The organism is Yaniella sp., from assembly GCF_030453185.1.
GTDB lineage: Bacteria > Actinomycetota > Actinomycetes > Actinomycetales > Micrococcaceae > Yaniella.
In genome coordinates, this window is record NZ_JAKDKW010000006.1 from 1 (window position 1) to 54300 (window position 54300).

A 54300-nucleotide genomic window follows, 5' to 3' on the forward strand; every position below is an offset into this window, starting at 1 on the left:
ACAATGGCCGGATTCTTATCGCTTTAATGGCCGACTTCTTATTGACAGAACACAGCCAGCCGAAGGTCACCGGCAGTATTCAACATCCCGGAGCCACCGGTACCCGGCAGCTCCGCGTGTATACCAACGGGGTAGTCAACTTTGCAGGCACATTATTTTCTGTCACCAGGGCCATGGCCAGCCGCACCCAGCAGGGCATCATGTTGTGCCTGTGCTCGTGATCCCGGTGCGGAGTTGAATACCGGTGCAGGTTCAGCCGCTGAGGCGACATCATTCGGAGTGGGGTCCATCGGGCTGGATAGGTCGATTTCCGCGTCTTCACCAAAAACGTCTTCGACCTGTGCTCGGGTTGGACGGATGCTGTCGTTTCGTGGCACGCCCAGGCGATCAAGCCACTGCCCATATTCGGAGGCCGGTCGGAAATACCCCTTGAAGACGGCGGGGTTGGAGCCTTGCGGTTCGATGGCACCGACACCTCGGGCGGCAGCAGGGTCTTCGCGCAGATAGTCAGGGACTAGTGGAACACCCTCGGGGTCTGAGAAAATCAGACGACGGTTGCCTTCGGTGGGGTTGGCACCCATGAGCACCTTGTGACCGAGGTTGGAGCGGAGTTTGGTTTTCACACCGGTGTCGGTGGAACCGACCTGGGTGGATAGCAGCAGGAAGATGCCGGCAAAGCGCATTTCTGCTGCGATGTCGTTGATTCCTTTTTCTAAGATGTCCTTGGCGAAGTTCACCGCTTCAGCTTCGGCTTTCATGTCTTGCTGGCGCTGTGGGGAGTCTTTGGTGGCTTTTGGCACCGGGTCGCGAGCAAAAAGCACCGTGACTTCATCGATGACTAGCAGCAGCGGGTCTACCTGCTGACCGGGTGGTAGCTCAGCCCAGCCCTGCACTCCGTTTTTGGCAATGATCATGGACCGTTTGGCTTTTTCTTTTTCGATAATTTCGGTCACGGTGGCGGCTTCAAAGATGTTTTCACAGCCCCACCCGCCAGGGATAACAAAGTCTTTACACCAGGCGAAGTCCACGGCTTTATCTGGGGTGTCAATGATGGCTAACTGTGCACCGCGTGCCAAGAATTGTGCGATGTAGGCGTTGATGACCGTGGACTTACCAGATTGGGCGATACCACCGATTTGAACGTGCTGGCTTGCCGATAAGTCGATGTTTTGGATTTCATAGTCCTCACCGGGATCAGGCAATGCGATGCCGATAGGGATTTTGAAGTGCTCCTTATTGCTTGGATCAAACCGCACTGCTTTTTTGGGTAGCGGCGTGGAATACATCGGTTCAAAGCTCATGAGCTCAGCCGGGATAATCGAGCCGGTACGTTTGCGGGTGTCAGTGGTGAAATACCAGCCGGGTTCACCGATGATGGATTCAGTAACTTCTTTGAGGGCCTTGTCGTTGGTGGATGGCCGGTAGGTGACGGGCAGGGTGAACTCGAAGCCTCCGTCGTCTTCCCGTTGAACGACTTGAATATCCCAGGGGTAGCATTTCAACGCGGTAGCCAATGCGTCCCTGGCTAGGATGACCTCTTGGCTGAGCTTTGACAAGGTAGCTTGCCGACGGTGTGGCTCAAATAGGGTCATCACATAGCCGGGGTAGGTGTCAGCCAGACTTATAGCCAGGCGCTTGCCGTCGCGGTCGGTCACATCCGATGGCAAGGGTACTTCAATGGCTTTATTGCCCATGTGCGAGACGATTGCGTCCCGGTTTTCGCGCCGAAAAAAGGCTTTGCCAGTAGTGGCCTCATACCGGTCGAGTTCAAAGCCCTTGCCATACTCTTCATCAAGTTTGGCGATGACTTTTTTGACGTGCTGAGGTTTCTCCAGATCAAATTTGTGGCCGACGTTGACGGTGATCCGGTCGATACCTACTGCGGACATGCTCACCTCTGATGTGTACTGCGTCGGGGGCGATCCCCGATCAATGCGGTTCAGAGGTTAAACATTCGGGCGTTTTAGTTCTCAGTCTTCCCGTACCGAAGAAACGTCGGCCATCGAACTGGTGCACTTAGTGCTGTGGCATCAACCAGACTTGCGTTCATCACCTCGTGTGCTTTTGCCCAGGCGTTCTAATGAGGCAGCAAAGTCGATGACTTTCCCATCGTCTTGATCCCAGTAGTGACGCCGTGTGACATCCGGGGTGGAGTGCCCACCTTGGGCTGAGGCGGCTTCGATGCCGTGCAGATCGGCGATTTCTGTCAGCACGGTCTTGCGCGAGATGTGGAATCCCAGACGTTCAGGGGCATCAAGTCCTAGCTCTTCGCGTGCCAGGGCAAAAGCTCGTTCAGCAGTGCCATACAAGCTTCTGACATGGTAAGGGTTGCCTTTGCCATTGCGAAAGACTAACCCTGTGGTGTCGCCATCTTGCTGGCGTCGAGACAGAATGTCGATCCCAAATTGTGGCAGTGTCAGTTTCTTGGTCTTATTACCTTTGGGCAACCCCAGTTCATTGGTTTTCTTTCCTCGGGTCAATACGGCATCTTCGATGTAGACCACTGCTGGTTCGCCAGGTGCTTGGGGCAGGGCTATGTTGTGCCAGTGCAAACCAAGTATTTCTGAGATACGACAGCCTGTGGCCAACGTCATATCGTAAATATCCAAGATATTCTGATTGGCATTGGGCACATGATCCATCCAGTAGCGAAGTGATTGCCGGATGACGTCGATCTGCTCATCATCCCAGGCTTCGGGTTGTGGGGCGCGGTAGCCAATTTGCGGGATACTGTGGGCAATGTTGTGACGGATATACCCCTCTTGGATGGCGAAGTCATAAAACTTGACCAAAAGGCTTCGACACTCGTGTGCGGTGCCCAACAGACTGCCATCAGGTTTGACGATGCTTTGCAACGCACGATGAAGAGAGCCAGCGGTGGTCTCTTCAAATGTCATCTCCCCGATCCGTTCACTGAGGTGATTGTTATACCTGCTTTCAGTATTGAACACAGTTCTCGGCAATGGCCTATTTTTAGATCTGTCGTTTTTCATATTCTCGAAGTATTCAGCGGCCACCCTGTCAAAAGTCTTGACCGTGGATGCTTCTTCTCGGGTCACGATCTTGACGGATAGTGCGTGCCACTTATTCTTCAGCGCGTTAGTTGCAGCACCCTTGGTTGCAGCCCGAGCAGTCAGTGTGCGTCGCTTACCCCAAGAGTCCCGATACAGACACGACGCTAACCATTTCTTGTCTTCAATTTTGCGGGTGGTGATTTCTCCGCGTTCACCAATTCGTAACCTTTGTCTGGCCATTTCCCCTGAACTCCTCAAATAGTCGAATAGCTGTGTCCGATGGAAGAGTGTCCGGGGGATTTGTAGGGTTCAAATAAAAATGCAGTTTCAAAAGTGCTCGTACGGTCAACGTTCACTTTTCAGAGTCGAATTTGCAGCACTACCTCATGCCGATTTTCTGTGCTGAAAAGTGCTCTGAAAACACAAGATCGGCCTGTCCATACTTCCGCATGAACAAGCCGATCTGAGGGTGTTCTTGCCCGTTTTCAGGGCGGTAAAAGCAGCCGTTTTTAGGCCGTAAACATCACTGTTTTGCGACCCAGAAACCCCCAATGTCATATTTCCGTTTGCCAAATGACATGTGGTCTCCTTGGAACGGATAGTTGGGTTTTGGATTTATTCAGTTGCTTCGGGATTTTCTGCCGGCATCGGGTCTGCAGAATGCAGGATGTCGACGACAAAGACTAGAGTTTCATCTGCCAGTTCGTGGCCTTCAGATTCACCGTACGCCAGGTCTGGTGGGATCGACATGACGACCTGGGAACCGACCTTTTGGCCCTCGAGTCCCTCTTGCCAACCGGAGATGAGCTGTTGTAGTTCAAATTGTGCAGGCGCGCCAGTGTTGTCTTCGCCCCAAGACGAGTCGAATTCTTCGCCGTCGGACCAGGAAATACCACGGTAATGGATGGTCACATAAGACTCGGCTTGTACCTCTGCGCCGTCACCCTGTTTCAGCACGTCTACCGTCAGGTCTTCGGGCGGGGTGCCTTCGGGAGTCTCGATGCTTGGTGCCTGGGTGTCTTCATCAAGGCTTACTGACGGCAGTGACTCATCCAGCTCGGCAGCGTCGACTTCTTCGCCGGTGGCATGGGTCTGCACAACATCTTCAAGAGAAATAATGTTCAGGTAGGCCGGGGTACCTTCACCCAGCGTATTTGCCGGCAAGTAGAACGCAATATCAGAGCCGATTGGCGCACCGGTCATGGCTTCGTGTGCCTGAGGATTTGTTGAAGCAAATTCCTCGTTGAGTTGCAGAGTTGATCCACCCAGATCAAAGTCGTGACTGAGTACTTGTTGACTGTCAACATCCACGTTGGCGGTCAAGATTTGCATCAAGTCGCCTTCTTCAACGGGTTCGCCGTCCCCTTCATTCATAACCCACGCTGCAGGCTGGTCGAGTTCTAGCTCGCCGTCAATTTCAACCTCTTCGGTTTCTCCGGAGATGTCGTAGGAAATTTCGACATCGGGATCTTCGACCTGCTCCGTGGTCTCCTGGTTTTCCTCGTCATCAGATCCGCAGGCGGTCAAGGCCAGTGCTGCGGTGAGGACAATCCCCGCTGTGGTTGCGAGTTTGGAGCGGCTGTATTTCGTTGACATGTGGTTCCTTGTGGTTGGTTGTTGAGCCGTCCATAAGTTTAGCGGGATCAACAACGGTTAGAGGTCAGCTGAAGCGACTTTAGCAAACAGCTCATCGACGATTGAAATGTCGGTTTCGAATGCATCTCGAACATAGAGGGTCTGCATTGGGTGATGGTTGAGTTTCATATGCGTCCAGTCCATGGAGTAGTCCATGCCTAGCGCTCGTGCGCTGTGGATAAAACGGTGTCGCAACAGGGCCCGTGTCGTAGCCGGCGGGTTCTCGCGTGCTGCTTCAACCTTTGCGTCAGTTAGGACACGTGCAGCTGCTCCCCTGGCTTCTAATAGATTGAAGAGGCCGCGCTGCGGATCGATGTCATGGTACGACATATCCAGTTGGACCAGGCGCGCTGCTTCCCAATTCAGGTTGTTCTTCTGAGCATATGCGTTGAAGAATTTATATTTGATGGCCCAATCGATTTCTGTGTCGATTGCTGAATAGTTTTGGCTTCGAATCCCCTCGAGGGTACGTTCCCAGAGGCTCATAATCTGACCAATGTGCCCGTGGTGTTCCCCATTTTTTTCTAGGAAATCCTGTGCCATGGTCAGGTAATATTCTTGAATTTCTAGGGCGGTCATTGTGCGGCCGCCAACCAGTTCGAGCGGTGTGTTGCCAGTGAGATCGTGTGAGACACTGCGAATGGCTCGAACGGGGTGAGCCAGTTGCAGGTTCGAGAGCGGTTTGCCGGCTTCGATGATTCGCAACAAAAGATCGGTGGCACCAAAACGTAGCAGTTGCGTGGTTTCTGACATGTTGGAATCGCCGACGATGACGTGCAGGCGTCGAAATTTTGAAGAGTCAGCGTGGGGTTCGTCCCGGGTATTGATCATGGGACGGGCTCGTGTGGAAGACGACGAAATGGCTTCGTACATGTAATCGGCCCGCTGTGAGAACGCAAAATGTGGTTCACTCCGGGTCGGGAACTGATCGACCAGCGGAAGGGCGCTTGGGTCTTGGATCACCACACCACTACCGCTGATAAGCTGGCGGGTCACCATGAATGGTAATAGCGCTTCGGCCAGACGGCGGTACTGAGTGGTCCGCTCAATCATGTAGTTTTCGTGACTGCCATATGAGTTGCCCAACGAATCGGCATTGTTGCGGTACAGGAACACCTGCCCGTCGAAGCCGTCGTTGGCCATGGCTTGCTGAGCTTGGGCCACTAACCGGTGCATGATGGCATCACCGGCAGCGTCACTGGCGATCAGTTCGTCCAGCAGGGTGGTTTCAGCGGTTGCATATTCCGGGTGAGAACCAACATCTAAATAGAGGCGAGAGCCATTGGAGATGAACACGTTTGATGAGTTGCCCCAGTCCACTACCGGTTTGAACATGTAGCGTGCTACTTCGTCCGGGGCCAAGGGGCGTTTGTTGGGGTGCACGGTGTGTACACCGTATTCGGTTTCCAGCCCCATGATACGGGTATCCAAGTCCAGCTCCTAGAATATTCGGGGTTTAGTTACTGGCCGCCTTTTTGTACAAAGCCCTGGACAAATTCTTCAGCGTTGACTTCGAGCACGTCATCAATTTCGTCTAACAGCGAGTCCAAATCAGAAGTCTGAGCACTTGCGGATCCCGGCGAAGGCGTGCCCTCGGGTAATGGGTCAGGAATATGCTGGTCTTCATCGCGTTGTTGGTGTGATGGGCGTTGTTGTCCTTGTGCCAAAGTGAGCTCCTTAATGCCGGGTTAGTTGCGCCCTGTGACTCGATACGGTTGCAGCTGTTTTAAGAGTTGCGCTAGTTCTGCGTGGTTTGCTGGTGTATCGTCTAGCGTCAATTGTGGCTTGCCTGCCGCTAACATGCCGTTAATATGGTCCGCTGTTGCCGCAAGAGGTTCCAATAAATGGAAACGTTGCAGCGGACCTTGACGGAAAGGACGCACCAGTACTGACTCCCAGGATACTCCCGCCAAGTGTGCACCGAAACGATCAATGAGGCGCCCGCGAGTCCAGGCTCTGGTCGTCGTTGGCGGCATGGACATCGCCTGGTGGATTTGCTCGCCACTGACGACGGTACGCATCGCTCCGCGTGACAAGAGCGTGTAGTACAAGCCTTTATCTTCACGTAGATCGGCCCACTGCAGATCAAGCATGGCTAACTTGGCGTCCGACCAATCCAATTTGTGCCGCTTGCGCATCCCGCTGAGTAGTTGATATTTTGCAATCCAATCAAGACGGTCAGCTAACTTAGCCGGATCCTGTTCGAGAAGATCTAGGACTTCAGCCCAGGCATCGACGACGTCGACAGTCTGTCTATCGTCAATGCCGTAGCGGTGGAGATAGTCTTGGGCGGCTTGTTGATATATGCGTTGGATTTCGATGGGGGTCATCCATCCGCGACCATTGACCAATACCTGGGTTTGCAGGGATGGGTCGTGTGAGATATCTTTGAGCGCCTGAACCGGTTCGGCCAATTCCACCATCGGCAATTCACCCAGTTCGATCAACGACAAGACCAGCGATGTCATTCCAACTCGCAACCAGGTGGAGTACTGAGACAGGTTAGCGTCGCCGATAATCACGTGCAGTCGGCGGTACGACTCAGGAGTAGCGTGTGGCTCGTCACGGGTGTTGATAATGGGACGTCGGATCGTGGTTTCTAAACCGACTTCTTCTTCAAAGAAATCTGCCCGCTGGGATATTTGGAATCCTGCGTGTTCGTTGAGGCTCCCGATCCCTACTCGGCCAGCGCCGGTGATAATCTGCCGGGTAGCGAAAAATCCAATGAGATGGTCTGATAGTTCGTCGAAATCCAAATCGCGAGCTACCAGGTAGTTCTCGTGTGCCCCGTAGGAAACCGATTTAGAATCCGTATTATTTTTATACAAGATTAGCTCAGCAGCGCCGTTAGCATCCGCTATATGGTTGGCGGCTTGTTGAGCGATTCGGTCCCCCGCCTGGTCCCAGATCACGGCGTCGATTGGATTGGTGGTCTCAGGAGAGGAATATTCGGGGTGTGCGTGGTCGACATAAAAGCGTGCACCATTTGGCAGGATCAGGTTTACCAGCAGGTGGATTTCCTGACCGTCCTCGTTGGCTAATACTTGATCCGTGAGTTGTGAAGGATGCGCAATCGAACGGGGCATTTGCCAGCCTCGAGCGTCAGAGAGCGGCGACTCTTCGTTATAGTCCCATTCGGTACTGGCCACGTTCGTTCCTTCAGCCGCGAGTTTGTGACCATACGCATTGATGAGCTCGAGCGACATCACCGAGTGGGATGCCTGCGGATGTGCAGGTGCGTGGATGCCAAATTCGGTTTCGAGTCCGACGACTCGGTGCACTCCGTAGCCGACCGTGGCACGGTCTGCCGGAAATTTCTTGGCTAAAGCTGTAGGAATCAACGACACGTGTGTCATCGAAGAATCACTGTCCATTCTGCAGTACACGCAAGGCAATTGCCTGAGCGCCTCGGTGGCCTGCTAGTCGTAACCACTGTTGCGGTGCTGACGTATCGGGTAGGTCCAGTTGCTGCGATTTTTCCTCACTGCTGGCCTGGAGCAAGTGGCTTGTCTTGAGTCCTTTGGCCGCATTGGCATCAGTGGCGCGGGCATCGAGATAGTCTTTAATAGCGAGACGTTTTGCACGGTCCACGATATTGGCGATCGTGGCACCAGAGACGAAGTCAGCGAAGTACAGCACGACAACCGCGCCGTCTTGGTACGTTACTTCCACGAATTGATTGTCGCTGTGTCGAGCATAAAGTGATTCCACAGCCTGATTGATCATGTGCTCGACGGCGGCTTGTGACCCGCCGTGTTGCATTACTTCGTTTGGATGCACGGGGATTTCTGAGGTCAGATAGATCCCAAAGATTTCATGGGCGCCGGTGGCGTCTGGGCGGTCCACCCGGATTTTTACATCCAAGCGGCCGGGACGCAGAATAGCCGGATCAATCATATCTTCACGGTTGGAGGCGCCGATGACGATCACATTCTGGAGCGATTCGACGCCGTCAATTTCGGCCAGTAACTGCGGAACAATGGTGGTTTCAACATCTGACGAAGTGCCGGATCCACGGGTACGAAACAGGGATTCCATTTCGTCAAAGAAAATTACTACCGGATACCCCTCAGAAGCCATTTCACGTGCACGAGCAAATATGGTGCGTATGTGGCGCTCGGTCTCGCCCACATATTTATTGAGGAGTTCGGGACCTTTGATATTCAAGAAATACGAGTGAGCGACTCCGTCAACGCGCCCGCTCAATGATTGGGCAACAGCTTTGGCGATGAGCGTTTTACCGGTACCAGGTGGCCCGTAGAGCAAGATGCCTTTTGGCGGTTGGAGATGATGCTCGCGATAAAGCTCGGGATAGAGGAACGGTAATTCTACAGAATCGCGTATTTGGCCTATTTGTTTTCCGAGTCCGCCGATGTCGTCGAAAGTCGCGTCGGGAACTTCTTCCAACATCACGTCTTGTACATCGGAGACATCCAGCACCTGGGTGGCAAAGCCCGAACGATAGTCCACCAGCACCGCATCCCCTACACGCAACCGTACGTCGCACAGTGCTGCAGCTCGGTTCACGACATGCTCGTCGTCACTTCGTCCCACGACAAGGATCCGGTTATCGTCAAAGAGCTCTTTGATGCGTCCAGTGTCGCCCGTGGGGTTCGGGCTGAGGACAGCCACGATGGATAATGCTTCATCGAGCAGGACATCGCTGCCGGCTGTTACGGCTTCAGCACTGAGCATCGGTGAGATATGAGTGCGCATCTTGCGCCCCGAATACAAGATATCCGCAGCGGGGCGCGCCACGGATGGCAGCTCAATGGATGGGTCATGTTCTCGCCCGGCGTGTACTTCGAGTACGGTAGCGAAGCTAAACGGCGGCTGCGCATTATCAGCGATTGAGTCCTTAAGATCTGTGATCTCTTCGCGTGTGAGATTCAGGATCTCGACCATACGACGATTATTGCGTGACGCGGTATCGAGGTCTGCTCGCAGTTGCCGATTATTCTCAACCAGAGTGGCTAGCCTGCGCCGGGTTGAGTCATATTTCTGCTGCAGATTTGTGTGCACTTCGGCAGAGATCGACTCTCGTGGTGTTTCGATCGGCGCATTGTCAGACAAGCGAACCCTACCTCCAAAAGTTTACGGATACGTAGTCAACAGTCTACGTGCCTTGAAGATTCCCGTCTTGGGTTCATTCGGAATTCTCGTCGTCTTGTTGCGAATTTTTAGCGGTTCGCGCAGCATTGATCGAATCCTGCGACCGTTCGGCCTGGGCTTTGGACTGACGGACGGCTTTCTTGGCGCGTTTCGTGGTTGGCTCCCGATGACCGTGCTGTTCGGCACGCCAACGTTCGGGGGCTTCGGGTGTCCAAATGTCCATGTCTTCTTGCTTGAACGTCTTAATACGTCGGCGCAGTTCAAGACCTTCTTGCCCCAGCGCCAATCTGCGGGCCATGACCAGGAAACCGGTATGACCGACCATTCGGTGCTGCGGTCGAACGGCCAGACCATCAAGATGCCAACCTCGAAGCATGGTTTCCGAGGCTTCGGCGGCCGTAAATCGGCCATCCTCCCGGATCGCTTCGTGAATCCGGGATAGTTGTGTTGCTGTCGCCACGTAGTTCAGCCACACTCCCCCGGGTGCTAACAGCTCAGCAACGGTGTCCACGACCTCCCACGGCGCCAACATATCTAGGACAACGCGGTCTATCGTGCCTGGCTCGTGCTGTTTGAGAGCTTCCTCCTGGACGTCCCCTAGAGTGATGCTAAAAGCAGGGTGCCGTTCACCAAAAAACGTAGTTACGTTCGCTTCGGCAATCTCGGCAAAATCTGCTCGGCGCTCATAAGAGAACACTTTGCCCTGGTCCCCCACTGCGCGCAGCAAGGAAATGGATAAGCCACCCGACCCGACACCGGCTTCAACCACACGTGCACCCGGAAAAATATCTGCCATATGAATGATTTGTCCGGTGTCCTTGGGGTAAATCACAGTGGCACCGCGGGGCATCGACAAAACGTAGTCGGATATCAACGGTCGCAGAACCTGGTATTCAAACCCGTGGGTATTTTCGATGACCACACCTTCAGGTCCGCCAATCAACTCATCGTGGTGGAGCACTCCGTGCTGGGTATGGAATGACTCACCGGCTAACAAGGTGATGGTGTGGAGTTTGCCGCGTTCATCAGTGAGCTGGACTCGTTCGCCGGCTCGTAGTGGGCCGCGACGACTTAGAGCTCCGACCGGCGGAGTGTTATCACCCGAGGTGGTCATACAACAGTCCTTTCACAAACTGGGTTAGGCATTAAGGCGTCCGGCAAGAGTTTCCGGATTGATGATGCCAAGAATTCTGTGGGGTACTTGCGTTTCGTCGATCACCGCGATGACTTCGTTTGGGAACTCCATAAACGTGGTGAAGAGATGTTCAACGGTATCGGAAGAATGAACTTGTGCTCCTGGATTTACCGTACGTGAGACGGTACTGACTGGCAGGTTCCATGAACTCCGTGGGACGGATGCCAGCGCACCGGAGTCCACGATGCCGACAAGCACTTCATGCCCGTTATGCTCATTGAGGTCAAGTACGGCTATGGGCAGTTGCTGATATTCACGTCCGGGCCCGGCACCGTTTAGCAGCGGTATTAATTCTGAAATACTGGCGTGAGACAGCACGGTTTGGACCGGCGTCATTAATTCTATGATGGTCAGTCGCTCAGCTAGGAGTTGTGCTTCGGCTGTCTTAATAGCAGCAGAGGCTGCCTGCCAAAGCATGGCACCCAGGAGCACAATGATCACCAGTGTGAACGGTGACAGCTCCCCGGTCTGGAGAAGTGGTACCAGTACCCCGCCGACGAATAGGAGCAGTACAATGACTCGACCAGACCAGCCCGCAGCCCGCATGCCACGCGCTCGCGATCCTGTCGCAGCCCAGACCGAGGATTCTACAACGCGACCGCCATCGAGCGGATGGCCCGGTAACAGGTTGAAGATGCCAATCAAGAGGTTTGTCCATACTGTGATGGTCAAGAGCACCTGGGCCGTGCCCGAAGGGTCTAAGAGAACCTGCAGAAGTAACCATGCAGCTCCGGCAATGACCAGGTTGGAAATCGGACCGACAATTGCAACTGTCAGTGAACGTAGCGGAGTTTGTTCTTTTCCGGTGGACGAATGTTCATAAATTGTCGCGCCACCCCAAAAGTTGAGAGTGACCTCATTGACTTTCCACCGAAAACTGATGGCCGCCAGCGCGTGAGCGAGCTCATGGATTAACACTGTGCCGAACATGATGAGCACAAAGAACGCAGCGACCGCCCACGTCCAAGCCGTCGAAGCATCTGGCAACGCTTGAGAAAACGTAGGGCGGAAGACCACCATGATCAGCGCGGCAAAGAACCACCACGACCAGCTGACATAAATTGGTATGCCAGCCAGCGAGGCAATCTTCAGGCCTTTTTTGGCGGTCATGCTAAAGGCTCCATCCTTATTTATCGCTGACAGGGGGTATTCGTTAAACCTTGCCACATTTTCGAAACACCATCGTGCGTGATGAGCACGGTGGCTGAATTGCGCTGTGGGCGTGGCACAAGGTTCCCGGGAGCTCATACTCTACGCGGTGTCAGCGAACACGGGTATCACGGGAGGAAACAGTTGGCTAAGCTGGAGTGTACAGAGTGACTGAACGTATTGAATGGATTGTATGTCTGAATTTTCTGGCGTGGATCAGAGCTTCCTGGGCTGGTTAGCGAAGCACACTCCGACCCTGTCTGGGCGGACTTCTCGTGCGGCAAGGGTGATGGTCGCGGCTTTCGAGGGTTGGTCCGATGCCGGCGACGCCGCGACGGATGCGATTGAAGAAATCGCCCGGCAAACGAATGCCGAGCTCATGACCGAACTGAATCAAGACGACTATTACGACTACCAAGTCACGCGTCCGGTCGTCACCCGAAATACTGATGGCACCAGTCAGATTGCTTGGCCAAGCACCCGAGTATTTCACTCCGTTGCGGGCCAAACCCAACCTGATCAGCCAGAACTGTTTATGATTCTTGGGACTGAGCCCAGTCTGCGTTGGCGGTATTTTGTTAAAGAAATATTGGACTACGCCGAAGAGTGGGACATCGATGCGATCGTCGTCACCGGTGCCCTCTTGGCAGATGTGCCGCACTCGCGCCCGCTGACGCCTTCAAAATCCTCTGCTCACCACGAACTGCGAGATGCTTTAAAAGGCTACGCTCAACCTACATATGAGGGACCAACGGGCATTACCGGCGTGCTGACCACTGCCTCGGCTTCCCGAGGTTTTCCGACAGTTTCGACGTGGGTTACAGTCCCCCACTATGTGGCTCAAGCGCCATCACCCAAAGCACAGTTGGCATTGGTTCGAGAACTCGAAGATCTCCTTGGGCTGCGTTTGGACATGAACCTCTTATCTGATGATGCAGCGGCCTGGGAGCGTGGCGTCGATGAGCTTGCTGGCGAAGACCCAGATGTAGCGGCCTACATTGAACAATTGGAACAGGCTCGTGACACGGAACAATTGCCGGAGGCATCCGGCGAACAAATTGCAAAAGAGTTTGAACGCTACCTCAAGCGGCGTAATAACGACGACGGTGGTACTGCCTCCCGAGGAGACGGTACACACTAAAAGACTTGTGAGAAGACTCAGGGCACCCACGAACCATTCGTTGGGTGCCCTGAGTTTTTTCTTGGTGAGTTAGTACAGTTTGATGCCTAAGAGGGCATCGACCACAACCGCTACATTTACAGACTGTAGATTTGGATCCCGCGGCACAGCTTTTTCACTGGCACGCTCGGCCCAGTCGTCCACGGCTTGTAGAGCGCGCGGAGCATCCAGATCGTCCGAGAGCGCCGAGAAAATTTCTCTCGTCAGTGCTTCAGCCTCGCCGCGTTGTTCAAACGCCATCGCGGATTTCCATGATTCGAGACGCTGAGTTGCTGTCGAGAGGGCTTCATCCGTGTAGGACCAGTCGCTGCGGTAGTGGTTATCCAACAGCAGGGTGCGAATTGCCATCGGCGATTCGCCACGGGCGACCAGTCTCGAGACCAATTCCAGGTTCCCAAGGGACTTGGACATTTTCACGCCATCGAGGCCAACCATGCCGGAGTGCACATAGTGTTGAGACATTGGGCTGTCGGTCACTGATGTTGCGTGGGCAGCGGAGAATTCATGGTGTGGGAACCGTAGATCTGAGCCGCCGCCCTGAACGGTAAAGGGCACCGGCAGTGTGTGGTGTGCGATCGCAGAGCATTCGACGTGCCATCCAGGACGACCTGCTCCAAGAACGTCGTCATCCCAGGAGGGTTCGCCGTCACGACGAGCCGACCAGACCAACGGATCGAGTGGATTCTTTTTGCCCGCACGGCCGGGATCACCGCCACGTTCTGGGAAGATCTCTGCCATCTCGTCATGCGAATGTGCGCTGACGGAACCCAGGCGCCAGTCTGTACGCTCCTCGGCTGCCTCGATGGAGAAGTAGATGTCTCCCTCAGGGTTCTTGTCGTCGCCGGGAACGGTATAGGCAACGCCGGCCTCCACCATTTGGCGCACCAGAGTTCGAATCCAATCAACCGTTTCTGCCACACCCAGGTAATGTGATGGCGCTAAGACGTTGAGGTGTTGCATGTCAGAGCGGAACAGGTCGGTTTGTTCTTCCCCCAGTTCTCGATAGTCCACACCGATTTCTCGGGCCCGTTCGAATAAGGGGTCGTCAACATCGGTGACGTTTTGCGTGTAGGTAACCCGATATCCTGCCGCAATCCAATAACGGTATAGCAAGTCGAAAGCCACGTATGTGTTGGCATGGCCCAAGTGCGTGGCATCGTAGGGGGTGATGCCGCAAACATACATCGTGGCGTGGTTGTCATTAACGGTGACCCGTTGTTTTTGTTGGGTAGCCGTATCAAAGAGTTGAAGATCATCTTCCTGTACAGGAAGGGCAACCGGAAATGGAGTGATCCAAGATTTCATGAAAACTAGCGTGTTCCTTACGAATGATGTTTATCCGATGAGGGTTTTGTAGAGGCTATGGGTTAGGCGTTAATGATTCCTAAACCAAGCAGGACATACAGGGCAGCACCCAGCAGGATGCGATACCAGACAAAGACTTTGAACGAGTTATTCGAAATGAATCTCATGAGCCATGCGATGATCGCATATCCGACGAAGAAGGCCACTACTGTCGCTACTAAAGTTTCGAGCATGCCGTAGGTCGCGGAAGGATCAGGGCTGGAAATCGACTGAGCCAGTTTATAGAATCCCGAGGCAAAGACTGCGGGAACCGCCAGCAGGAACGCATAGCGCGCTGCTGCCTGACGGGTGTAGCCCAGTGCTAGGCCCATGGTGATAGTCCCGCCGGAGCGCGACACACCTGGAATGAGCGCCATTGCTTGGGCGAGGCCATACAGGATGCCGTCTCGCCAGGTCAGTTTCCTGATGGGCTTGACCTGTTTGCCCCAGGTGTCTGCCATCGCGAGAATCACGCCGAAAACGATCAGCATGGTGGCCACAAGCCAAAGCGATCGGAACGTAGTGTCAATATACTCTTCGAATAATAAGCCGAGCACACCAATGGGTATAGAACCGACGATGATGAGCCAGCCCATACGGACATCGGGATCCGAGTGGGAGACTTTCCCCGCTAATGCTCGACACCACTGACTGATAATTCTCGTGATATCTCGCCAGAAGTAGAGGAGCACAGCGAGTTCGGTACCTATTTGGGTGATGGCGGTAAACGCCGCCCCGGGGTCTGCTGCGCCAGGTAAGAATTCACCAATGACGCGCAGGTGCGCCGACGATGAGATCGGCAAAAATTCGGTAAGGCCTTGCACCAGGCCTAGGATGATAGCTTCAATCCAGTTCACTCGGTCAACCCTACGACACTCAAGTGGAAAAGTTTTGAAGCTACGACACGTTGACCCTAGTTAGTCGTCCTCTTCACTATCGCTCTCGTCCTCAATGACGAGGCCGTCGAAGTCATCCTCGTCATCTTCGTAGTCGTCGAAATCGTCATCATCGTCGTCGTCTTCGTCTTCGAATATGTCTAATGGAGTGACCTCGCCGGTGGCATCATAGAGGGCGTCTTCGTAGCCTTCGAATGCGTCAGCAAGCGCGTAATAGGTGTGCTCCAAAGTTGGGTCATCTTCGCCACGTTTGTTCGTTGCTGCAGCAAAGTGTTCTTGGAGTGCGGAAACAAGTGCGTCTAGCGAGACGCGCGGATCGGTGCTCATGGAGTCTAGATTATCTTGGATTAAGACTGGTGACTACACTTTATGAGTTTATGTGCTTGGCCTGCTGCGAAACCGCAAAATTGATACGTTCCGGTTTCGAGACAGGCTGACTACAGTAGATGTACTATTCCAAGAATAGGCGCGCTACCAAGTAGGAGGACCAGCGAGTGCGAGAGACCCCGATTGTCAGCAGTATCGATGCTCTAACCCGGAAGAACGCTTGGGAATATTTGGTGATAACTGTTGCGCCCGATGATTCACTGGCAGCGGCCCGACAACGTTTAGTCGAACATGCTGAGTATGGACACTGGGAATTGCAAAGATCGCTGCTCTACAAGGGTGGGACTCGACGCTTTTGGTTGCGACGCAAGGCCATGAAGGTCGAGTCCACGCTGCTTGTAGTCTGACTATTCGCTGAGCGGGCCCAGTCCGAAGCTAGCGAATGTGGTGTGAGCTGATTCATCATCCGAGGGATGATATACGCCGGCCATGACGTCACGATAGAGCCGCGCAATCTCTTCGGTGCGATGGAAGCCTGCTCCCCCGGAAGCCTCGAAGGCATAGTCCACTTGTGCTTTGGCGACTCGAATAGCAGAAATTTTGTTGGCTACTAAACGAGTAGACCATTCGTCTCCGTAGTCTGTGAGCTGCGTGATCGCTTCGGCCAACCCTGTTATTTGCTGGTCCTGACTCATTTGACGCAAAATTGCCTCGCCGTGTTTATAGCGCAGGATCGGGTCTTGTGACAGTGCGGCACCGTTGACCTTTGATATTCGGCTTTGCAGTTTTTGGGCGGCGATCTCCACGGCGCGATCACCAATGCCTGCGTAGACAGCGGACGTAAACGTGAGGAACGCAGCAAAAATACCAAACGTTAGTAAGTCTTGATTTGGCCCGGTCGGGATGCGACGAATGATTCTATCGGCGGGGACCACGACTCCATTGAGATGTGTGACAAACGAGTGCGTTGCGCGCATACCCAACATGTCCCAGCTGGAACCATCGGACTCGGTATTGCCTTCTGATCGATCGAGTACCGCATAAATTAATTCAGCACCATCCGGGGATTTGCCGAATATGCCCAAGCGCGTCCAAACGGGTGACAGCGTAGTGAAAATTTTGGTGCCAGTGAATTTGACTGAGCCATCGACTTGTTCTTCTGCCACGGTCCCTGAATCGAACAGCACAGCGTCGTTGCCTGCTTCGGAGATCCCGAAAGCATAGGTTTCGCCAGCCCCGGCTTCCTGAAGGATGAAGTCGAGGTCAGGATTGCCATTCGCCTGGAAGATACTGGCTACGCCGGACCAAATCAGATGCATATTGACGGCCAAGGCGGTGGCTGGGGCGTAGGCTGCAAGTTTTTTCTGAGCATCAACAACGGCGGCGAAATTCCAGCCTAGTCCTCCATCTTTTTCTGCGGAAAGTGCAGCCAAGTACCCTGTGTCCCGAAGCACTTCAAGATCTTTGTAGGGAAATTCATTACGTTCGTCATAACCAGCAGCACGTTGACGAATGCCCGTCAAAATTTCCTCGGTGAGCACCGTATCGATCTGTTTCTGATATTGCGAATGAGGTAAGGCCATCTATGTCCTTTCAGGAACCATTCTGTGCTGGTTCTAGAATGCGCAGCAGTGCGCGCACACCAAAATCCAGTGAGTCGATCGGCATACGTTCGTCGATGCCATGGAAGAGTTTTGGAAATTCCAAATCTGGTGGAAGCTGGAGCGGGATAAAACCATATCCAGCGATGCCCAGTTGAGACAGTGCATTGTTGTCGGTTCCGCCGGACATCATGAACGGTAGAACGACGGCTTCTGGATCCTCTTGGGCAATGGCATCGATCATGGCCTCAACGAGAGCTCCGGAATATGGCGCCTCAATGGCTTGTCTGCCGTGTTCGTACGTTACCTGCACATCGTCGCCAGCCAGAGATCGAATAGTCTCCAGCAGGTGTTCGTCCTGACCAGGCAGTGGCCTGGCATCAAGAGTCGCCTCGGCCTTGCCGGGAATGACATTGTGTTTGTAACCGGAGGTTAAACCGGTTGGGTTCGACGAGTTACTCAGTGTGGAACCAACAAAGGTGACTGCAGATCCGATGGCTGCCAGCTGGGGGCTGGGGTCACTGTCATCGAACGTGACCCCCATGAGTTCCGAGACCTCCTCCATTAATTGTCGGGTGGTATCGGTGTAGTGCAGCGGCCATTGGTGGTGCCCAATGGCTGACATAGCATCCGCCATCTTTGTCACCGCATTATCGGTATGCCGAGCTGAACCGTGTCCCGGTGTTCCAATGGCAGTGAGATTGAGCCACGCAATACCCTTTTCGGCCGTTTGTAAAAAGTAAGCCCGTTTGCCAGCAACAGTAGCTGTGAACCCTCCGACCTCGGAGATGGCTTCTGTGGCACCAGCAAAAAGATCGGGACGATTAGCCACAAGCCACGCGGAACCGTATACGCCGCCTGCCTCTTCGTCGCCAAACAGTGCAAGGATGATGTCGCGTCGTGGTTGTTGGCCCGTGGCGTGTAAGTGCTCCAAGGCACTCAGCATGATCGCGTCCATGCCCTTCATGTCGGCTGCACCGCGACCATAGATCACATCGTCGATAACTTCGGCACCGAATGGATCAACAGACCATTCAGACGCATCAGCGGGAACCACGTCGATATGGCCGTGCAAAATTAAGGCCGGTGCAGTTGTGTCCCAACCTTTCATTCGCCCAATAACGGAAGCGCGACCAGGTTCCGACTCAACTATCTCCGGATTCATGTCTAGGGCGTCCATGAGTTTGGCGCAGTATGCCGCAGCTTCGGGCTCACCGCGTGAGTCGTTGCCACCGTAATTTGTGGTGTCTATTTGAATCAGGTCGCGAGTGATTTTCGCTACCCGATCTCGGAAAGTTCCTGGCGCAATCGCGCCACCATCAGTGTATTCAGGCATAATGTCACTCTATCGAACACGACAATGCCCGGCCATGGTGCAACCACTGGAAAGTTTGTGTTATGCTTGTCGCTGTTGCCTTCTCCAGTACCTGGAGGAATCACCACCAGCGCGGGTGGCGGAATTGGTAGACGCGCAGCGTTGAGGTCGCTGTGAGCTTTATCGCTCGTGGGGGTTCAAGTCCCCCTCCGCGCACGTTGTACGATTGAGAATCGGGACATGGGAAGCACACCGTGTCCCGATTTTTTTTAATCTCGACGCTAGTCTTCTTTGGTACCAGGTGAGGATTTCTTGGGCACACAACTTACGATCGTCATGATCTCCATGCATACCTCTCCATTGGCACGGCCCGGACAGGGTGACGCTGGAGGCCTGAACGTGTATATCAGAAACCTCACAGAGGGTTTGATCCGTGCCGGACATCAGGTGCTGAGTTTCACACGAAAAACTGCGGCAACAGATCACATCGTTGAACTTGATCAAGTCACCGGATCGAAGGTGATTCCGCTGAGTGTTGGTCGACTATCTTTGCCCAAAGAAGCTCTGGACCAGCTGACCGCGCAATTTGCTGACGATCTTGTCCGCGGTGTGGAGCAATACGCCAAACACCCGGTTGTGTTGCATTCGCATTACTGGCTTTCTGGCATGGTGGCTCATCAGGCCACGCTGCAGCTCAACGCCCCTATCGTACACACGATGCATACTTTGGGTGCTACAAAAAATAGTTCAGCACCCGGTACTGAGCCGCCGTATCGAATTGAACGTGAAGCCTTTATTTGTGCGCAAGCACAAGTAGTGACCGCCAATACCCTGGTGGAAAAGCAGGAATTGATACACCATACCCGGGTTGCCCCTCAACGCGTGGAAATCGTCCATCCAGGTGTGGACCATGAGATTTTTCATCCCAACGGCGCATCGGTGTGGCCCGGACGGGTGGCTGATACAGCCCCGCGCATCCTTTTTGCGGGTCGACAGCAACGGTATAAAGGACCACATGTACTGCTGCAAGCTCTAGCCACACTGCGAGACCGCGGCTTTCATACCTTGCCGGTGGTGCACTTTACCGGTGCTGTTTCCGGGTCCTCGGATTACGATTTGCATGCCAAGGCGCATTTACTGGGCGTGGCGCCATGGTGTTCATTTTCGGCTCCGGTAAACCCCGAAAAGCTTGCCAGCTATATGCGCGCTGCTGATGTCGTGGTCATGCCTTCGGTCACCGAATCATTCGGTCTGGTTGCTGTTGAAGCACAAGCCTGTGGCACTCCGGTCCTGGCGCACAAGGCAGGCGGGCTGACGACTGCGGTAGCGGACGGGTTCAGCGGGCAACTGGTGGATTCGCTCGACGCGGTTGCCTGGGCGGACGCACTGGAAACCGTTGTTGAGGACCCCCAACGTTGGCGAGATTATGGTGTTGCAGGGGTCCACCATTCAGCACAGTTCTCCTGGTCCGCCATGGCGGAACGAATGGTAGAAATTTATTCGTCTTCGGTGACGGCATCAACGTCATGATAAAGACGTTGACCGGCTCCCGAAATTTGTCGGGAACCGGTCAACGTGAGCGCTGCGTGTTTGTTCGAGCTAGTGGAGCCGAATCTCAGCTGCGAAATTGAGCTTCTCTTTTCGGGCGTTCCAGCCGGTGATGAGCTGCCGGTCATTGGCGTGACGATAGTTCACTGCGACTTTGGTTGGCAACCGCATCGGAGAGGCAAATTCGATGGCCCAGGTATACGGCGCCGGAGTTTCGCGTCCTGCTAGCATCCGTCCCGCAGCGTACATGCCGTGAGCAATGGCTGAAGGCATGCCGAGAGCCTTTGCTGTGATGTTGGAGAGGTGAATCGGGTTCCGATCGCCTGAGACGGCAGCGTAGCGCCGACCGATATCTTTTGGCAGATGCCACTGAGCAGTCATGGCCGGTGGTCGAAAGGGTTCTCGAGCAGGTCGTGGTGGTTGTTCCGCGCCCGGCAACTTCACTGACTGAGATAAGTACAGTGCCATGGACTGCCACAACAGCTTATCGGTCGTAGGGTCAAAGATTTGCACCCAAATTTCCACCGTCGTGCCCGCATGATGGGGAGCCAAATTTTGGGCCCAGGTGGCAATGCGAAGCGGTTGATCGATTGGAATATCAGACATATGCCAAACCTTGTGCTGCAGATGCACCATGCCCAAAAGCGGCAGTGGGAAGCCCCGCTCGGCCATCATTGCGGTGGAGAGACCAAAGGCCGTGATATGTGCGGTTAAAGATGGTGCGGAGTTATGTCCGACGTCGCCGGAAGCACTCAACAGTGTGTTGTAATCGTCCACCAGCTGACGGGAAATTACATCAGTGGTTTCCCAGCATGTACCAGGCAGACTCACCGCCATGGGTCTTTTGCGACGGATAACACCGGCTGCAACTTTGCCATACGAGGAAGTCAGAGAAGGCGTCTCGTTGACGGAGATGATCCGCAATGATTCTGTTTTGGGATCTGAGTCGATAATATTTGGTGTCACCATTATTGCCCCACCATCGATTGGCCGCATACTCGCAAGGTTGTGCCGTTAATCCCAGCTGATGCGTCTGCGTGGAAGAGCGCTATGGCTTCGGCTACGTCGACTGGACGACCACCCTGCTGCATTGCATTCATTCGACGTGCCACTTCGCGGGTTGCTGTTGGCATTGCATCGGTCATGGCCGTCTCGATGAACCCTGGTGCTACGGCGTTGATCGAGCCACCGGTCTCCCCCAGGGTTTCTGCATAGGCCTGTGTCATGCCCATGACACCGGCTTTTGCGGCAGCATAATTGGTCTGGCCTCTGTTACCTGCGATGCCTGAGGTTGATGACAGTGAAGTGATCCGGAAGTTGTCGGCTAAGACCCCATCGCCGCGTGCTTGGAGAAGCTGCTCATTTATACGCAGCGGCGCACTAATATTCACCGCGATCAGCGAGTCCCAGCGACTGTCATCCATATTGGCAAGAAGCTTGTCACGAGTTATGCCGGCGTTATGGACAATGCCGTCGAGCCGACCGAATCGTTCCCTGGCCTTCTGTAGTAGCTGGACCCCAGCGTCTTCGGCGGTAATATCCATTTGAACACTGATGCCGCCGACTCGGTTCATGACATCGGTCAAGGCGTCACCAGCAGACGGCATATCGACCCCGATCACGGTTGCGCCGTCACGGGCTAAGAGTTCACTAATCGCCGCGCCGATTCCCCGAGCAGCACCGGTCACCACGATGACTTTCTCGGCTAGCGGGGTATCCCAGTTACTAGGCACCTCGCCGGCTGACGAGGACACTGTGAGAAATTGTCCGGCGACATAAGCAGAGCGACCAGAGAGAAAAAACCGGATCGCTGATTGTGCTGAGGCAGAGGTCATTTCGACATCGTCACTCAGTACAATACCGTTGGCGGTAGCACCGCGTCGCATTTCTTTAGCTAGAGATCGAGTCAAACCTTCGACGCCCCGTCGGGCGGCAAGTGCTGTCGCATCGTTGGCAACTGAGGCATCGTTGGGATCACGGAAGATCGTTATGACTCGACCATTAGAATCTAGTCGGCGGAGGGCTTGCCCCAGTTCCAGGACTGTGTCAGACAGATCCTGTGGGTGCCGTATTTCGTCGAGTGCCACGACAATTGCCGAGAATTTTTGTTTGAGGCCGACGTCGCGACGGACGTCGTATTCTTCCCGCCACAGTTGTTTCGCTACGGTCTCGGCCGCTGCTGATTCACCAAGTATGAGGATGGGCCCGGTGACCAGGGGGTCGCCAAGTGTGTGGCGACGTAGTGGTACGGGTTGTGGTAGGCCTGCTGCTTTAGCAATTTGTTTACCAAGCGGCCGGTTGACGAACCGGGTATAGCCGTCTGTTTGTGACATAAAGTACTCTTGTCCTTTCAAAAATCCCAACTCGTCGTTTAGCGGCCGCGCAGCAAGGCAACTGCGCCTTGACCGCCTGCAGCACATACTGATATCAAGCCCAGCGAACCGGGTCCTTTCTCATGCAGCATCTTGGAAAGACTCGCGACGATGCGTGGACCCGTGGCAGCAAACGGGTGTCCAGCGGCCAAGGAAGAGCCTTTAATATTCAGTTTTGTCGGGTCGATCTGACCCAGTGCTTTGTCACGACCAAGGACGTTCTTGTTGTAGTCTTCATCGGCCAGTGCCTTCATAGTGGCTGCTACCGTACCTGCGAATGCCTCGTGAATTTCGAAAAAATCTATGTCTTCTAGTCCAAGACCATGTCGATCGAGAATTCGAGGAATCGCATAGGTGGGAGCCATAAGCAAGCCGTCTTGACCGTTGACGAAATCAACAGCGGCGACTTCGAAGTCAACGAATTCGGCGAGAATAGGCAGGTTGTTTTTCTGTGCCCAATCTTCGGAAGATAACAGTGCAGCCGCGGCGCCATCGGTCATGGGCGTTGAGTTGCCCGCTGTCATGGTCGCTTCCTCACCGAGCTGCTTTCCAAATGCGATCCGTAGTTTGCCGAGTGATTCAAGGTCCGAACCTGGGCGCATGTTGTTGTCGCGGTCTAGGCCGCGGAATGGCGTCATCAGATCATTGAAGAAACCTTCTTCATAGGCTGCCGCCATATTTTTGTGCGAGTTCATCGCAATTTCGTCTTGCTCGTGCCGAGTGACGCCCCAGTCATGGGTGGTGAGGGCTTGGTGTTCTCCCATGGAAAGACCGGTACGGACTTCTCCGGCTTGAGGCGCAAGCGGGGCAAAGTGCTTCGGGCGAAGCTTCATCGCGACTTTGATCTTGTCCTGCGTGGTGCGGGCCCGGTTCAATTGCATGAAGAGTTCACGAGCTTCATTGTTGAATGCAAGTGGCGCGTCAGAAATGGTGTCGACTCCCCCGCCGATACCTGAATCTATTTGCCCTAGACGGATTTTGTTGGCTATACCACCAACGGTCTCAATACCGGTTGCGCAGGCGGTCTGAACATCGTGTGCTGGTGTGTGGGCCGCCAGTGAGGTGCCCAGGACCGATTCCCTTGTCAGGTTGAAATCTGCCGAGTGCTTCATGACAGCGCCGGCAACAACTTCTCCAAGCTGTTCGCCTTGAAGACCGAACCGAGCGATCAGGCCTTCCAGTGTGGAGGTGAGCATGTCTTGGTTTGAAGCGCCAGCGTAGGCCCCGTGCGCCCGGGCAAATGGAATACGGTTACCGCCGAGCACTACTGCTGGGCGGAGGGATCCACCGGCACTTGCCGCATTTGATGTAGAAGTCATTCAAATCTCTTTCGCATTGTTTTTGCTGTGCATGTGTTTACCAACACTCACTTTACCTGATACTCTCAGTATCGTGAAGATCTCTGAGACACCTATCCCTGACGGGCGTAATACACGCTGGGCAGAACACCGTCGTCAACGTCGTAGTGAGCTTATTCGTTCAGCCCGCGCTGCCGTCCACCTTATTGGCCCCGAGGTCTCTATGGAAGAAATCGCCAGCCATGCTGGTACTTCCAAATCAGTGTTCTATCGTTATTTTGAGGATAAACGGGGCCTGCAGCAGGCAGTCGCTCAGGGCTCCATCGACTTCATGGAAGCCGAACTGAAAAAGGCGGGAAAATCTGCCACCAGCGCTCAGGATGGTCTTTTCACCATGGTGCTGTCTTATCTCCGCCTCGCTGACTCTTCCCCGAACGTCTACAATTTTTCGATCGCCATTCCAACAGGCATGGCGATCATTACCGAAAACATGGCGCGATTTTTGCAACGCAGTGTAGAGCACGTTCTCCCTGAATATAAAGGCGAAAATGGCAATAAAAACTTGGCCTATTACTGGGCTACCGCAGCCGTTGGATTCGTACGTGCCGCCGGTGAATCATGGATTGCAGATCCAAAACAACGTCAACAACTCAGTGCCGAAGTATTGGCCCGTAGCATCTCCGACTGGCTGCTCACAGGCATCGATACATCTGGCAGTACCAATGAACAGCATGAGGAGCACTAATGTCGTCCAAGCATAAGAATCTACGAGTTAACCAAGCCGAACTCCAAGAGCACCTCCTTGGCCCTTGGGCAGAAGATCGCCGGCAACTCCGCAAGATTATGGAAGAGCCAATTTTTCATTATCAATTCAACCTCACGAAAGAAGACCAACGTGAGTTGGCGATGCAGCAAATCCAGGAGTTGGCTGATCGAAAGCTCATTGGCAAAGCGTATCCCAAGGCTTTTGGTGGCAAGGAAGATCCCGGTGGCAATGTCGCAGGATTCTCCGAAATGTTCCACGCTAACCCGTCCATGCAAATTAAAGGCGGTGTGCAGTGGGGGCTTTTTGGCTCCGCAATTCTAACCCTGGGTAATGAGGAACAGCATCAGCGTTGGCTTCCGGGTGTCCTCAGTCTTGAACTCCCCGGTGTATATGCAATGACGGAGATTGGTCATGGTTCGGACGTGGGCAACGTCGATACCACGGCTACCTTCATCCCTGAAGACGACGAGTTTGAGATCCACACACCGTTTCGAGCTGCTTGGAAAGAATTCCTCGGCAACGCCGCCAAAGACGGTAAAGCCGCAGTAGTGTTTGCTCAGTTGATCACGAAGAACGTCAATTATGGTGTTCACGCTTTCTTTGTGCCGTTGCGCGATGACGACGGTAATTTTTTGCCCGGTGTCGGTGGTGAAGACGATGGCTTCAAAGGCGGCTTGAACGGTATTGATAATGGTCGTTTGCACTTTACACACGTGCGAATCCCACGGACGAACCTGCTGAACAAATTAGGCGACGTCGATGAGAACGGAGATTACACTACGTCGATCCCATCATCGGGACGCAGATTCTTTACTATGCTGGGTGCACTGGTGCAAGGTCGAGTATCACTTGCGACAACAGCTGCGAATGCTTCCGCGCTGGCACTTACCGGTGCTATCACCTACGGAAACCAACGACGTCAGTTCAATGCCGCCTCGGATATTGAAGAACAGGTCCTGCTGGATTATGGGCTGCATCAACGGCGCTTGATTGACCGTTTGGCACGGACTTACGCTGACATCTTTACGACCAACGACCTGCTATCGAAGTTTCATGAGGTGTTCTCAGGTGAAGACGACACTGACGATAACCGTCAAGAACTTGAAACCCTTGCCGCCGGTATCAAAGCCGTGACGACTTGGAACGCCATGGATACTTTCCAAGAATCTAGAGAAGCAACGGGCGGTGCAGGCTATATTGCTTCGAAGAACCGGTTCAGCGCCCTACGCGACGATTTGGACATCTACACCACCTTTGAGGGAGACAATAATGTCTTACTGCAACTCGTGGGCCGCCGTCTATTGGGTGATTACTCCAAAGAATTGGCGAACCCCTCGTTTAAGGTCCTAAGTCGCTATGTGGCCGAACGCGCTGAGCAGACTCTGTATGAACGTTCCGGCCTGCGTCGTGTCGTCCAGCAAGTGAGCGACATTGGGTCAGATCGTCGCTCTGCGGCTTGGCTGAAAGACCCCGAAGTTCAGCGCAACCTCTTTACCGATCGCGTGCGTACTCAGATTGCAGAAGTTGCTGAAGCGCTACGCCCTGTAGCCAAGAAATCTCAGGAAGAACAGGCTCGGGTATTCAACGAAAACCAATACGAACTCATCAAAGCGTCGAAGTCCCATGCCCAGCTACTACAGTGGGAATCGTTTACCGATGCACTCGACGAGGTTAAAGATCCCGAGACCCAAAAGATCATGACCTGGATGCGGGACTTGTTCGCGTTGTCGACTATCGAACAAGACCTGGGGTGGTTTATCGAATACGGTCGAATCTCCCAGCAACGTGCACGGACTCTGCGCGAGTACACGAATCGTTTAGCGGCCCGATTGCGCCCACATGCTCAAGAGCTTGTCGATGCGTTTGGTTATAACCAAAACCACTTACGCATGGATATCACGTCGGGTATAGAACGTGAGCGCCAAGACGAGGCCATGGAATACTACCGTCACCTTCGTGCTTCGGGCGATGCTCCGATTCCTGAAAAAGTGTACCGAGCGCGTCAAAAATAATCGGATGAATACCTAACCAACCTCGAAGTGTCGCCGTTACCCACGGTAGCGGCGACACAGTGCTTTAAAGCACTTTTAAGGTACAGCATAAAATTGTGCCGTTATATGAGTGAGCCGAACCAAAACGAGTGATTGAATGAGAGCCATGTCGAATACTCCACTTTTAGATGATGCTCGCTTGACCCGCAATGAGGCAAACGCTCGTTCTGAACTCATTGAGATAGCCAGTTATCATCTTGAGCTTGACCTGCGCGATGCTATGGACCTGGAGCGGGCCACCTATCCGGTGACCACCACCTTGCACTTCACATCGACCACAGCGGGCGCGGATACATTTTTGAATTATATGGGTCACACAGTTGAATCTGTAGTGCTCAATGGCGAATCTCTGGATGTTGATCAGGTGGCGGGCTCAGCGCGGATCCTACTGCCGGGCCTAGCAGAACAGAACACCGTAGTGATCCGCTCGCAAAGTTACTATTCACATTCGGGTGAAGGCTTGCATCGTTTTGTGGACCCCGTCGATGGGCAAGTGTACTTATATTCACAGTTTGAACCTGCAGACGCTCGCAGGGTATATCCCAATATGGAGCAACCTGATCTCAAAGCTGCCTTTCACGTGACCATGATCGGTCCAGACACCTGGACTCTTGCGTCTAATGGCGTCGAAACGGATCGCGAGCAATTGACCGAAGGCATCGCGCAAGTGCAGTTTGCACCGACTAAACCTACGTCCACCTATCTGACAACGTTCCTGGCTGGGCCCTATGCTCAGTTTGCAGACACCTGGAACGGTCATGAGGAAACTGGCGCGGCGCCCGTCGACTTGCGGATTTTTACCAGGCAGTCGCTGGTCGAGTATGTTGACGTCGCCGAGCTCTTTGACCAGACACAACGTGGGTTGACCTGGTTTCACGATCAGTTTCAAGTTGCCTATCCCTGGGGCAAATACGACCAGGCGTTTGTACCTGAGTACAACCTCGGCGCTATGGAAAATCCGGGTCTGGTGACGTTTAATGAAGCCTACATCTTCACTTCTCGCGCGACGATCTCGCAGCACACCAGCAGAGCCACAACAATCATGCACGAAATGTGTCACATGTGGTTCGGGAACCTGGTCACCATGAAATGGTGGGACGATTTGTGGTTGAAAGAGTCTTTCGCTGATTTCTTTGGCTCCAAGGCTGTGGCCGACGCGACAAATCTGCCGGGTGCTTGGCAATCTTTTGCCCATCAACGTAAGGCATGGGCCTATCTCCAGGACTCCTACCCCACCACCCATCCCATTGTCGCCGACATCGTTGATCTCGAAGCAGCACGTCAAAATTTCGATGGCATCACCTATGCCAAGGGAGCTGCCGTGATTAAGCAGCTCTTCCACTATGTGGGTGAAGCTGCGTTTCTGCAGGCATGTCAAACTTACTTCGAACGCTTTGCCTTCGGCACCGCAGAACTGCCTGATTTTTTAGAAATTCTTGAAGAGGTTTCAAATAGGGACATGCACGAGTGGTCGGCGGCTTGGTTACAGACCTCCGGCCCCGCGACACTCCACGCGACCGTTGAACCGACCGGGGCGGTCACAATACGTCAGGATTCCACTGATCCGTTGACGGGCGAAACAGTGCTTCGTCCACATCACATTTTCGTGTCGATTTTTACTCTCGATGATAACGACCAACTGGTCAGTAGTTCGGAATCCGAGGTTATTATACCAACCGGCGAAACTTCCGTCATCGTAGAAGACTTGACGATTCCAGCGGAACAACCGCGTGTGGTGTTAGTCAATCACCACGACCAGACGTATGCCCAAGTAGCATTTGACCAGGCTTCCCTGGAGGCTGTGACCACCTACCCCGTGATAGACCCACATTCCACTGCGATCGCGACAGTCTGGTCAACACTCTGGACCATGGTCCGTAATGCGACATTTTCTGCGACATCATTCGTAAGAGCTGCGGCAAAACTTGCTAACTCTATCGATGATGTTTCCATGCACGACAGGGTGCTCCAACAAGCCGTTGCGGGGATCAAGGAGTTTGCACCCGAGGGCCAGCGAAAACGGCTGACGAAAATTCTCAGCACGGCCCTCATGGACGGACTTGTACAGCTGGAACCGGGATCTGACCGCCAGCGATCGGTCGCACGAGCACTGGCCATACTGAGTCAGGACACAGTTTCATTGGCAGCAGAAATAACGTTCCTACTTGCCGGCGACGAAACATCCGAGCTCTCTCCCGGTCTACAAATCGACGACGAGATGAAGTGGTTGCTCCTGAGCAGACTCGCATCACTTGAGCGGATAGACATGATCCGCCTTGATGATGAACTCACCGCAGCACATACCGCCACCAATGAGTTGTACTATCGAACCGCTGTAGCAGCGCTACCCGATCAGGCGCATCGTACGGCTCTGTGGGTGCAAGTATATAACGGTGTTGATGCCGAAGGAACTCCGCTGAGCAACGCCCACCTCACAGCGACCGCCCTAGGATTGTCAGCATCACAACCTGGGTTCCTTGCAGAGCACTTCCAAGCACTATTGGAAGGACTCATGTTCATCTGGGAGTCCCGCTCCAATAACCTGGCCACCAGAACAATTAACGGGCTCTTTCCCATGAACCATAAGCCGATTAAAGGTGGCCCAGCTGTCCAAGAAAAGCACCCAGTGGTCGTGAGCATCGACGCTTGGTTAGCTCAATATACAGACGCGCCGGCTGCATTGCAGCGCATTGTGGTTGAACGTCGTACAGACATTGTCAATCGACTGGTAGCTCAGGCCACGAAGTTCTAGGGGTTCGCCACGGTTTAGGGGACGCGGTGAATCCATTCACTTGTCATGAATTTTTCCTCGGCTAATGCCTCTGCCCTTGCGAGTTCATCGGGGGTGACCTCGCGCGTTCTCGCAGTGTAGCGTTCGGCGAAGGTATCGATCATGACATCCCAAATATCAGACCGAGACATACCGGTCTGACGGCGTAGCGGATCAACGCGGGATTGTGCCGAAGTAATCCCCTTATCGGAGATCTTTTCACGCCCAATACGCAACACATCCGTCATCTTTTGTGCGTCAATGTCGTAAGACATGGTCACGTGGTGCAACATCGAACCTGCGGCCAAGCGTTTCTGCGCGGCACCACCGATCTTTCCTTCGGGGGTAGCAATGTCATTGAGCGGCTCGTAGAAGGCCTTAACCTGCATTCGCGCTAAAGCGTCCATTACCCAAGCATCCAGAAAAGGGTATGAATCGGTAAAGCTCATGCCATCGACCATGGAGGTCGGAGTGTAGAGCGAATACGTGACTGCATTGTCAGCTTCCATGAACATCGCACCGCCGCCAGAAACACGGCGGACGACTTTAATGTTGTGCTTAGCTACGGCATCAGCGTCGACTTCGTTGCTGTAGCTCTGGAACGAACCGATGACGACGGACGGATCCGAGAGAGGCCAGCGCCACAACCGCATTGCGGGTTTTGCTCGGCCAGCTGCCACGTCTTCAGTCAGAATCTGATCAAGTGCCACTTGGGTGAAGATAGGTATTTCCGTTGGCAAGATGATTTCCCAATCGTGGTCCTGCCAACTGGTAGCGAAACCGGTTGCACGCCGAACTGCAGTGGCTATCGCATGTGCATCGAAGCCGAACATCACCACTGAATCATCGACAGCTGCTTCAACTGCGCCAGCAATGACTTTGTGGCTGGCATCATATTTCAAGCCGACTAGTGCTTCATTGATATCGGCGAGTGCCTCATCGGGTTCCAAAAAGAAGTCGCCATTGATATTGGCTTGGGATATAACCCCGTCAGTTACGTTGAGGTCGGCAATCACCAGTTTGCCACCAGGCACTTTGAATTCGCCGTGAAATTGTTTGCCAGGAAACCCTTGTGTCGCAGTCATATATCCATCTTACTTGTACCCGTTGAGAGGACGGAAAATGTGTGTCATGATGCCGGGTGGCGTAGTGGGCTCGCGTTGTAGTAACGGTCACGTCAAGCACTCATAAGATTCGACTTCAGGCTACCCTATCTATTATGGGAAATTCACAGCAAGTTGTTGCAACTGGTTGGCACAAAATAGCGATTCTAGGCGGCTGGATCGCCACCTTTCTGCTCGCAGCATGGATTCTCGTGCCCCGACTTATTATCGGCACCGCCGTTCCCATTGCATTAGCCTTGACCATTCTTCTTCCGATCATTCTTCTTGCGATCGGTTGTACCGCACTTGGGGTTCCGATATCACGCGGCCAGAGCCCTAGTGGGCGGGCAGTCGCATGGTTATGGTTTTCTTTTCTCAATGCATTTGTTGTTGGGCTCTTTTTTCCAGATGACACGATTTTTTCGGCGACGTCGCATGAGCAAGCAACAGCGTTGATAGCTGTGCTTTTTGGGCCGGGTTGGGAAGGCGCCGGTTCCGCCATTGCAAACCCAGCGGCGATCATTATGATCATTTCTGGCATCATTGCGGCGGCATTTGCTGTGCTCGATTCCCGGGAGGGCGGTCCTATACGAACTGATGATGAAGACCACTTCCAAGGGCACGGTTACTTCGCGATACTGGGTGAGGACGAATACTATCGGCGAGAAAAGTAGATTTTTAGGGCCCGAGACCAGACCACTTCGCAAGGTCCGCCAAGCCGCCATGGCTATAGGCCCGCACGCTGGTGCCCATCGGGTTGCCATTCGTGCAGCGACGTCGATCGGTGTACCGCTCATCATCCTATATTTCATGGGGCGAATGGATCTGTCGATCTACGCCTCCTTTGGCGCCCTGTCCTCGCTTTACAGTCGTTTTCATTACTACGGCGACCGAATCCGCATGCAGCTTGGCGCCGGTCTTATTTTTGTAAGTGTCTTGCTGATTGGCACGTTGTTGGCCGTTTTGGATACGGATACGAATGTGCGGATCATGACGATCGCTCTTGTCGCGACGTTGGTGACGGGAATCGTTGGTGGATACAAGTGGCATCCAGGTGGTGCAACTTTTGCTGTCTTTGCGGCGGGCGCAGTGGCCACGATGCCGGGTAATTGGATTAACCTGGCACAAATACTGGTGGTGACGAGTGCTGCCGCAATATTTAGTGTCTCGCTCACTGCGGCATTAGGCCTGTTGCGCACACGAAGCTGGACTTAAAGTCTTTCGACCTATACGCCGTGCAGTGTTTCAAGCCGATTGGTCGGTAGCAGTCACAGTGGGCATAGGTGCACTTTTAGCCGGTTTGATAGGCCAAACCTTTGACGATGACCATTGGTATTGGGCGATGGTTGCCGCAAGTGTCGTGTTAGCCGGCGCTGCCACAACGTCTCGGCTGACCCGCAGCATTCAAAGGTTCATTGGGACAACATTGGGGGTGCTCATGGCCGGAGTATTGCTTTGGCTTGAGATGCCAACTCTGGGTGTGGTCGGAGCGGTGATCGTCTTACAAGCCGCGGCAGAATTACTCATTGGTCGCAACTATGGTGTGGCGATGTTAGCAGTAACTCCATTGGCGTTATTGATGGTCAGTCTAGCTAATCCGATTGATCCCGAAATTTTGGTTGTTGACCGTGTGTTTGAGACCTTTATCGGTTCGCTTGTGGGTACAGCTATCGCGCTAGTATCGGCGAAGCTCCGATCAGACGAACAGCATAGTTAGGCATGCAGGATATTAGTTTTAACATAAAACAGCGTCACACCCATTGGTGCGACGCTGTTTTAAAGCTGAGATAGAAAAACCGTAGTGGTTACTTGCCACCGAAGCCTTTGAAACGAGCATTGAAACGCTCAACGCGGCCAGCAGTGTCCAAAATACGCTGCTTACCGGTGTAGAACGGGTGGGAGGCAGCCGAGATTTCAACATCGATTACCGGGTAGGTGTTGCCGTCATCCCACTCAGCGGTACGCTCGGAAGTTGCGGTGGTACGAGTCAGGACGCGTTCGCCCGACGCCAGGTCATTAAAGATTACGTAGCTGTAATCAGGGTGAATATCTTTTTGCATGTCTAGTTCCTTCGTTGGTGCCACTGGATTTTGCCAGCCGCACGAAGACAGAGTTGGTAAGTTTTGATCAGCAGACCAAAACTACATATTACAGGTTTAAGACAGAACTAGCATCTTTGCTGAGCAGTGTGTTCGTACAACCTGATGTTGATGCTATCCGTCTGGTTTTAACTGCTCAGCAAGCGCAAGATCATTACGGTCAGACCAACCGAACCCACAATAACAATGACGCTGCGTAAAACGTTCGGTTTGATTCGTCGGCCGATTTTTGCACCAACCGATCCGCCGATTAGTGATGAGACGGCAATTAGCAACACTGCCGTCCAGTCGATTCTGTCGAATGCAAACAGTAAGTAACCAGCAGCAGCGATGAGGTTGACGGCCAGTGAGAGCCAAGTTTTGATGGCATTGGCATGTACTAGCGTTCCGGATGTCAAAAAGACCCCGAGGATGCCCATCAGCAAGACCCCCTGCGCCGCAACAAAATAGCCCCCATAGATACCGGTCAGAAACACCAGGATGAATAGTGCCGGCGTAACCGGTCCAGTGGGTAGCGGAGCAATTTCGGCGCTGATGGGGTCATCCCCATCAGCTTCACGGCGTCGCCGTACCCAGGCATTTAAGCGAGGCTGGAAAACGACAAATAGTATTGCGAAAACGATCAGGACCGGTGCGACATAGTCGAACACCGTGGGTGGCAATGACATGAGCAACGTCGCCCCAATGAGGCCACCAGCAAGTGAGCCCCATGTCAACGTTTTTGCGATTCTACCGGCTTCTCGAAGTTCGCGACGATAGCCCCAGGTACCAGAAAACCCTGCAGCGACTAGTCCCATAGCGTTCGATATTTGTGCAGTAACGGGTGGGAAGCCGACCGCTACCAGGACTGGAAATGTAACAAGTGTGCCGGATCCGACAACGGAGTTGATCGTACCGGCCCAGAAGCCGGCCAACAGCACCAGCAGTATTTGCCACCACTCTAAACCAAAGAGCTCCATGAGTATCCTTGGAAGGTTTAGGTGCGAGCAAACGCCGTGAAACGGCCCTCGGCATTGCGGGACACGTTCAAGGGTAGCCGGAAAGCCTCCGACAGGGTCTCTTCAGTCAAGGCTGTTTCAATTGGCCCCGCAGAGACAACTCGACCTTCACGTAGGAGCAAAGCGTGAGTGAAGTTTGGTGGAACTTCTTCAACGTGGTGCGTCACCAGGATCTGCGTTGGTGATAATGGATCGGCGGCGAGCTGAGATAGGGAGCGTACGAGGGTCTCGCGTCCTGCGAGGTCAAGGCCAGCGCCGGGTTCGTCCAGAATCAGAAGTTCAGGGTCTGTCATCATGGCTCGGGCGATCAGGGCGCGTTTGCGTTCACCTTCGGACAGTGTGCGGAAACGACGATCGGCGTACTTTGCGATCCCCCATCGCGACAGCAGCTGTTCGGCCCGCTGTAAATCTTCCGGCTCATAAACTTCCCGCCAGCGACCGGTCACACCATAGGCTGCGGTGACTACCAGGTTGCGGACGGTTTCATTACCGGGGACCTGTTCCGCCAATAAGGTGGACGACAACCCGATGGAGGGGCGGAGATCAAAAACATCGACCGCACCCAGCACTTCACCTAAGATCGAAACATTGCCCGTGGTTGGGTGAGAGCGTGCAGCCGCTATATTGATCATGGTGGATTTACCGGCGCCGTTCGGTCCCATAACGATCCACCGTTGACCTTCTTCCACCAGCAACGAAACGTCATCCAGTAACACGTTATTACCACGTCGATAGGTGACATGGGACATGTGCACGACAGAGTCGTCTATAGGTATAAATTCATGTGGGGACATGATGGGACGTTGCGCGGTTGTTGCAGAGTAGGTCAGATCGGATGAGCTCATATGAACCAGACTAGGCTAGATACAAGTGGAATTGGTGAAAGGAACCGGTATGCCGACAAATACTGCCAACATGAAGATTGGTGACCGTGTGGTGGTCTATAACAATGCGGGGCACCCGCGTTTAGACGGGGTACCAACGTATGCAGAAGCTATCGATGGGGTGGGCTTTACCGGTTACCGTTGGATATCAGCTGCCGATCGTCTCAAAGATCTTCCGCAGGACTGGTACCCGGCAATCATGCAAGTTAAGCAGGTCGAAATTTTGAGCCAGCAGGCTCCCCTGGTTGTCTTAGATGTCGATTCGACGCTGATCCATGAGGAAGTTATTGAATTACTCGCAGCACACGCTGGCAAGGAACGCGAGGTTGCGGAAGTCACTGAACGGGCGATGCGAGGGGAAATCGACTTCGCTGAATCCTTGCACTACCGTGTGGCCACGTTAGAGGGTTTGCCAGTGGAAGTACTCGACGAAGTCGCCGCAGCTGCCACAATTCACGACGGTGCCTATGAGCTTGTGCAAGCTGTTCACCGTGCTGGGGGCTATGTATATGCTGTTTCGGGTGGTTTCACGCACGCATTGGAACCATTAGCGACCCAGCTGGGACTGGATGGTTTTGCGGCCAATACCTTGGAAACTGTGGATAATAAACTCACCGGTAAAGTGACTGGCCAGGTCATCGATCGTGCTGCCAAGGCGCTGATGTTACGTCGTTGGGCTGCCGATCATGAGGTTCCTTTGGAAGCTACGGTCGCCGTTGGCGACGGAGCCAACGATCTGGACATGCTTGAGCTTGCTGGTTACGGTGTAGGTTTCTGTCCGAAACCTATCGTCCGAGATCACGCGGATCTAATTGTCGAGGTCCCCACGCATGATGTGCTGCGTGTTGTGCTAGGTCTCTGAACCCGGTTCTCGAACTGTGAGAACCGGCCGGTCTTCTGTTCGTGTCCGGGTGACATTTATTGGTTATGCAGCCACGTCATCGGCCAGCATAATTTTGAAGTGCTCGCGGGATGCGTCACGGTTGAGCGCAGATACCAACGGCGCCGGACGAATTGTCCGGCGCCGTGTACTCGACAATCTCGGGGTTATTTATTTTTGAGCTGCTCGAAGTAGTCGTTTGCCCCGCCAACATATTCGGTATGACCAACGGCTAGATCATCCCTACCGACCAGCGCAGCAATTTCCTCAGCGAACTCTTCTACAGTGTAAAGTCTTCCGGCTGCCTGGCGACGTGACTCGATAGCATCTGGGTTAAGACGGTTGAGCAGCGTTGCGGTAATGGTGCCCTCGATCATGTCTGCTGTCACCACCACGAAACCGATGCCTTTTTCTTTCAGCAGTGGAATGTGTTCCCGCAATGCGACTTCACCGGCGCGTTTTGACTTGGCTACCGGTTCGTACTCGGGCATGGTCGGCACGTCGTCAATGAAATGCGCCTGGTGACTGGTGACAAAAACAATTTGCGATCCCGGCTCCATAACTTCAGCTGCAGCTTTCAACATGGATACTTGAGCATCGCGGTTCAGTTGCATAGCATAGTCCGATCCGAGATCAGATTCCATACCACCAGAAGCGTTGAGGATTAACACCTTCAAGCCGCCAAAGTTGTCGGTGGCTGCGTCAATCATGGCCTTGCGACCTTCATCAGTGGTGATATCTGCACCAACAGCTACGGCCTTGCCACCAGTCTCTTCGATCTGTTTGACAATTTTATTGGCGCGAGGCGCCTTCTGTCGATAGTTGATAACGACGCCGGCGCCGCGCTGAGCTAACAGTTGTGCGGTTGCAGCACCTACGCCACGTGATGAACCGGTCACGATGATGCCGGTATTTTCTAAGTCTTGAGTCTGTGTCATATCTTTTTTAGTGTCCCATTCCTAGGCCGCCGTCGACGGGGATGACCGCGCCTGAAATATAGCTTGCTTGATCAGATGCCAACCATTGAACTACATTGGCCACTTCTTCTGGGTCGGCAAAACGACCGGCTGGAATCGCTTGCTTATATTGTTTTTGCAGATCTTCGTCCAGCTCTTGTGTCATCTCCGTATCAATGTAGCCGGGCGCTACGACGTTGGCTGTGATGTTGCGAGAGGCCAATTCACGGGTCAGCGAGCGTGCCATGCCGACAAGACCTGCCTTTGAAGCAGCATAGTTAATCTGACCGGGCGAGCCATATAGGCCAACAACCGACGAAATGAAGATGACGCGGCCTTTCTTGAGCCGGACCATGCCGCGGGTGGCACGCTTGAGTGCCCGGAAAGATCCTGTCAGGTTCGTATTCACTACTTCCTCAAAATCCTCTTCCGACATACGCAGGAGTAGCTGGTCCTTATTCATACCCGCGTTATTGACTAGGACTTCAACTGGACCATGTGCTTCTTCAACTTCGGAGAAAGCCTGGTCAATCGAATCCATATCGGTCACGTCGGCTTTGACCGTGAGCACACCTTCAGGGCCTTGCCCAGTTCGCGAGGTAATTGCCACCTGATCCCCGTTTGCTTGAAATGCTCGGGCGATGGCTAAACCGATCCCCCGGTTTCCCCCGGTTACCAATACACTTCGGCCTTGCGCCACAATTACTCCTCAAGATTGATAAAGACGTTTTGTCTCTACTCTAAGCAGGAAAATGCGAGAATAGATGCTGCAACCCCAAAAGTAACGAAAAATTCTGTGCCCATGAGACCACACGGTGCGAAAGGAGACTGTTTTTGGAAAATCTATCGAACACTTCCGATGCGCAGTCCCGACGGAATAGTGCACGGCGTCAGGACAAAAAAGAAAACGATCAGGTCTATCTCATAACTGGAGCTTCTGAATCTGTCGTCGCTGATGCCAAGCGCAAAAACCGCACCTACGCCATCACCATTGGTGTGCGTATCGCTTCCCTATTCGTAGTGCTAGCGACTGATGGGTGGGTCCAAATCGCTGTCTTTGTGACCGGCATGTTGGCACCTTGGATTGGAGTGCAGATTGCGAATAATATCCGCCAAGTGGATGGTCGATCGATAGAATCGGTCCCTCCGCAACAAGAAGCGCTGGAAGTTGCAAAAAAGCAGGCACATGATGGCGACGACACAGTGATCATTGGCGATTTCGTGGTCGAAGATCAGGGGCCAGCCACATCCACGCCTTCCGCGGAATCAGATGCCCAAGACGCCGATGTGGACCAGAATAAGAAGGACAATGATGACACAGGGTCCTGATCTACTCGGAAATCTTATGCAGACTGGTTCTGCCTCAACCGAACCGCAGGCGGCAGAATTACAATGCTCCCGCAAAGCGTGCAGCGCCGAGGCACTCTGGCAACTACTGTGGAATAATCCTAAAGTCCACACGCCAGAACGCCGTAAAATTTGGCTGGCTTGCGATAAGCACCGGCAATTTTTAGCTGACTTTCTATCATCCCGATCCTTCCTTCAAGAGATTCAACCGCTACCCAGGTGACATTTTCATGACTAACGAACACCCCTCAGCGTCTTCAACGAAGCCGAAATTGAATTTTCGGTTCTTGTTGTCTGGTGCCTGGATCGGTGGATTCGTCTTTTGTATCATCTTTGCGATCGCCACCGTATTCCTCGGCAACTGGCAGATGGATCGACGCATGGACAAGCTTGATGAGATTAACACTATCGTCGATAACTATGATCTCGAGCCAGTATCGTACGCTGAAGCTTCGCATTTATTCACTGGTTTTGACGAACAACAGAAGTGGACTCCCATTGTGGTCCGGGGTGAATATCTTGAAGAGGACACTCTGGTGGCACGTAACAGGCCTCGAGCGGGTCGCCCAGGATTTGAGGTCCTTGTACCGTTCGAGACTGACTCGGGCGACCGTATACTGGTGGACCGCGGTTGGTTACCCCTGGGCGCGGATGCATCTGCCCCAGAGGCCGTTCCTGCGCCGCCTGAGGGACAGGCGGAAATTATTATTCGGGCGATCCCCGGAGAGGTATCAGTGGATCGCGGTGCACCGGCGGGCCAAGTTGCTTCCATTCATCTGGCAGGCATTAGTGATCAATTGGGCTACGACATCGCTGATGATGCCTACGGGTTGATGGCTGCGGAATCTCCCGCGCCGGATGAGGCCCCCCAGCAGATGCCTGAACCGCAACGTGATGAAGGACCACACTTGTCGTATTCGATGCAGTGGTTCACCTTCGGTTTGATGTCGTTTGTGGTGTGGGGCTGGTTGGCCTACCAGAAGGCCGTGCGAAACCGTGAAGATGAGATGTACGGCGAACGCGAAGAAGATGGCTTTATCTCTGCGCATCGCGTTGAACGCGTTAAACCGGTGAAACGTCGTAAAGGTCAGATGACCGATGAAGAGATTGAGGACGCCATGCTGAATGGCTAAGGTATTACTCCTCCCGGCAAGGCCGAGACGGGGTTCAATTATGCGAGTTCTACAAGCTCGAGGTATTCGTCAGACCAAATATCCTCGTCGGCGTCCGGCAAAATCAGCACTCGATCTGGATCCAGTGCCTGCACTGCGCCGGCATCGTGGGTGACTAGAATAATGGCTCCCACGTAGCTGCGGATAGCTCCAAGAATCTCTTCGCGGGAGGCTGGATCCAGGTTGTTCGTGGGCTCGTCTAGCAATAGCACGTTTGCTCCGGATACCACCAGTGTGGCCAGAGCTAGTCGGGTCTTCTCGCCACCCGAGAGGACACTCGCTGATTTATATACATCGTCTCCGGAGAATAGGAACGAACCCAGTACAGTACGTGCCGAAGTGTCGTCAAGGTTGGGGGCTGCAGACATCATATTGTCTAAAACCGACTGATTGACATCCAAGGTCTCGTGTTCCTGGGCGTAGTAACCCAATTTAAGACCGTATCCGGGCTCGACGGCACCAGAATCAGGGTCATCCTGGCCCGCTAAAATTCTGAGTAGTGTGGTTTTTCCTGCACCGTTAAATCCAAGAATGACCACCCGTGAGCCCTGGTCAATGGCTAGGTCGACCCCGGTGAATACTTCGGTTGAGCCATAGGACTTCGAGAGTCCTGATGCAGTGAGCGGCACCTTACCGCACGGCGCGGGGTTGGGGAAACGTAAGTTAGCCACCTTTTCCTCAACGCGTTCATCAGCGAGTCCGGCAAGCAGACGGTCAGCACGTTTGGCCATGTTCTGCGCTGCGACCGCCTTAGTGGCTTTGGCCCGCATTTTGTCAGCTTGCAGGTGGAGCGCTGCCGCTTTCTTTTCAGCAGAAGCCCGTTCGCGACGTCGACGTCGTTCATCCACCTCACGTTGTTTCAGATACGCCCGGTAGCCCATGGAATAGATATCGATGACCTGGCGTGTGGCATCGAGGAAAAAGACAATGTTCACGACTTCGTCAATCAGGTCCAAGTCGTGCGAGATGATCATCAGACCACCTTCATAGGTTTTGAGATAATCTCGCAGCCATACGATGGAGTCTGCATCCAAGTGGTTCGTGGGCTCATCCAGAATCATAGTGTCGGGCTTTTCGAATAAAATACGCGCAAGTTCGACACGGCGCCGCTGACCACCCGACAACGTGTCGAGGGGGCGATCCATGATGGAGTTTTCTAACCCCAGGTTCGACGCAATCGAGGCTGCTTCAGCTTGTGCTGCGTATCCCCCGGCGGCCATAAATTCAGCTTCAGCGGCAGGATACCGACGCATGCCGCGTTCCATGAGTTTTGGATCGGTAGAACTCATTTCGGTTTCAGCCCGGCGCATACGGCGTGTTAGTTCGGCAAGTTGACGGGCTGAAAGGATTCGATCCCGCACGGTTTGGCTGAGGTCACCCGTACGCGGGTCCTGAGGCAAATAGCCCACTGTGCCGGAACGCATAACAGTACCGCTTGCGGGGATAAACTCATCCATGAGCACTTTTGTCAGTGTGGTTTTGCCGGCTCCGTTACGTCCCACAAGCCCGATTCGATCACCGGGATTAATGTGAAATGTAACGTCAGACAGAAGAGTTCTGGAGCCGACCACAACAGACAGCTGTTGTGCTGAAATCATGTATGTACTACCTCAAAAACAATTTAAACGGGGTGGGCCACCGATCACTTTAGGCGACGTTGGGTGCTTTAGCGATTCTGTTCACTCATCGGTGGTGTATTCAGCATCCATGCCGGCTTGAATCAAGCGGGCTAATTCTTCGTGCGGTGTTGCACCGCGTTGTTGAGCACGTTGGACGATCTTGTCAGCGAGTTCTTTGTCGAGGGGCGTATGCACAGTGACGGTGCCCTGGGGTTTGAGTTCAGGTGCGGGCATGCTGGCTGACGGAGGCGCCTCAGAGTCTGAGTTGTTGAGATTGAAGCCTGGCCCCGTGGCGACTGATGTACCACTTTGAAAAGCTTTTGCTGCAGCATTTGCACGAGTGTCCGCCGCCTCGTTGAGCGGGTGACCCGAGTGGCCTCGAACCCATTCGAATGTGATGGTTCTGCCGGCGGCTTTGGCAGCCGTCATGAGCTCATCAAGCTGGATCATGAGGTCCTGATTATTGACGGGCTTACCGTCGGATTTCTTCCATCCTTTGCGCTTCCACCCGGGCATCCACTTGGTAATGGAATTGATGGCGTACTGGGAGTCCGCGAGGATGCTGGCGTCGTGTGTTGTGTCCTTGGTGGCTTCGAGGAATTCGATAATACCGGAGAGCTCTCCGCGGTTGTTGGTGGAGTTTTCCCATCCACCTGCGGCCCAGTTGGAATCGTCGATGTACCAGGCCCAGCCTGCAGGTCCTGGGTTGCCGAGTGCGGAGCCGTCTACTCCAACTGTGAGCATGCTTGTTCCTCCAAGTGCGGTGATGGGTCGTTTCTAGTGTAGGGGGTTAAACGAAAGACCGGCCGCAAACCAAAGGTGGTTTGCGGCCGGTCCTGTTAAACCGTTGAGTTTAGATGTTGAACCCGAGGGCGCGCATTTGTTCGCGTCCGTCTTCGGTGATCTTTTCAGGACCCCAAGGTGGCATCCAAACCCAGTTGAGGCGCCATTCATCGACCATGGTCTCAACTGCACGGCCAACCTGGTCCTCGATCACATCGGTGAGCGGGCAGGCAGCTGTGGTGAGTGTCATGTCCACGATGAGTGCGCCGTCTTCGGCGTAGTTCAAACCGTAGAGGAGGCCTAGGTCAACGATATTAATACCCAATTCTGGGTCAATAACATCTTTGAGGGCTTCCTCAATGTCTTCAAGCGGTGTTTGTGCAACAGTTTCGGTCATGGTACCTCCTGATCCGTCTGCTTGGCACGTTATCAGAAAAAGACTTAGGCAGGTGCTTCGGTCTTCTCGTAGTTGACGTAGCCTTCATCTTCGAGGCGATCGGCCAGTTCTTCGTCACCGGAGTCAACGATCTTACCGTCGACGAATACGTGCACGAAGTCTGGCTTGATGTAGCGCAAGATGCGTGTGTAGTGAGTGATGAGCATGGAGCCCATGTCGTTGTTTTCCTGTGCCCGGTTGACGCCAGCGGACACAACGCGCAGGGCGTCAATGTCTAGACCGGAGTCGGTTTCGTCCAGAATGGCGAATTTTGGTTTGAAGAGCTCGAGCTGCAGGATCTCTGCGCGCTTCTTCTCGCCACCGGAGAATCCCTCATTCACATTACGAGTAGCGAATGCGGTTTCCATTTCCAGGTTGTCCATGGCGGTGCGAACGTCTTTGGTCCAGGTGCGAATGGCTGGAGCTTCGCCGTCTAGAGCAGTCTTAGCAGTACGCAGGAAGTTGGACATCGAAACGCCTGGTACTTCCACCGGGTACTGCATGGCCAGGAAGAGGCCTGCTTGTGCGCGTTCGTCGACTTCCATTTCCAGAACGTCTTCGCCGTCTAGCAGGATTTCACCGCTGGTGACGGTGTAGGACGGGTGTCCTGCAATGGCCTGGGCCAGGGTGGATTTGCCGGACCCGTTCGGGCCCATGAGGGCGTGAGTTTCGCCGGACTTGATGGTCAGGCTGACACCTTTGAGGATCTCTTTGTCGCCCTGATCGGTCTCAATGCTGACGTGCAGATCTTTGATCTCAAGTGTTGACATTGTTGTCTAAGTCTCCTTGTTGCCCGAGTGGTACGGGACTTTGAATAATGGCTACAGGTGGGGTTTAGAGCTCGAGGTCGGCGATTTCTTCTTCCATGACCTCGGTCACGGCAGCTTCGACGTCCTCTATGCCAATCTTTTGGATGATTTCGTTGAGGAAACCACGCACGATCAGCTTGCGAGCTAGCGGCTCTGGGATACCCCGAGCCATCAGGTAGAACAGTTGTTGTTCATCAAAGCGTCCAACAGAGGAAGCGTGTCCTCCTGAATCAATGATTCCGGTTTCGATTTCCAGGTTTGGAATCGAATCCGCCTGAGCACCTTCGGACAACAAGAGGTTCTCGTTCTTCTCGAAAGAGTTCGTGCCCGACGTGTTGCCACGAATGAGGACATCTCCAACCCATACCGAACGAGCACCCTTGCCCTGGAGTGCGCCCTTGTACAGAGCGTCGGAGGTGCAGTTGTTGGTCGAGTGGTCGATGAAGATGCGGTGTTCCATGTGCTGTCCGGCATCTGCGAAGTACAGGCCGTACATGTTGGTGGTGGCGCCTTCACCAGCAAACCGAGTGATCGGTGTGAGGCGAACGAGCGAACCACCGTAGGTAATGACCACATGTTTGAATGTGGAGTCTTTGCCTAACGATGCCTGTTGTGAACCAACGTGTACTGTCTCGTCGTCCCATGCCTGGATCGAGGTGACATTTGCAGTGGCACCCTCGCCGATGGCAAATTCCATGTTTTGGGAAACAACGGCTTTGCCGGTTTGGTTGACGACCAGGTTGACCTTGCTGTTTGCTCCGATGGCAACGTGAATGTGTTGCGCGGCTGGGTCAGTTGAGTTGCCCTCCACGGAAATCTTGACGGGCTCTTCGATGTTAACGTTGTCAGCAATGGTGACGACGGTGGCTTCGCTGAATGAGTTCCAGGCAACAGCAGATGTGCGGTCGTCTGGGACCATGAAGGAACCAAGACGCTGATCGTCACGGCCGACGGTTTCGATGGAGACACCGTCTTGGTCGGTCACGGTTACCGCTGGTGCTGCACCGGTGAGAAGGTTGTCATCACCTTCAGGTAGGTGCAGGTTTGCCAGGCGGTGTAGCGGAGTGAAGCGCCAGTCTTCCTCTTCACCCGTTAGGACAGGAAAGTCGGCAAGATCAAAGCTGGTCTTACGATCCGCGCGTGAGGTACCAAACTTGGTCTCTTCATCTTCGGCAGGCTGGGTTTCGGCCTGCTGAACGACGAGTTTTTCGCCCTCTTCACCCATACCCGGGATGAGTAGGTCTGGTCCCTCGTCGAGTGTAGTTGCGTCAGTGTTGGCCACGCTTAGCCCACCGATCCTTCCATTTGCAGTTCAATAAGTTTGTTCAGTTCCAGTGCGTATTCCATTGGCAGGTGACGTGAAATAGGTTCAACGAACCCACGCACGATCATGGCCATCGCTTCTTCTTCTGAAAGGCCACGGCTCATCAGGTAGAACAGCTGCATTTCAGAGACCTTGGAAACAGTCGCTTCGTGACCCAGCGTGACATCGTCTTCACGAATGTCGATGTATGGGTAGGTGTCGGTACGCGAGATGGTATCTACCAGCAAGGCGTCACACTCGGTGTTGTTCGTTGAGCCCTTGGCGCCTTCGGTGATTTGGACCAGTCCACGGTATGCGGAGCGGCCACCACCACGGGCTACGGACTTGGAAATAATATTCGACTTGGTGTTCGGAGCCAGGTGTACCATCTTGGAACCTGTGTCCTGGTACTGGCCTTTGCCCGCGAATGCCATGGTCAAGGTTTCACCCTGGGCATGCTCACCGGTCAAGTAGACAGCTGGGTACTTCATGGTGACTTTCGAACCGATGTTGCCATCGACCCACTCCATGGTTCCGCCTTCTTCAACGACAGCACGCTTGGTGACAAGGTTGTAGACGTTAGTGGACCAGTTCTGGATGGTGGTGTACCGAACGCGAGCATCCTTCTTCACGATGATCTCAACGACGGCGGAGTGCAGCGAGTCGGTCTGATAGATCGGTGCTGTACAACCTTCTACGTAGTGCACGTAGGAGCCCTCATCAGCAATGATCAGGGTGCGTTCAAACTGACCCATGTTTTCGGTGTTAATGCGGAAGTATGCCTGCAGCGGGATCTCGACGTGTACACCCTTGGGAACGTAGACGTAGGAGCCACCCGACCATACGGCGGTGTTCAATGCGGAGAATTTGTTGTCACCAACGGGGATGACGGAACCGAAGTACTCACGAAACATCTCTTCGTGTTCCTTGAGTCCGGTGTCGGTATCCAAAAAGACGACACCCTGGCGTTCCAGTTCATCGTTAATCTGGTGGTAGACAACCTCAGACTCGTACTGTGCCGCAACACCGGCAACCAGGCGCTCACGCTCAGCTTCTGGAATGCCAAGACGCTCGTAGGTTTCGAGGATGTCTGCTGGCAGATCTTCCCAGCTGGTCGCCTGACGTTCGGTCGAGCGAACGAAGTACTTGATGCGGTCAAAGTGAATACCTGAGAGGTCTGCACCCCAGGTTGGCATCGGTTTACGATCGAAGTACCGCAGACCCTTGAGACGGGTCTTCAGCATCCACTCTGGCTCGTCTTTCAGCGACGAAATATTGCGCACAACGTCTTCGTTAATGCCGCGTTGTGCGTTCTCGCCGGCTTGGTCCGGGTCATGCCAACCGAATTCGTATGCACCGATGCCTTCCAGCTCTGGGTTTGCATCCAGAACGTCTTGGATCACACCGGGATCGGCGGTTTCTTGACTGATTTGATCCGTCATTATCAACCTCTTTTATAAACGGGGCGTGGTTTGTGCCCATCGAGTTCCATTGGGCTGGAGTTTCTCGATGAATATTTTTTGTAGTTGGCTAGTTCTTTGATCCGCTTGCTGCGATTAGTGATGCGTGCGCAGCCCGTCCCAATGGTACGTGGGTGTTGCACACGTGGCCACCGGTGGGCATCGTCGACAGTCGCCGGACGTCTACTTGTAGTAAACGCGCAAATAGGTCAGTTTCTTCCTCACAGAATTGTGGAAACTCTCCGGCAAGCTCTTGGATCGGGCAGTGTCCCTGGCAAATCTGTGCTGCACGCAGTGTCGTTACCTTGGCTGCGCGCCCAGCGCGACGTGTCGTCGCTGCGAAACCCAAGCCGGCAAGCACAGTCGTTAACGTTTGAATTCGATCATTCAACATCGCATCTTCTGGAAGCTGCTTATGAAAACGTGTTTCAATATCTGCGAAATATTTACGGGCAAATCCGCGGAGCGCTTCTTGCCCACCAAGCTCTACGAGTGCAGACATGGCTTCGCTGGCAACATCCAGATAATCATCACCGAGCTCTACCTGGCCCTGATGGGTGACGACATAACGACGCGATGGACGACCTGCTCCACGCTGTGATCCCGAGACAGCCTTGACTTCCACAAGACCTTCTTCTTCTAGGGTGTCGAGGTGGCGGCGTACAGCAGCGGCAGTCAAGTCAAGTTCTTTACCAATGGTCGCTGCGCTCACCGGTCCCTGGGATAGGACGGCGTGCATGACCTTTTGACGGGTCGTGTGTGATGATCCGTTGCCGGTAGTGGGGCTGTCCGATGGGGCGTCTGCGAAATTAGTAACCATTGTGTGTCCTAATTATAGACGAGATCCTGAGTTTGGCCACCCGCCGAGTCGGATTACTGGCTATGGACGATGTGATTTTGCTGACGGCCAATCTCAGACGAGGCAGTCTGGCCATCAGGGTGCAGATGTGTGGCTAGACTAAAGGCCGTGTTTACAGTCATTATTTGCTCGAGCTTTGTGAGTTCATAGTTCATGCTGTCGTTAACGAATGTTCATCGCGATGTCCCGGCACGTGCCGGTCGTTTTCAGATCCTCAAGGGTGTGAGCTTTGATGCCAAGGCCGGAGAAGTCACGGCGTTATTGGGCCCCAACGGTGCCGGTAAAACGACCACCCTGTCGATTGCCCAAGGTATTGACAAAGCAAGCTCTGGAAGTGTGAAACTCTTAGGCGTTGACCCCTTTCGAGCCAATGCTGGACTGCGGAGCCAAGTGGGCGTCATGCTGCAAGAGGGTGGCCTTCCCATGGCTGTGACAGGTGAGCGCCTACTCTTCCATCTCGCCAGGCTGTATCAAGCTCCGGCTAATATCAGTGCCTTGATGGATCGGCTACAGATCCGTGAGTTCAAGGACCGTCAGATCCGCAGGCTCTCAGGTGGCCAACGCCAACGTCTGGGGATGGCAGCAGCCCTGGTAGGACGGCCGCGCGTCGTTTTCCTTGATGAACCGTCAGCTGGTCTAGACCCGGTATCACGCTTGATTGTCTTTGAACTCATCGAAGAACTCAAAGCTGCCGGAGTGTGCATCATTTTGACGACGCACCTGCTTGAAGACGCCCAACGATTAGCTGATCACGTCGTCCTCATTCGCGAAGGTCGTGTTGAGGCAGCCGGGAGCGTCGAAGAGTTGACTGCCACCGACCTTCGTCCGCCATTTACGTTCCGACTTTCTCGTGCGCTTACTGAACAACAGCGGGCAGATTTTCCTTCGCATTTGACGCTGGTGGAAGATACCTCGTCTTCGCAGCCTGCTGTCTGGCGTGTCAACGGAATACATGGACCTGCAGATCTGCATGCGGTGACCGCATGGTGGCTGCGTCACGACCTGATGCCCTCCGATATGGGACTGTCCGGCAAATCCCTCGAGGATGTTTTTTGGGAGCTGACTACGCATGACAAAGCTTGATCTCACACCGGTCGAAGAACCGCATTCTTCTACTCTATTATCCAAGGTCATAGCGCAAGGACGCTACGAAACGCGTATCACCATGACCAATGGTGAACAGCTGCTCGTGTCAATCATTTTGCCACTATTGGCACTGACCGGTCTGTTCGTCACAGGGCTTTTCGACACCGTCGAGGGCCCTTCAACCATCGACATTGCGACTCCGGGGATTTTAGCGCTATCTGTGTTGTCCTCTGGTCTGACGGGCCAGGGCATTGCCACCGGCTTTGATCGTCGTTATGGGGTCTTGCAATATTTGGCAACCACTCCCCTAGGACCGATCGGCCTCTTGTTAGGCAAAGTTGTCGCCGTCCTGATGGTGCAGGTGACTCAAGTGATCGTGCTTGGCGCCGTCGCGTTATTGATGGGATGGTCACCGAACCTTGCGGGTCTAGGGACCGCTGCACTGTTCATCGTGCTAGGAGCCTTAACCTTTACAGGGCTTGGACTCTTTATTGCCGGAACCGTGCGTCCTGAGGCAACGCTTGCGCTGACAAACCTCTTGTGGGTCATTCTTGGGGCGATAGGCGGAGTAGTCTTTCCGGTAGCTGATTTCGCGGGCAGCGTTGTGATTGACTATCTGCCCTCTGCAGCACTTGGAAATGGGCTGAGATCTGCGCTAATAGATGGAAGTTTTGACGGCGCCGCATTTGTCATCTTGACTCTTTGGGGAATCATTTTAAGCGTGGGCACTATACGCTGGTTTAAATGGCGCTAATACACCGCCCCGTCATGGATGCTCACTCTGCATCTGACAATTCAATTAGAGGATAATTTTCATGACAACTACAGGCGACCAGACGATTCGTCGGTGGTCCGATGTTCTGATGCCTCGCACCTTCACGCTGTGGACCATGGTGCTGGCTGTAGCATCAGTCATATCACAGGCCGGGATCATTGTAACCGGCGGGGCAGTTCGGCTAACTGCCTCTGGACTGGGCTGCTCCGAATGGCCTCGCTGTACACCAGACTCATATGTCACCACCCCTGAGATGGGCATTAACGGAGCCATCGAATTTGGAAACCGTCTATTGACCTTCATCCTCGCTGCAATCGCCGTGCTGACTATTCTTGCTCTCTGGCGACTCCGCAAGACACACGGCAAGCTCTTCGGAATGTCACTTTTTCTCATGCTTGTTATTCCTGCACAAGCGGTCATCGGCGGTATAACAGTCTGGACGGATCTCAATCCATGGGTTGTTATGCTGCACTTTTTGGTTTCAGCCCTGATGGTCTCGATTGCAACATTGCTTGCTTACCGTATTGGTGCTGAACGTCGTGCACGACTGACAAACACCCCTGCGCTCAAAATCCAGGACGGGGCAACGACGTCTTTGACTCGTAGTTCCTCTATCGTCCTTTATATCGCCGGCTGGTTCACGTTGGTCATGGGTACCATTGTCACTGGCTCTGGTCCGCACGGAGGAGACCCGACTGCTCCTCGTCATGATTTCGACCAATTGTTGGTGACTCGCCTGCACGCTGCACCGGTGTATCTGATGGTTGCGCTGACGGTCGTGTTGCTGGTCGTCATGTATCGAATCCAGACCTCAGCGCGTCAACGTCGAGCAGTATGGACATTGACGGCTGTCTTGATTTTCCAGGGTCTGGTCGGCTTCTACCAGCATCTCAACGATCTGCCCATTGGGGCTGTATGGCTGCATATGTTCGGTATTGGTCTCGTGACCTGGGCAATGACCGTCGTTATGGACGTGTTCAATTCCAAGTATGAAACCCGTCCAACACAACACGAACTTGCTCCAGACGACGGACAAGAGGCATTAACGCCTGCCTAGTCCTGGTTTTGCTACCACACACAAAAGAACCGCCATCCTGAAAATCGAAAATCAGGGTGGCGGTTCTTTGCTGCTTAGACGGCCGAAAAACTACTGACCTAGCCCCTCGCCGGGAACTGAGTCTTCGTCGTCACTGGAGGAACTATCCTCCTGGTTTGCATCCGTCACAACTTCCTCATACCAGAGATCCGAAATGAGACCGGTGTCGTCTACCTTCACGTGCAGGTCTAGCGGTGCGGAGGTGAGATCGGGAGTCAGCCGGGTAACGCCATAGTTCTCTTCTGGCTCGGTGTATTCAGCCGGGACGAATGGCAATGACGGTCGGAGATCAGCATTGAGCGTGCCCACCAGAGAATCCACGGGTATCTCATCACTCATTTCTGGAGAAACGCGTGGGTACCAGTCCTGCTTATTGATGGAGCGGGTGCCATTGATTTCATCGACAACCCACTTGGACATATTGCCCGCATCGGTGTCGGGGAAACTAATTTCCGCGACGTGAGTTGGTGCAGAGCCACGATCGGGTAATGTGTCAGCGGTTTCCGGATCCGCAACACAGCCGGTCAGAGACAGTGTGACCGCGGTCAATGCAGTGAGAAGTATGGTGCGTGTTTTTGGTATTTGCATAATTAAGGTGCTGTAACCATGTCACCCATTAGCGGTGCGCCGACGAAAGGATCAACGGCCAGCGCAACAAAGATCAGGGTGAGGTAAGTAATCGAAAGGTGGAAGACTCGCATTGCCTTCTTGTCGGTGAAATCCGGACGTTGCGAGTCGCGGTAGAGCTTGTGTGCCTCATAAATGAACCAGCCACCTGACACTGCAGCGGTAGCGGTGTAGACGATGCCAGCCCATCCCATTGGGACCAGCAGCAGTGAGAAAATCACCGTCGCCCAGGTATACAGCACGACCTGTGAAGAAACACGACGTGAAGTGGCGATAGCGCCCAACATTGGTACATCAACTTCTTGATAGTCCTCTTTATACTTCAGCGACAATGGCCAGTAGTGCGGCGGAGTCCACAAGAAGATGACCACGAAGAGGACGACTGCGGGCCATTCGATGGTCCCACGGACTGCCGCCCAGGCAATCAACACTGGAAATGCCCCTGCAAGTCCGCCCCAGATAATGTTTTGTTGGGTGCGTCGTTTCAAGATCAATGAATAAATGACTACATAGAAGAAGATGGCGGCAATACCAAAGGCCGTTGCCAACCAGTTCGTGCCGACTGCCAGTAAACCAATGGCTGCGACCGTCAGCACCCAGGAGAATATCAAAGCCTCACGAGGAGTGACTTCGCCGGTAACCAGCGGACGGTTTTTTGTCCGCTCCATGTGTTGATCGATGTCACGATCGATATAACAGTTAAATGAGCTCGAGGCGCCAGCAGCAAGAGCTCCGCCCAGCATGGTCGCAAACACTGTCCAAAGTTCTGGCCAGCCACGTTCTGCGAGAATCATGGTCGGTAGCGTGGTGACCAGCAATAATTCCATGACGCGGGGCTTGGTCAGCGAAAGATATGCTTTCGCCTTGCGTCGAAATCCGATCTTCTGTCGAGTCGACTCCGTAGCAGTGGCGGGCGTAATACCCTGAGTGGCGGCGGACTCTAACGATGTTGACATCAATACTCTCGAGTTCTAAGTAACAAGTAAGTAAATCTTTGGACGCCGAAACATGTCGGCGCTCCCCTATATAGTGTAGCTGTTGTGTATTGCCTTGCGTGCAAATCTTGGCGTATGGAAGCGTTTGCCCGGTAAGCTTAGAATGGGTCTCTGCAACAACATGGTTGAAGAACTCAAACTCAGCTACCTTTCAGGAAGGCAATACGTGGCCCCCACCGCTTCAAACCCAGCCGATTCGACTTTTGCACTCAACCGCCACCTTCCAGCTCGTCAGTATGTGTACTCTGACCAGGACCAACGGGTGGTAGATACGCTGCGAGTCCTAGCCGCAGACGCGGTCGAAAAAGTTGGTTCAGGACATCCCGGTACCGCATTTTCGCTATCGCCTGTTGCGTGGCAACTGTTTCAGAATGTCATGCACTTTGATCCGGCTGATCAGCACTGGCAGGGACGCGACCGCTTCGTACTCTCCCCTGGCCACACGTCCCTAACGCTGTACCTACAGTTGTTTGCCGCCGGAGCCGGCTTAGAGATAGAAGATCTTCAAGCGCTCCGCACCTGGGGTTCGAAAACACCGGGACATCCTGAGTACGGCGATACTGACCACGTAGAGATCACCACCGGACCTCTTGGGCAAGGCTTGGCCTCAGCGGTCGGGTTTGCCTATGATCAGCGCAGAATCCGCGGCCTTATGGACCCTGACGCTGCTCCAGGTACCTCTCCATTTGACCACCACGTGTACGTGATCGCCTCAGACGGTGATTTACAGGAAGGTGTCACTTCCGAAGCGTCTTCTCTTGCCGGAACCCAAGAACTTGGCAACCTGATTGTTATTTGGGACGACAATAAGATCTCTATCGAAGATGACACCGATATTGCTTTCAACGAAAACGTGGAACAGCGTTATGAAGCGTATGGCTGGCACGTCCAACGGATTGACTGGCTACAGACCGGTGACTATGTCGAAGACACCAAAGCCCTCTATGAAGCGATCGCCAACGCCAAGCAGGAGACAGATAAACCGTCCCTGATTTCACTCCGCACGATTATCGGCTGGCCATCACCAAAGAAGCAGAATACCGGTGGCATTCACGGTGCCAAACTTGGCACAGAGGAACTCGCGGGTTTGAAAGATGTATTGGGATTCAATACCGACGAACACTTCGTGATGGACGAGGACCTTCTGACACACTCTCGCAGTGTTGGAGAGCGCTCCGCAGAGTACCGCAAGACTTGGGACCAGGCATACCAGTCCTGGCGTGCTGACAATCCAGAGCGGGCAAAACTCTATGACCGCCTAGTCGCTCAGGAACTTCCCGAAACCTTCGATGATGCCTTCCCAACCTTTGACCCAGCAGACGGCAACATGGCAACGCGTGCGGCGTCCGGTAAAGTCTTGAGCGGTCTGGCGGATGTTATGCCCGAACTCTGGGGTGGCTCCGCAGACCTCGCTGGTTCGAATAATACGACGATGGCGGGCGAACCTTCTTTCCTTCCGGTTGATCGTCAAACAACCTCTTGGTCGGGCCATCCATACGGCCGCACCTTGCATTTTGGTATTCGCGAACATGCTTCGGGGTCAATCATTAATGGCATCACCCTGGGCGGGATGACTCGTGGCTACGCCGGAACCTTCCTTATTTTCTCGGACTACATGCGTCCTGCGGTACGACTGTCTGCGCTAATGGGTGTGCCGTCGATCTTCGTATGGACACACGATTCGATTGGTCTTGGCGAAGATGGGCCGACGCACCAGCCGGTGGAACATTTGGCCGCTTTGCGGGCCATCCCAAATCTCGATGTCGTACGTCCAGCCGATGCCAACGAGGTTTCGGTCGCTTGGAAGACCATCTTGTCCCAGCGCCAACGCCCTTCAGGACTTATCCTGTCTCGTCAAGGTCTACCGATCTTTGACCGGAACAAGGAAGCATTCCGTTCCGCCGATGGTGCTGCACGCGGAGCTTACACTCTCGTCGAAGCCACAATCGATTCTGGGGAAACTACCCCTGAAGTCGTGCTGATCGGTACCGGATCAGAAGTACAGCTCGCTGTCGATGCTCGTGAAACACTGCAAAGCAAAGGTATTCCGACGCGTGTGGTTTCTGCGCCCTCCTTGGAATGGTTTGATGCCCAGGATGAGTCCTACCGTAACGAGGTGCTCCCCGCCGGTGTCCTCACTGTCTCCATTGAAGCTGGCGTGGAACAGGGGTGGCAAAAGTACACCGGTGGTGACGGCCATTCAGTATCGCTTGAGCACTTCGGTGCATCCGCCGACTACCAGACATTGTTCACACAGTTCGGTATTACCGCCGACGCACTGGTAACAAAAGTCCAAAGCCTCTACAACGCCTAAGGATTGTTTGTGACACAAAACCAAAACACTAAAGCGCTGCACGATGCTGGCGTCTCGCTGTGGTTAGATGACCTCTCTCGCGATCGCATCGACTCTGGCGACCTGCAGAATCTGATCGGTACAAAAACAATCACCGGTGTGACAACCAATCCGGCGATATTCGGTAAAGCACTCACCACTGGTGACGCCTATACCCATCAGCTGTCGAAACTCGCTGCTTCAGGTGCGGATGCGCAATCCGCCGTCGTCGAAATGACTACCGACGATGTTCGAGCAGCCTGCGACATTCTGGCGCCCATTTATAGAGCTAGTAACGGGTATGACGGCCGCGTATCGATCGAGGTGGATCCTCGTTTAGCGAAGGACACTGACCGATCCGTGGCCCAAGCGATCGAATTGGCCAATACCGTTGACCGGGAAAACGTCATGATCAAGATCCCAGGAACCGTGGAAGGGCTTCCTGCGATTTCGAAGGTACTGACCGAAGGCATCAGTGTAAACGTCACGCTGATATTCTCACTCACCCGTTATAGAGAAGTCGTGAACGCTTGGTTAACCGGGCTAGAAGGTGCTCGCACCAACGGTCATGATCTCTCCAAGATTCACTCGGTGGCAAGTTTCTTCGTCTCCCGCGTTGATTCTGAAATTGACGCGCAGCTTGAAGCACTGGATATCCCTGCCCAGGATGTCATGCAGCTGCGGGGAAGAGCCGGAATAGGCAATGCGCGTCTGGCCTACCGGGTCTTCGAGCAGATGCAAGATACTGAACGATGGCGTCTCTTAGAATCAGCAGGCGCTCGACTGCAGCGTCCTTTATGGGCTTCGACCGGAACAAAAAATCCGGAGTATTCTGATGTGCGCTACGTCAATGGTCTAGTGGGCGACTACACCGTGAATACGCTGCCGGAAGACACTTTGGATGCCGTCGCTGACCACGGCGAAATTACGGAAAGTCGCATCCCTGACAACTATGCTATGGACGACGATCATCTCGACGATTTGGCAAGAGCGGGTATTGATTATCATCAAGTCGTGGCCAAGCTTGAAGACGAGGGGCTCGAGAAGTTTGTCGATGCCTGGAATCAGTTGCTAGGTAAGATCCAACAGCAGCTGGACGCGCAAGCCT

49 protein-coding genes and 1 tRNA gene are annotated in these 54300 nt (G+C 53.8%); 18 read left to right on the plus strand and 32 right to left on the minus strand.

Annotation, left to right across the window (positions count from 1 at the left end):
- Positions 1-152: 152 nt before the first annotated feature.
- From L0H14_RS01870 to L0H14_RS01910, 9 genes are all read right to left on the minus strand, one after another.
- Positions 153-1889 carry a cell division protein FtsK gene (locus L0H14_RS01870; RefSeq protein ID WP_301421342.1) on the minus strand — a complete coding sequence of 579 codons (1737 nt, stop codon included), beginning with the start codon at positions 1887-1889 and terminating at the stop codon, positions 153-155.
- A 141-nt stretch (positions 1890-2030) separates the two neighbouring features.
- Positions 2031-3254: a tyrosine-type recombinase/integrase gene (locus tag L0H14_RS01875; RefSeq protein ID WP_301421344.1), complete on the minus strand. Its 1224-nt coding sequence runs from the start codon at positions 3252-3254 to the stop codon at positions 2031-2033.
- Positions 3255-3629: 375 nt separating this feature from the next.
- Complete coding sequence (locus L0H14_RS01880) at positions 3630-4610, minus strand: FKBP-type peptidyl-prolyl cis-trans isomerase (protein WP_301417071.1); 981 nt, start codon at positions 4608-4610, stop codon at positions 3630-3632.
- Between the two features lie 57 nt (positions 4611-4667).
- The gene (pafA, locus tag L0H14_RS01885; RefSeq protein ID WP_301417079.1) at positions 4668-6065 is read right to left on the minus strand and encodes a Pup--protein ligase; all 1398 of its coding nucleotides are present in this window, start codon (positions 6063-6065) and stop codon (positions 4668-4670) included.
- A gap of 44 nt (positions 6066-6109) precedes the next feature.
- Positions 6110-6316 carry a ubiquitin-like protein Pup gene (locus L0H14_RS01890; protein WP_301417069.1) on the minus strand — a complete coding sequence of 69 codons (207 nt, stop codon included), beginning with the start codon at positions 6314-6316 and terminating at the stop codon, positions 6110-6112.
- Positions 6317-6337: 21 nt separating this feature from the next.
- On the minus strand, positions 6338-8005 hold the full coding sequence (gene dop, locus L0H14_RS01895) for a depupylase/deamidase Dop (protein WP_301417067.1): 1668 nt from the start codon (positions 8003-8005) through the stop codon (positions 6338-6340).
- Positions 8006-8012: 7 nt separating this feature from the next.
- A complete protein-coding gene (arc, locus tag L0H14_RS01900) occupies positions 8013-9722 on the minus strand; it encodes a proteasome ATPase (RefSeq protein WP_301417065.1) in 1710 nt (569 codons plus the stop codon).
- Positions 9723-9795: 73 nt separating this feature from the next.
- The gene (locus tag L0H14_RS01905) at positions 9796-10875 is read right to left on the minus strand and encodes a tRNA (adenine-N1)-methyltransferase (RefSeq protein ID WP_301417063.1); all 1080 of its coding nucleotides are present in this window, start codon (positions 10873-10875) and stop codon (positions 9796-9798) included.
- A 24-nt stretch (positions 10876-10899) separates the two neighbouring features.
- Positions 10900-12066, minus strand: coding sequence for a site-2 protease family protein (locus tag L0H14_RS01910; protein WP_301417061.1), 1167 nt, complete (start codon positions 12064-12066; stop codon positions 10900-10902).
- A 232-nt stretch (positions 12067-12298) separates the two neighbouring features.
- On the opposite strand from L0H14_RS01910, the gene L0H14_RS01915 reads away from it, so the two are divergent.
- Positions 12299-13246, plus strand: coding sequence for a PAC2 family protein (locus L0H14_RS01915; RefSeq protein WP_301417059.1), 948 nt, complete (start codon positions 12299-12301; stop codon positions 13244-13246).
- Positions 13247-13315: 69 nt separating this feature from the next.
- Here the strand turns inward: L0H14_RS01915 and mshC are convergent, their stop codons facing one another.
- From mshC to L0H14_RS01930, 3 genes are all read right to left on the minus strand, one after another.
- On the minus strand, positions 13316-14590 hold the full coding sequence (gene mshC, locus L0H14_RS01920; RefSeq protein ID WP_301417057.1) for a cysteine--1-D-myo-inosityl 2-amino-2-deoxy-alpha-D-glucopyranoside ligase: 1275 nt from the start codon (positions 14588-14590) through the stop codon (positions 13316-13318).
- Between the two features lie 62 nt (positions 14591-14652).
- Positions 14653-15486, minus strand: coding sequence for an undecaprenyl-diphosphate phosphatase (locus L0H14_RS01925; protein WP_301417055.1), 834 nt, complete (start codon positions 15484-15486; stop codon positions 14653-14655).
- A 60-nt stretch (positions 15487-15546) separates the two neighbouring features.
- Complete coding sequence (locus L0H14_RS01930; RefSeq protein WP_301417053.1) at positions 15547-15852, minus strand: hypothetical protein; 306 nt, start codon at positions 15850-15852, stop codon at positions 15547-15549.
- 167 nt (positions 15853-16019) lie between these two features.
- On the opposite strand from L0H14_RS01930, the gene L0H14_RS01935 reads away from it, so the two are divergent.
- Positions 16020-16259 carry a DUF5703 family protein gene (locus L0H14_RS01935; RefSeq protein ID WP_301417051.1) on the plus strand — a complete coding sequence of 80 codons (240 nt, stop codon included), beginning with the start codon at positions 16020-16022 and terminating at the stop codon, positions 16257-16259.
- Here L0H14_RS01935 and L0H14_RS01940 read toward each other — a convergent pair whose 3' ends face one another.
- The gene (locus L0H14_RS01940; protein ID WP_301417050.1) at positions 16260-17435 is read right to left on the minus strand and encodes an acyl-CoA dehydrogenase family protein; all 1176 of its coding nucleotides are present in this window, start codon (positions 17433-17435) and stop codon (positions 16260-16262) included.
- Positions 17436-17445: 10 nt separating this feature from the next.
- On the minus strand, positions 17446-18789 hold the full coding sequence (locus L0H14_RS01945) for a M20/M25/M40 family metallo-hydrolase (protein WP_301417048.1): 1344 nt from the start codon (positions 18787-18789) through the stop codon (positions 17446-17448).
- A gap of 109 nt (positions 18790-18898) precedes the next feature.
- Here L0H14_RS01945 and L0H14_RS01950 point away from each other — a divergent pair.
- Positions 18899-18984, plus strand: a tRNA-Leu gene (locus L0H14_RS01950).
- 96 nt (positions 18985-19080) lie between these two features.
- Entirely contained in the window at positions 19081-20298 is a 1218-nt protein-coding gene (locus L0H14_RS01955; protein WP_301417046.1) for a glycosyltransferase, read from the plus strand.
- A 69-nt stretch (positions 20299-20367) separates the two neighbouring features.
- Here L0H14_RS01955 and L0H14_RS01960 read toward each other — a convergent pair whose 3' ends face one another.
- The 3 genes from L0H14_RS01960 to L0H14_RS01970 are packed head-to-tail and all read right to left on the minus strand — an operon-like array spanning position 20368 to position 24007.
- Complete coding sequence (locus L0H14_RS01960) at positions 20368-21285, minus strand: MaoC/PaaZ C-terminal domain-containing protein (RefSeq protein WP_301417044.1); 918 nt, start codon at positions 21283-21285, stop codon at positions 20368-20370.
- Positions 21285-22649, minus strand: a complete 1365-nt coding sequence (locus L0H14_RS01965) for a 3-oxoacyl-ACP reductase (RefSeq protein ID WP_301417042.1) — start codon at positions 22647-22649, stop codon at positions 21285-21287. The genes L0H14_RS01960 and L0H14_RS01965 overlap by 1 nt, the downstream gene beginning before the upstream one ends.
- A 38-nt stretch (positions 22650-22687) precedes the next feature.
- Positions 22688-24007: an acetyl-CoA C-acetyltransferase gene (locus L0H14_RS01970; RefSeq protein ID WP_301417040.1), complete on the minus strand. Its 1320-nt coding sequence runs from the start codon at positions 24005-24007 to the stop codon at positions 22688-22690.
- Positions 24008-24038: 31 nt separating this feature from the next.
- On the opposite strand from L0H14_RS01970, the gene L0H14_RS01975 reads away from it, so the two are divergent.
- The 3 genes from L0H14_RS01975 (at position 24039) to pepN (ending at position 29555) form a co-directional block, all read left to right on the plus strand.
- A complete protein-coding gene (locus tag L0H14_RS01975) occupies positions 24039-24731 on the plus strand; it encodes a TetR/AcrR family transcriptional regulator (RefSeq protein WP_301421345.1) in 693 nt (230 codons plus the stop codon).
- On the plus strand, positions 24731-26764 hold the full coding sequence (locus L0H14_RS01980; protein WP_301417036.1) for an acyl-CoA dehydrogenase: 2034 nt from the start codon (positions 24731-24733) through the stop codon (positions 26762-26764). The genes L0H14_RS01975 and L0H14_RS01980 overlap by 1 nt, the downstream gene beginning before the upstream one ends.
- Before the next feature lie 145 nt (positions 26765-26909).
- Positions 26910-29555, plus strand: coding sequence for an aminopeptidase N (gene pepN, locus L0H14_RS01985; RefSeq protein ID WP_301417034.1), 2646 nt, complete (start codon positions 26910-26912; stop codon positions 29553-29555).
- A gap of 14 nt (positions 29556-29569) precedes the next feature.
- On the opposite strand, the gene L0H14_RS01990 is transcribed toward pepN, so the two are convergent.
- The gene (locus tag L0H14_RS01990) at positions 29570-30658 is read right to left on the minus strand and encodes a lipoate protein ligase C-terminal domain-containing protein (protein WP_301417032.1); all 1089 of its coding nucleotides are present in this window, start codon (positions 30656-30658) and stop codon (positions 29570-29572) included.
- 134 nt (positions 30659-30792) lie between these two features.
- Here L0H14_RS01990 and L0H14_RS01995 point away from each other — a divergent pair, with 134 nt between their 5' ends.
- From L0H14_RS01995 to L0H14_RS02005, 3 genes are read left to right on the plus strand one after another with little or no spacing between them, the layout of a single operon-like run.
- Positions 30793-31350, plus strand: coding sequence for a hypothetical protein (locus L0H14_RS01995; RefSeq protein WP_301417030.1), 558 nt, complete (start codon positions 30793-30795; stop codon positions 31348-31350).
- 49 nt (positions 31351-31399) lie between these two features.
- Entirely contained in the window at positions 31400-31891 is a 492-nt protein-coding gene (locus L0H14_RS02000) for a hypothetical protein (RefSeq protein ID WP_301417028.1), read from the plus strand.
- 58 nt (positions 31892-31949) lie between these two features.
- Complete coding sequence (locus L0H14_RS02005; protein ID WP_301421346.1) at positions 31950-32393, plus strand: FUSC family protein; 444 nt, start codon at positions 31950-31952, stop codon at positions 32391-32393.
- A gap of 88 nt (positions 32394-32481) precedes the next feature.
- Here L0H14_RS02005 and L0H14_RS02010 read toward each other — a convergent pair whose 3' ends face one another.
- The 3 genes from L0H14_RS02010 to L0H14_RS02020 form a co-directional block, all read right to left on the minus strand.
- Positions 32482-32736, minus strand: coding sequence for a type B 50S ribosomal protein L31 (locus tag L0H14_RS02010; protein ID WP_301417025.1), 255 nt, complete (start codon positions 32734-32736; stop codon positions 32482-32484).
- 167 nt (positions 32737-32903) lie between these two features.
- Positions 32904-33734: a sulfite exporter TauE/SafE family protein gene (locus L0H14_RS02015; RefSeq protein WP_301417023.1), complete on the minus strand. Its 831-nt coding sequence runs from the start codon at positions 33732-33734 to the stop codon at positions 32904-32906.
- A gap of 17 nt (positions 33735-33751) precedes the next feature.
- Positions 33752-34522 (minus strand): ABC transporter ATP-binding protein, encoded by a 771-nt coding sequence (locus L0H14_RS02020; protein WP_301417077.1) that lies wholly within the window; start codon positions 34520-34522, stop codon positions 33752-33754.
- Between the two features lie 145 nt (positions 34523-34667).
- On the opposite strand from L0H14_RS02020, the gene serB reads away from it, so the two are divergent.
- Positions 34668-35519: a phosphoserine phosphatase SerB gene (serB, locus tag L0H14_RS02025; RefSeq protein ID WP_301417021.1), complete on the plus strand. Its 852-nt coding sequence runs from the start codon at positions 34668-34670 to the stop codon at positions 35517-35519.
- A gap of 185 nt (positions 35520-35704) precedes the next feature.
- On the opposite strand, the gene L0H14_RS02030 is transcribed toward serB, so the two are convergent.
- Both L0H14_RS02030 and L0H14_RS02035 read right to left on the minus strand, forming a co-directional pair.
- Positions 35705-36475 carry an SDR family oxidoreductase gene (locus L0H14_RS02030; RefSeq protein ID WP_301417020.1) on the minus strand — a complete coding sequence of 257 codons (771 nt, stop codon included), beginning with the start codon at positions 36473-36475 and terminating at the stop codon, positions 35705-35707.
- 7 nt (positions 36476-36482) lie between these two features.
- Positions 36483-37196: a beta-ketoacyl-ACP reductase gene (locus L0H14_RS02035; protein ID WP_301417075.1), complete on the minus strand. Its 714-nt coding sequence runs from the start codon at positions 37194-37196 to the stop codon at positions 36483-36485.
- A gap of 131 nt (positions 37197-37327) precedes the next feature.
- Between L0H14_RS02035 and L0H14_RS02040 the strand changes: the two genes are divergently transcribed.
- Positions 37328-37822: a DUF3099 domain-containing protein gene (locus L0H14_RS02040; protein ID WP_301417018.1), complete on the plus strand. Its 495-nt coding sequence runs from the start codon at positions 37328-37330 to the stop codon at positions 37820-37822.
- A gap of 248 nt (positions 37823-38070) precedes the next feature.
- A complete protein-coding gene (locus tag L0H14_RS02050; protein WP_301417016.1) occupies positions 38071-38973 on the plus strand; it encodes an SURF1 family protein in 903 nt (300 codons plus the stop codon).
- A 38-nt stretch (positions 38974-39011) separates the two neighbouring features.
- Here the strand turns inward: L0H14_RS02050 and L0H14_RS02055 are convergent, their stop codons facing one another.
- The 7 genes from L0H14_RS02055 to L0H14_RS02085 all read right to left on the minus strand — a co-directional run bounded on the left by L0H14_RS02055 (position 39012) and on the right by L0H14_RS02085 (position 46242).
- Positions 39012-40610: an ABC-F family ATP-binding cassette domain-containing protein gene (locus L0H14_RS02055; RefSeq protein WP_301417014.1), complete on the minus strand. Its 1599-nt coding sequence runs from the start codon at positions 40608-40610 to the stop codon at positions 39012-39014.
- Between the two features lie 81 nt (positions 40611-40691).
- Positions 40692-41375, minus strand: a complete 684-nt coding sequence (locus tag L0H14_RS02060) for a ribonuclease H (RefSeq protein ID WP_336621682.1) — start codon at positions 41373-41375, stop codon at positions 40692-40694.
- A gap of 109 nt (positions 41376-41484) precedes the next feature.
- On the minus strand, positions 41485-41811 hold the full coding sequence (locus L0H14_RS02065) for a metal-sulfur cluster assembly factor (protein WP_301417012.1): 327 nt from the start codon (positions 41809-41811) through the stop codon (positions 41485-41487).
- Between the two features lie 44 nt (positions 41812-41855).
- Complete coding sequence (gene sufC / locus L0H14_RS02070; protein WP_301417010.1) at positions 41856-42620, minus strand: Fe-S cluster assembly ATPase SufC; 765 nt, start codon at positions 42618-42620, stop codon at positions 41856-41858.
- 64 nt (positions 42621-42684) lie between these two features.
- Positions 42685-43941 (minus strand): Fe-S cluster assembly protein SufD, encoded by a 1257-nt coding sequence (gene sufD / locus L0H14_RS02075; RefSeq protein ID WP_301417008.1) that lies wholly within the window; start codon positions 43939-43941, stop codon positions 42685-42687.
- Between the two features lie 2 nt (positions 43942-43943).
- Positions 43944-45404, minus strand: a complete 1461-nt coding sequence (sufB, locus tag L0H14_RS02080; protein ID WP_301417006.1) for a Fe-S cluster assembly protein SufB — start codon at positions 45402-45404, stop codon at positions 43944-43946.
- A gap of 88 nt (positions 45405-45492) precedes the next feature.
- Positions 45493-46242 carry a metalloregulator ArsR/SmtB family transcription factor gene (locus L0H14_RS02085; RefSeq protein ID WP_301417004.1) on the minus strand — a complete coding sequence of 250 codons (750 nt, stop codon included), beginning with the start codon at positions 46240-46242 and terminating at the stop codon, positions 45493-45495.
- 192 nt (positions 46243-46434) lie between these two features.
- Between L0H14_RS02085 and L0H14_RS02090 the strand changes: the two genes are divergently transcribed.
- From L0H14_RS02090 to L0H14_RS02100, 3 genes are all read left to right on the plus strand, one after another.
- The gene (locus L0H14_RS02090) at positions 46435-47364 is read left to right on the plus strand and encodes an ABC transporter ATP-binding protein (RefSeq protein WP_301417002.1); all 930 of its coding nucleotides are present in this window, start codon (positions 46435-46437) and stop codon (positions 47362-47364) included.
- Positions 47351-48121 (plus strand): ABC transporter permease, encoded by a 771-nt coding sequence (locus L0H14_RS02095; RefSeq protein WP_301417000.1) that lies wholly within the window; start codon positions 47351-47353, stop codon positions 48119-48121. Before L0H14_RS02090 ends, L0H14_RS02095 begins: the two co-directional genes overlap by 14 nt.
- Before the next feature lie 61 nt (positions 48122-48182).
- Positions 48183-49199, plus strand: coding sequence for a heme A synthase (locus L0H14_RS02100; protein WP_301416998.1), 1017 nt, complete (start codon positions 48183-48185; stop codon positions 49197-49199).
- A 90-nt stretch (positions 49200-49289) separates the two neighbouring features.
- Here the strand turns inward: L0H14_RS02100 and L0H14_RS02105 are convergent, their stop codons facing one another.
- Complete coding sequence (locus L0H14_RS02105) at positions 49290-49826, minus strand: Cpe/LpqF family protein (protein WP_301416996.1); 537 nt, start codon at positions 49824-49826, stop codon at positions 49290-49292.
- A gap of 2 nt (positions 49827-49828) precedes the next feature.
- Positions 49829-50821 (minus strand): heme o synthase, encoded by a 993-nt coding sequence (locus L0H14_RS02110; protein WP_301416994.1) that lies wholly within the window; start codon positions 50819-50821, stop codon positions 49829-49831.
- Between the two features lie 160 nt (positions 50822-50981).
- Between L0H14_RS02110 and tkt the strand changes: the two genes are divergently transcribed.
- Both tkt and tal read left to right on the plus strand, forming a co-directional pair.
- Positions 50982-53174: a transketolase gene (tkt, locus tag L0H14_RS02115; RefSeq protein WP_301421347.1), complete on the plus strand. Its 2193-nt coding sequence runs from the start codon at positions 50982-50984 to the stop codon at positions 53172-53174.
- A gap of 3 nt (positions 53175-53177) precedes the next feature.
- Positions 53178-54300 (plus strand): transaldolase (gene tal, locus L0H14_RS02120; RefSeq protein WP_301416990.1); only part of this gene is annotated, 1123 nt, incomplete at its 3' end.

Coding starts and splice junctions, on each gene's coding strand:
- L0H14_RS01870 (WP_301421342.1), bottom strand. CDS start 1,889: ATGTCCGCAGTAGGTATCGACCGGATCACCGTCAACGTCGGCCACAAA.
- L0H14_RS01875 (WP_301421344.1), bottom strand. CDS start 3,254: ATGGCCAGACAAAGGTTACGAATTGGTGAACGCGGAGAAATCACCACC.
- L0H14_RS01880 (WP_301417071.1), bottom strand. CDS start 4,610: ATGTCAACGAAATACAGCCGCTCCAAACTCGCAACCACAGCGGGGATT.
- pafA (WP_301417079.1), bottom strand. CDS start 6,065: ATGGGGCTGGAAACCGAATACGGTGTACACACCGTGCACCCCAACAAA.
- dop (WP_301417067.1), bottom strand. CDS start 8,005: ATGACACACGTGTCGTTGATTCCTACAGCTTTAGCCAAGAAATTTCCG.
- L0H14_RS01905 (WP_301417063.1), bottom strand. CDS start 10,875: ATGACCACCTCGGGTGATAACACTCCGCCGGTCGGAGCTCTAAGTCGT.
- L0H14_RS01910 (WP_301417061.1), bottom strand. CDS start 12,066: ATGACCGCCAAAAAAGGCCTGAAGATTGCCTCGCTGGCTGGCATACCA.
- L0H14_RS01915 (WP_301417059.1), top strand. CDS start 12,299: ATGTCTGAATTTTCTGGCGTGGATCAGAGCTTCCTGGGCTGGTTAGCG.
- mshC (WP_301417057.1), bottom strand. CDS start 14,590: ATGAAATCTTGGATCACTCCATTTCCGGTTGCCCTTCCTGTACAGGAA.
- L0H14_RS01930 (WP_301417053.1), bottom strand. CDS start 15,852: ATGAGCACCGATCCGCGCGTCTCGCTAGACGCACTTGTTTCCGCACTC.
- L0H14_RS01940 (WP_301417050.1), bottom strand. CDS start 17,435: ATGGCCTTACCTCATTCGCAATATCAGAAACAGATCGATACGGTGCTC.
- L0H14_RS01945 (WP_301417048.1), bottom strand. CDS start 18,789: ATGCCTGAATACACTGATGGTGGCGCGATTGCGCCAGGAACTTTCCGA.
- L0H14_RS01960 (WP_301417044.1), bottom strand. CDS start 21,285: ATGGTGACACCAAATATTATCGACTCAGATCCCAAAACAGAATCATTG.
- L0H14_RS01965 (WP_301417042.1), bottom strand. CDS start 22,649: ATGTCACAAACAGACGGCTATACCCGGTTCGTCAACCGGCCGCTTGGT.
- L0H14_RS01970 (WP_301417040.1), bottom strand. CDS start 24,007: ATGACTTCTACATCAAATGCGGCAAGTGCCGGTGGATCCCTCCGCCCA.
- L0H14_RS01975 (WP_301421345.1), top strand. CDS start 24,039: ATGTGTTTACCAACACTCACTTTACCTGATACTCTCAGTATCGTGAAG.
- L0H14_RS01980 (WP_301417036.1), top strand. CDS start 24,731: ATGTCGTCCAAGCATAAGAATCTACGAGTTAACCAAGCCGAACTCCAA.
- pepN (WP_301417034.1), top strand. CDS start 26,910: ATGTCGAATACTCCACTTTTAGATGATGCTCGCTTGACCCGCAATGAG.
- L0H14_RS01990 (WP_301417032.1), bottom strand. CDS start 30,658: ATGACTGCGACACAAGGGTTTCCTGGCAAACAATTTCACGGCGAATTC.
- L0H14_RS01995 (WP_301417030.1), top strand. CDS start 30,793: ATGGGAAATTCACAGCAAGTTGTTGCAACTGGTTGGCACAAAATAGCG.
- L0H14_RS02000 (WP_301417028.1), top strand. CDS start 31,400: ATGGCTATAGGCCCGCACGCTGGTGCCCATCGGGTTGCCATTCGTGCA.
- L0H14_RS02010 (WP_301417025.1), bottom strand. CDS start 32,736: ATGCAAAAAGATATTCACCCTGATTACAGCTACGTAATCTTTAATGAC.
- L0H14_RS02015 (WP_301417023.1), bottom strand. CDS start 33,734: ATGGAGCTCTTTGGTTTAGAGTGGTGGCAAATACTGCTGGTGCTGTTG.
- L0H14_RS02020 (WP_301417077.1), bottom strand. CDS start 34,522: ATGTCCCATGTCACCTATCGACGTGGTAATAACGTGTTACTGGATGAC.
- serB (WP_301417021.1), top strand. CDS start 34,668: ATGCCGACAAATACTGCCAACATGAAGATTGGTGACCGTGTGGTGGTC.
- L0H14_RS02030 (WP_301417020.1), bottom strand. CDS start 36,475: ATGACACAGACTCAAGACTTAGAAAATACCGGCATCATCGTGACCGGT.
- L0H14_RS02050 (WP_301417016.1), top strand. CDS start 38,071: ATGACTAACGAACACCCCTCAGCGTCTTCAACGAAGCCGAAATTGAAT.
- L0H14_RS02055 (WP_301417014.1), bottom strand. CDS start 40,610: ATGATTTCAGCACAACAGCTGTCTGTTGTGGTCGGCTCCAGAACTCTT.
- L0H14_RS02060 (WP_336621682.1), bottom strand. CDS start 41,375: ATGCTCACAGTTGGAGTAGACGGCTCCGCACTCGGCAACCCAGGACCT.
- L0H14_RS02065 (WP_301417012.1), bottom strand. CDS start 41,811: ATGACCGAAACTGTTGCACAAACACCGCTTGAAGACATTGAGGAAGCC.
- sufC (WP_301417010.1), bottom strand. CDS start 42,620: ATGTCAACACTTGAGATCAAAGATCTGCACGTCAGCATTGAGACCGAT.
- sufB (WP_301417006.1), bottom strand. CDS start 45,404: ATGACGGATCAAATCAGTCAAGAAACCGCCGATCCCGGTGTGATCCAA.
- L0H14_RS02085 (WP_301417004.1), bottom strand. CDS start 46,242: ATGGTTACTAATTTCGCAGACGCCCCATCGGACAGCCCCACTACCGGC.
- L0H14_RS02090 (WP_301417002.1), top strand. CDS start 46,435: ATGCTGTCGTTAACGAATGTTCATCGCGATGTCCCGGCACGTGCCGGT.
- L0H14_RS02095 (WP_301417000.1), top strand. CDS start 47,351: ATGACAAAGCTTGATCTCACACCGGTCGAAGAACCGCATTCTTCTACT.
- L0H14_RS02100 (WP_301416998.1), top strand. CDS start 48,183: ATGACAACTACAGGCGACCAGACGATTCGTCGGTGGTCCGATGTTCTG.
- L0H14_RS02105 (WP_301416996.1), bottom strand. CDS start 49,826: ATGCAAATACCAAAAACACGCACCATACTTCTCACTGCATTGACCGCG.
- L0H14_RS02110 (WP_301416994.1), bottom strand. CDS start 50,821: ATGTCAACATCGTTAGAGTCCGCCGCCACTCAGGGTATTACGCCCGCC.
- tkt (WP_301421347.1), top strand. CDS start 50,982: ATGGTTGAAGAACTCAAACTCAGCTACCTTTCAGGAAGGCAATACGTG.